Below are 53692 nucleotides of genomic sequence, written 5' to 3'. Positions count from 1 at the left end.
GCCTTCCTCCACTGCTCAACTGCTCACCTGATCCAACTCGTGTGCCACCCAATCAAGACCATTGTCGCATTGGTAGCTCCGAGTCCCTACTCCCCGTCCTTCGCCTCTGGCTTCTTTGCCGCCTCGGCCTTGACCCGCGCCTCGCTCTCGGGCGTGACGCGTTCAAAAATCTCGGTCCGTCCCAAGAACGAAAAACCAATGAAACCGCGCACGTTGAGTTGGTTCAAATCATTGTTCTCGAACCACATCCGGCACTTGTAGGTCTTGCCGCTCTCGCCGTCGTAGATTGTCCCTTCCGACCACTCCTTCTTTTCAGCGTCGTACTTGAAGTCCTTGAGCATCGTGATCCCAATGAAAGGCCGCTCGCGCATCGCCTCGTCGGGGTTGTGCTTGTCCTTGGCGTCGGGATCCTTGTATTCGATCACCGTGCCGACCCAGGTGTCGCCATCGCGCACGATCTCAAGTTGGCCGTCCTTCTTCGGGAAAAACCACTTGCCCAAAATCGCGTCGGCTCCCGCCTTCGGTTCGGCGGCCAGCGACAACGAAGACAACACAAATAAAATCGCCAGGCCGTACAGCGTGGTTGCGCGAATCATCTCGATGCTCTCGTTGAAAAGTTTTGAAAGAGCGCGGCGGGGCGCCGCTGGCGCAGTATCGCAGCCCCCTTTGCCAATTGCCAGCGCGGTTTCTTGCCCGCCGCGGCCACCCTTCCCACGGCTCATTGGGTTCTATTTCGACCCCGCAACCCCTAGACTTGGCGCTGGCAAAAGGTGATCGCAATCAGCCCCGGCGACGCAATCATGAAAACCACTGGCGCAAACGCCCTCTTGCAAATGCTGGCAGACGCCGGCGTTCGTCACCTGTTTGGCAATCCCGGCACCACCGAGTTGCCGTTAATGGATGCCTTGGTCGACTTTACCAAGATCGACTACATCCTCGGGCTTCAGGAAGTCCCCGTCATGGCCATGGCCGATGGTTATGCCATGGCGTCTGGCAAGCTGGGCGTCGTCAATTTGCACATCAGTTGCGGCCTCGGCAACGCGATGGGCATGCTCTACAACGCCTATCGCGAAGGGACGCCACTCTTAATCACCGCCGGCCAATCCGATCGACGCCTGCGACTTGAAGAGCCGATCCTTTGGGGAGACATGGTTTCCGTCGCCCGGCCGTGGACCAAGTGGTCTTACGAGGTTGAGCGCATCGAAGACCTGCCGGTCGCTTTGCGCCGCGCGATGCAAACGGCGCTGGCTCCTCCCACCGGGCCGGTGTTTCTCTCGATACCGATGGACATTCAGTCCGAAATCGCCGAACTGGAGTTGACCCCCGCCGCGCCGCTCGATCGCCGCGTGCGTCCCCCGCACGATGCCATTCGCCGCGCGGCGGAGGTTTTGGCTGCGGCCAACAACCCCGCCATTCTCGTCGGCAGCCGTGTGCAAGAAGCCGACGCCGTCGAAGAATTGGTGCGCGTCGCCGAAGCGCTCGGCGCGCCGGTCATGTCGGAGTCGGGCACCACGCACGGGCGGCTTGGTTTTCCCGCCACGCATCCCCAGTCGACGCTCGGCATGCCGCTCTGGTCGCCCGAAGTGATCGCGCGGCTCCAAGAGTACGACGCGCTGCTGGTCGTCGGCATGGATCTGCTGCGGCAATATGTCTACTTCGAGCCGGCCCGCGCCATTCCGGCGCACGTCAAGCTGGTGCACCTCGACGAGAGCCAATGGCAGATCGGCAAGAACTACCCGGTCGAAGTGGGCGTGCTAGGCGACGTGAAGTGCAGTCTGGCCGAACTCGCCGAGTTGCTGCCGCGGGAGATGACCAGCGCCGCTCACGCCGCTGCCCGCCAGCGCGCCGAAAAACTCGCCGCCGCGCAGCGCGTCGGTCGTGAGGCGCTGCAAAGCGAGATCGAAAAGCAGCGCGGACTCAGGCCCCTGTCGCCCGGCGTCTTGATGGAGTCGGTTGTTCGCGCCATCCCCGACAATGTCGCTGTCGTTGAGGAGGCCGTCACCACTACCAACACAGTGCTGGAGCGATTGGCCGCGCTCAAGAACACTTCCGGCTATTTTGGGCATCGCGGTTGGGCGCTCGGCTGGGGGTTGGGCTGCTCGATCGGCGTGCAATTGGCTTGGCCAGACCGCCCGGTGCTGGCTTTGTTGGGCGAAGGGGCCAGCATGTACGGCATTCAAGGACTCTGGACCGCCGCTCGCTATCGCATTCCCGTCACCTTCGTCATCTGCAACAACGCCCAGTACCAAATCCTGAAAATCGGCGCCGGCCAATTGCAATTGCCGGGCGCCGTGGCAGGCAAGTATGTCGGGCTGGACATCGCCGGGCCAGAGATCGATTTCGTCTCGCTGGCCAAGTCGCTCGGAGTCGAGGCGCAGCGCGTCACCGAGCCCGACGAGTTGACACAGGTGCTGAAAGAGTCGCTCGCGGGCGACCGGCCGCGACTGATCGATGTCCCCATTCAACGAGGCACGCCCAAACGGTTGAACTACGGGTAGATACCAAGCCGCTCCCCAGTCGCTTTGAATTCTGATAACCTGCTCACATTATCTTATTCACACAAATCGGCGAATCACGATGGCTTCGAGTTTCAGCGATATCTTTCGATTGGACGGCAAGGTGGCCATTGTCACCGGCGCAAGCAAAGGCATTGGCGAGTCGATCGCTAAAGCGCTGGCCGCCTTTGGCGCCACGGTCGTGGTTTCCAGTCGCAAGCAGGAGGCGATTGACGGCGTAGCCCAGGCGATTCAAGCCGCCGGCGGCAAGAGCGCGGCCATCGCCGCGCATGCCGGCGATCTGAACCAGTGCCGCGCGCTCGTCGATCAAACCGTGGCGCAGTTCGGTGGGGTCGATATCATCGTCAACAACGCCGCGGCCAACCCCGTGTTCGGCCCGATCATCGACACCGACGACGCCGTGTTCGACAAGATCTTCGCCGTCAACGTCAAGGGTCCGCTGGAATTGGCCAAACGCGCGTTCCCGACCATGCAAAAGCGCGGTGGCGGTTCGGTCATCAACATCTCCAGCATCGGCGGCCTCAGCCCCGAGCCGATGCTTGGCGTCTACAGCGTCAGCAAGGCCGCGCTGATCAGCCTCACCAAGGTGCTGGCCAGCGAATGGGGACCGGCTCGCATTCGCGTCAATGCAGTCTGTCCAGGGCTAGTGCAGACCAAGTTCAGCCAGGCCCTCTGGCAGACAGAAGACATCTTGCGACGCTTCACCGAAGAACTGCCGTTGCGGCGCATCGCCCAGCCCGACGAGATCGCTCCGCTGTGCGTCTTTTTGGCGGGCGAAGGGGCGGGCTACTGCACCGGTTCGGTGTTTACCATCGATGGCGGACACACGATCTAACGATGCTTACCTGGCTCCGCGGCCGACGCCGGCGCAAACTGCTCGCCGATCCTATCTCGCCCATCTGGGTGAAATACGTCGAGTTGCATCTCGACGAGTTCACCCGGCTGCCGATCACCGATCAGCGCAAGCTGCTCGCCGATATGCGCGTGATCGTCGCCGAAAAGAATTGGGAGGGATGTGGCGGGCTCATGGTCAACGACGAAATGAAGGTGGTCGTCGCCGCATGGGCCAGTCTGCTGGTTCTGCATTTGGAGCATGACTATTACAGCCGCGTGCAGTCGATCTTGCTTTACCCTAGCGGCTATCAGGGACCAGAGCGGCAGCAGGGCGCGTTGGTTGGCCCCCCAGACGCGCGACTGGGCGAGGCCTGGTACCGCGGGCCAGTGGTTCTCTCCTGGGAAGACGCCGATCGCGCTGGCCGCGACGACGATGGCGCCAACGTGGTGCTGCACGAGTTCGCCCATCAACTCGACATGCTCGACCGCGTGATCGACGGCACGCCGCCGCTCGAATCGCGACAGGCCTATCAAGCCTGGGCGGCTGTCATGTCCGCCGAATACAAGAAACTGGCTGAGGATTGGCGACAAGGACGTCCCACGGTGCTCGACCCGTACGGCATGAAGGACGAAGCCGAATTCTTCGCCGTCGCGACCGAGGCCTTCTTTGGCCTGCCGATCGAACTGGCCGAGCGCCACCCGCGGCTCTACGAACAATTGAAAAGTTACTATCGGCAAGACCCCGCCCAGCGGCGCATCACGGCTCGCCAAGGGTAGTTGGCCACGAATTAAGACGCTTCCATGCCCACCCAACGGATTGTTATCGCCAAGCTATCCGGGAAAGCGGGCGATGTGGCATTGGAGACATTTCGCCGCTGGAATCGGGCGCGACTTGTTGATTCTCCCAACGAATGGGGATCCGACCATTGGCCGGATGCGCTGTTGCGCGAGGCCGACGCCTGGGCAGACCAGCTACGCCAACACGGACATCTGCCCCCCGTCACGTTCTTCGCCGAATATGTTGATCTCTGGGCCGGCGGCAAACCTTGGGAAAAATTTGGCGACGAGGAATGTGGGTTGCTGCAAATGTACGGCCAGCGCTGGGAACTGTTTTGCATCGCAAGCCCGCTTTGCGCGCCGACGACCAAACGACTTCGCCGCGATGCGCGGCGTGGACAATTCGACGAAGACAAAATCTTCGGCTGGCTGACTTTGGAGGCCGACCGCGCCTGGGCAGCGCTCATCGAGCGCGGCGCGATCGTCTTCTTGCGGCTAGTCTTGGGAGCGATGGTCGAGGATCACGAAATGGCCGCAAGTCAGATGTCGGTTCCAGATTGGATGTCGCAATTCGACCTTCCCTAATATCGAGGCACCGAGGGATCAATCTCTTGCGACCACTGATCGATGCCGCCAGCCATGCTCTGCGCGCCGGCATAGCCCTGCTCGCGCAGCCAGTTCACCACCCGCAAACTCCGTCCGCCGTGATGACAATGCACCACAATCCGCCCATTCTTGTGCGGCTCCAGTTCGCTCAGCCGGTCGCCAAGCTCGCTCATCGGCAACAGCGTCGCCGACGCAATGTGCGCGGTGGCGTGCTCGTCGCTCTCGCGGCAATCGATAAACAAGAGCGAATCGCCCGCGTCGACGGCTGTCTTCACATCGTGGCAAGTAACTTCGATCGGAATTTCGGGCGACATGGTGACTCTGCGATTGGTTAGGAAAAACAAACTAGCGCGACGCTACCCGGCAATGTTCCAGCATCCTGGCCGGCGTCATCACGTAACTGGTGTAGAACGGACCGAACTGGGCATACTTGGCGCTCGCCTCGTCGAACCGCATGCGATACACGATCTCTTTGAGAAACTCGGGATTGCGGGCCCACAGCGTGACCCCCCATTCCCAATCGTCGAGTCCCACCGACACCGTGATCAACTGTGTTACCCGCCCGCCAAATGTCATGCCGGTGCGGCCATGTTCCGCCATCAAGCGATTCCGTTCGGCCACATCCAGCGTGAACCAATTCGCCTGCGGATGGCGAATCTTGTTCATCGGATAAAAGCAGGTGCTTGGCCAAGGCGGAAACTCGGGTTGCAACCGCTGCCGGCGCATCATCACCTCGCGCCCCTCATACGCTTTGAGCTTGGCCTGGTACGCCGGGCTGTCGGCCGACTCTCCTTCCTCAATCAAGCGCTGGCCATATTGCTCGACGGATGGCACATACTCCGAGACCTCGGTCAACGAGACGAACGACCAGACCGGCTCGATCGCCGGTCCCAAATCGCTAGCCAACAACCGCTGATGCACGCCGTCGATTACAAGCGGATCGGGATCGAGGACCATCAAGGCAAAATCGGCCTTGTGCCCCGCCACCACCGAAGTCTGCAGCCGCTCGGGCGCCCCGGCGGCCTGCGGATCCAAGATGCGCGCGACCTCGGCCACGCCGTTGTCACGATCGGCGCTGGACAAATCGCATAATGCCGCGCGATTCCAGCGATAAAACAAATGCGAACAGTGCCAACCCTGATCGGGGCGAAGCGACACTTCTTGTGGCGGGGGGGATGCATGGCTCATGCCACGCATAATAACAGCCACGGCGCAGGCGACAACGCCCCCTGCTTACGGCAAGCTTGCCGCGCACAGATCGTTGGCTAGTCGGCAAAACACCTCGCGCGTGACCAGCGCCGTCGCCACGGCCCGCGGCTCGCCCGGCGCCTTGGTGTACCGCGACAGGGAGATCACGCCCGGCTTTTTCACCACCAGTTCGTAGTAGCTCCTGCGCCCTTCCTCTTGCTGCGGCGGACAAGAGCGCAGTTGCACCACGCAAGCATCAGCGTCAACTTCGATCGGTTGAATCGGCTCCAAGAGATAATTGAGCCGGTTCGCCAGCCCCTGGCTGACCTTTGCTAGTCGATCGATCGAAGCGTCGGCCAGCGCCGGATCATTGACTGCCATGCGCCGAAACGAACATGCCAGCGAATTTAGCTCCGCGAGTTCAGCTTCGACTCTGCGTCCGTCCACGACCAGCGTCAGCGCGCGCTCCTCCGCCGAGAACTCTCCGAACTGCGCCAGTTGCCCCTCAACATAGGCTCTTGTGTTCATGGCTCTCTCTTCTCGTTCGGTTCATACCGCACGAAGCGGCGCCGCCTCATGCGGTCGCCAAATCGGCCGGCGTCTTCGAATGCTCCAAATTGTGTTCCGTTCCGTCGTAACTTAGCACGGCCAGCTTCCCATCAAGCACGCTCTCGATGTGTACTGGCCGCCGCCACAGGCGCTGCAAATTCACCAGCGTGTCGCGCGCGTAATCCATTTGCAGCTCCACTCCGCTGTAGTCGTGTTCCAGGAACAGCTCGCCGCGATTTTTGTAGTTCGCCTCGCGGACCGCGATCAGCGGGCGGCCTCGATTGGTCAGGCTGAACAGTAGCCGCTCCTTAATCGCCGGAAACTCCCGACTCTCGATCTCGTACGCCGTCGAGTCGGGGTTGTAGCCAAATGAAAACAGCTTGTACCGTCGGCAAAAGTCGAGTGTCAAAAACTCGTCAATGAAGGTCAGGTCGTTGTGAATCCGCCGCACCTCGAAGATCTTTTCGCGTCCCAGATTGACGCCGGTGTCCCAACGCCGTTTGGCGGTCAGGTCATCACATTCATCGTAATCGCGGCCGAAACGACCCGTGTTCCATCGCTCCTCGATGTCGCGAAACAGCTCGATTCCCAATTTGTACGGATTCAGTCGACCTGGGCTGGTGGCCATCGTGCCTGAGTGGTGATCGGCGTAGTTCACCACCTCCTGCCCCGTTAGTCCCTGTCGGGTCATGATTGTGGAATGCCAATAACTGGCCCAACCTTCGTTCATGATCTTGGTTTGCGCTTGTGGAGCGAAGTAATACGCCTCGTCGCGCAGCATGGCCAGGATGTCGAGTTGCCACGCCTTGAGCGGCGCATGCTCCAGCAAGAACAACATCACGTCGCGCGTTGGCTTTGACGGAAACCGCGCTTCGTGTCGAGCTTGCTCGCCGCGTAATCGCTCCGCCTCAGCCGCCATCGCCTCGGGCGGATTCACAAAGCGATCTAGGTAGCCCTTGGCCCGAAAACGCCCCGGCTGTCGCGGCGCGTCCTCGTCTGTATCGCCGGCTGGTTTAGGTCGCTCTACAGGGGCGTGGCGCTTGATGAAGGGAGAATGAATGTCGATCAAGTCATCAATCGACAGACAAGCGTCAATAAAATTCTCGACGTCATCCACCCCGTTGCGGTCCATGTGCCAGCGAATCCGTTGGCCGTGGTTGGCCATCTGGTCCATCATCTTGCGGTTGGTCTGGCTGAACCAATAGTTGTTTTTGAAGAAGTCGCAGTGACCGTACACATGCGCCATCACTAGCTTTTGATCCGCCAGCGCGTTCGACTTCATCAGATACGCGTAGCAGGGATCATTGTTGATCACCAGCTCGTAGATTTTTTGCAGCCCGTATGTGTAGCCTTTGGAGAGCTGTTCGTACTCCATCCCAAATCGCCAATGCGGAAACCGCACCGGAAAACCGCCGTACGCCGCCACTTCGTTCAACTGATTCGAGTCGACCACTTCAAAGATCGTTGCAAAGAAGTCCAGTCCATAGCGACGCGCATGCCCTTCAATCTCCACCTGCAAGGCGGCTAAATCGGCGGGTAGCGGTTCAAATCGGTGTAGTCCCATTCCATCCCCCGAAGTTGCGGCGAGTCGCAATCGGAAAACGCAAATCGCGTGCCCCATGAATTGGCGAATTTGATTCTCTCTCTCCGTCGTCGGCCTCGCTGGTCGCCACGCGTCGGGCGCGAGACCCCAGCTATTTCCCTTTGCCCAAGAAAGTCTTGATCGATTCGAAGATCGCCTCCTTGTTGCGGATCTCCGAAAGCACCAGCTTTTCTTCATCTTCCTTGAAGCCGCTCCGTAGCGCTCGGATGAACTCCCCGGATCCGTACGGGCTTTCCACCTGCCCATAGCAAAACAGATTGATTTCCGGCAGCAATTTGCTCCGCAGCAGGTTCAGGCATGTTTCGTTGTCTTCGCCCCAGTTGTCGCCGTCGGAAAAGTGAAAGCAGTACACGTTCCATTCGCTCGCCGGGTAGTCCGCTTCCAGGATTTCGCCACATAGCTTGTAGGCCGAGCTGATTCTTGTGCCTCCGCTCTCGCGTGTGTGATAAAAGGTTTCCTCATCCACTTCTTTGGCCGCCGCGTCGTGAATCACATAGCGTATCTCCACTCCCTGATACTGGCTTCTCAACCACGTGTCGATCCAAAACGCCTCGGTTCGCACAATCTGCTTCTGCTCATCGGTCATTGAGCCCGACACGTCCATCATGTACACGATCGCCGCATTGGCCTGCGGTTGTTCGATTGTCTTCCACGCGCGATAGCGTTTGTCTTCGTTGATCGGCACTACTAACGGGCGTTCACGATTGTAAGACTTCGATGCGATCTGCCGGCGCAACGCCTCTTTGTATGTGCGCTTGAAGTGCCGCAGCGACTCCGGCCCCGCTCGCCGAATGCCCGTGTACTTCGACTTCAGCTCGTTGATGTTCGCCTGCCCCTTCGGCTCGATCCGCGGCAATTCCAATTCGTCCCCCAAAATCGCCGCTAGCTCCTCCAGACTTACCTCCACTTCGACCAAATGCTGTCCGGGCTGGTTGCCCGCGTGTCCCTCGCCTTGGCCGTTGGCGTCGCCCGGCATCACTTGGTCCCCTTCCTCGCCATCTCCCTGACCGACGCCACCCGATCCGTTCTTACCAAAGCGAAAGTGCGGCAGGTCGAGTTGCGGGATCGGAATGCTGACTAATTCACGTCCTTTGCGGCCGATCATCTCGCCGTGTGTGACGTACTGGCGCAGATTCTGGCGAATCCGCCCGCGCACGATCTCGCGAAATCGCGATTGGTCTCGCTCAATGCGTTGCACCATTTCGGCCGCCTCCACGATCACTCTGTGCGACTACTTGCGCCCTGGATTCCATCGGTGTTAGTGCTTTACGTCTCCTCGGGCGAAGATGCTCGCCACGTAGTGCAGCACGTCCGTCGCGCTCTCGTCGTCGTATCCGTAATCGCGAATCAAACGTGACTTCACCACGTCGATCTTCGCCTGCGTTTCGGCGTCGACCACGTTCGACACCAGACTGGTCAACTTGATCGTGTCCTTCTGGTCCTCGAACAACTTTAGCTCCAGCGCTTTATACAGTCGCTCGTTCGTCTTGTAGTCGAACGTCCGACCGTCGATCGACAAAGCGCCGATGTAGTTCATGATCTCCCGGCGGAAGTCGTCCTTCCGCGCCTCCGGAATGTCGATTTTCTCCTCAATCGAGCGCATTAGCCGCTCGTCCGGCTCGTCGTACTGCCCGGTGAACTTGTTCTTCACTTTCTCACGCTGCGTGTACGCCTTGACATTGTCGATGTAGTTGGCGCACAACCGCTTGAGCGCGTCTTCGTCAGCCGCGATAGCGCGTTGCACCTCGTTCTTCACTACGTTCTCATACTCATGCTTGACCACTCCCAGCAATTCGCGATAGCGAGTCTTCGTCTCGTCGCTGGTGATCAGGCTGTGGTGTTTGAGGCCCGACTCTAGCTCGTTAAGCACCATGAAAGGATTGATCGAGCTGGCCTCGGGATGCGCCACCAAAGCGTTCGAGACCTTGTCCTGCACATAGCGCGGCGAAATGCCGTGCATTCCTTCGGTCGTCGCCTCCTCGCGCAACTCCTTGATGTTGTCCTCGGTGAATCCCGGTAGGCTTTTGCCGTTGTACAGCTTTAGCTTTTGCAGCAGAGACAAGCCCGCGTTCTTCGGCTCTTCCAGCCGCGTCAGCACGGCCCACATGGCCGCCATCTCGATCGTGTGCGGTGCGATGTGCTTGCCGTGAACCTTGCGCTGGTTGTAGTCCTTTTCGTAGATCTTGATCTCGTCCGACAGTTTGGTGACGTACGGCACGTCGATCTTCACCGTTCGGTCGCGCAGAGCCTCCATGAACTCGTTGTTCTGCAGACGCCGGTACTCGGGTTCATTGGTATGGCCAATAATCACCTCGTCGATATCGGTCTGTGCGAACTTCTTCGGCTTGACCTTGTGCTCCTGGCTGGCGCCCAAAAGGTCGTACAAAAACGCCACATCCAGCTTGAGCACCTCGACAAACTCGATCACCCCCCGATTGGCCACGTTGAACTCGCCATCGAAATTGAAGGCCCGAGGATCGCTGTCGCTGCCGTACTCGGCGATCTTGCGGTAGTTGATGTCTCCCGTCAGCTCAGTCGAGTCCTGGTTCTTTTCGTCTTTCGGTTGGAAGGTGCCGATGCCAATTCGGTCTTTCTCGCTCAGCAATAGCCGCTTCACTCGCACATCCTGCACAACGCGCGTCCAATCGCCACCGTAGTGCTTCAAACGGTCGCTATAAACGTACCGGCAGAAGGGGCACATTTCTCCGTTGATCCGCACCTGATAGGTCCCCTCCATGCGGTGCTCGTTCACTCTGTCGGCAATCTCCTTGCGGAATCGCTCAGGAATCAAATGCAACGGCTCTTCATGCATTGGGCACTCATGCACGACGGTCGGGTCATTCAAGTCGACCCAGCCCAGCGAATACAACGCCCCGTCGTCGCGCGAAGAATACCGCTCCAGGCCCTTCTTGAGCAGCCGCGCGATGGTGCTCTTGCTGCTCCCTACCGGGCCGTGCAATAGCAGCACGCGGCGCTCAATTCCATACCCCTTGGCTGCGCTCTTGAAGGCGTTGACCAATGCGCAGGTGGCATCGTCCAGGCCAAACACCGCGTCGGCGCCGTCGTCGTCTGGATCGTCGAAAAATCGGTAGTGCAACCGCTTTTCGCGAAACTCTTCGTAGTGATCCACGCCGTACGACAAGATCATGTCGTAAACCCGCTGAAAGGCGTTGCGCGTGATTTCGGGCTGCTGGCGCACCAGATCCAGATATTCTTCAAACGTGCCCGTCCACGTCTTTTTGCGGAATTGATCCAGATCCTGGCGTTCCGAAATGAGCGATATGATAGCGCGTCCGTCGAACATGATGTTCTCCCCGTAAGGGTTTGCCACCTCGGATCGCGGCTAATCGCGGTTGCCGCGAAGATCAAGGCGTCTGGCGAAAGTCTTGAGTTGTTCGCTTTGGTTCTCGTGATTGCCAACAATCCTCCGGCACGCGAGATCTGGCTAATTCCGCTCTTGCCAAGGCGTTCCCGCATGCCGCGCCACGCCGCCCGCGCAGCACACAGCGGCGCGAGCGATGTGCGTCGACAGTCACCCCGCGGTCGGTGTTGCTGGGGTCAAAACCTCAAGAGAACTTCCCGCCGCGCGCTGTCGCGCCTTCGCTCAAGAGAATTGGCAAAGATCAAGCGGAACTGGAGAGGGGAAGTTACTGGCAGGGTGTGAATCCATTCCTGTGCCGAAGCGACCGCTCATTCGCTAGCCGATTCGTGACAGTTCCCTCTGTCTAGATAACAGTATCACTACGCTCCTAATATCGGGCAATATCGAGTTTAGCTCGCTCGATCACAATCATTTGGCATTTAGCGCGCCTAATGGCCGCTAATTGCCCGTCGCACAAAGGCAACATGTCTCGAATCGTCGAGCTGGCAACACATTAGCATGGCTTGTGAAAATTAGAACAAGCCCGCGCGGTGCACAACAATTTGCCATTGCGCTGCGTCCTGGACACTTGGACTGAACCGCTGCCATTCCAAAAATCATCGTTAGGCGGAGGCGTGCTTCGAGACTTCAGCCTCGTCGACCACCGGCCAGTGGCTCTAAAGTCGTAACACGACTTTGTGGAAGCTCAACTTGCTCGGTGGGTCCTGGGCTTGCGCCAACTTTACCCGAGCAGGCGACTCACTGCATCCATCAAGCGATCCATCGCGAACGGCTTGCGGATGTAGTCGTCCACGCCGAGCATCTCGGCGTACGCCTTGTGGCGGCTTCCCTCATTGGCCGTGATCATGATCACCCGCATCGGCACCGCGTGAGTGCGTCGCAGCTTCTCTAACACTAAAAAGCCGCTCCGCTTCGGCATCATCATGTCCAAAATCACGAGGTCTGGATTCTCGCGCTCCGCCATAGCCAATCCCTGGTTGCCGTCGCGCGCCACCAGAATCTTGTACCCCTTGGATTCTAAGGCCAGCCGCATCGACTCAACGATCTCATGATCGTCGTCTACCAATAAAATGCGTTTTTCCGGCTTCGCTGCCGCAGTGTCCGTCATCGGTCAACAATCCCCGCTGTTTGCCAAAAGCAAAAAACGCCACGTTGTACCCCTCTTGGGGCGCTACTCGCCCCCAAGCTCGCCGGCGAGCTTCTTTTCATCCTGTTGTCCGGGATGATAGCTGCGCTTGGCGGCCTTGAGCACGTCGTCCCAGTAGAACGGTTGCGGCTTAAACTGCATTTGCGACATCAGCTTCGCCTGGTCGAAAAAGTGCGGCGAATCGGCGTGCCCGCTCTCTCCATACTGCAGCAGCGAGACCGCCTGAATTCGGTCGGAGAATTCGACCGCCGACACGTAACTGGCGCCCACCACCGCATAACGCTTCTTGATCGTCTTCACCAACGGAATGTCAATTGACGGCGTGAAGTACATGTTGAACACAATGCCGAGCGGACCAAACGAACCAGCGCTCGGCAGACTCGACTCCTTGTCGTTGAACGGAATCTGAAAGAAGTCGGCTACGTTGGCGTGTCGCTGCAGTCGATACACGTCGCCATACGGCACCTTCCAGTCGCCAAACACCTTCGTCAGCCCCTGCGCCGCTGTCAGCAGCGCATGGAACTTCTTGCTCGGATCGTCGATGAACTGACGTTGCAGCGTCTCGCTGCGATACACATCGCCATAAAGCTGTTCGTACCACGCGATGCACAATGTCGCCTGAGTTGAGTCGATATGCACCTTGCGATCCCAATTCATCAAGTGATCGAAATATGGCTTGGACTGCGCCGCCAAGTCGGGGTGGCTGGTTTCCAACTCCTTGTGCAGCCGCGCCAACGCCGGCAGTTCCACCACCGCCCAATACAGCGTGGTGTCGAAGCAGGCCTTTTGCCAACTATCGAACTCCATGTCCTTCATCTCGCGCAGCAGCATGCGCGACACCTTCGCCCGCCGCTTGTCGTCGTGCCGTTCGCGGACCATGTAATCGGGGTAGTCGCCCAGAGAGGGGTTGCCGTCGTCGGTCACGGTGTACGGCGTCTGATTGCAGTTCTGCACAAAGCCCGACGGGGGATTCAACGTCTGCGGCAATTCGTCGATCGTATGAATACCTTTCCATTCCGTGTCCGGGTTGCTGCCATCAACCGGGCTGGACCAGTCGAAGCTCGGATCGCGCCGCGGCACGATGCCGTTGTACAGATAGAAGATGTTGCCTTCTCGATCAGCGTACACCGTATTGAAGATGTGAAACTCCAGCATGCTCATCGCCTCGCGCCATTCCGCGAAGTTCTTCGCCCGCACCATCGCCAGGTTTTGCCGCGATAGGAGCGCGTCATAGAACTTGCCGATGTTGGCGACGATGTAGCTGGTGTCGGACTCCTTGCGGATGATTGGCCCGTGATGCGTCTTGCGAAAAACAAACTCGCGCTCCTCCATCCCTTTCTTCTTCTTGACCCGGATCGTGTCCTTCCATTCAGTCGCCTGCCGATACCCCTTGTCGTAACGGTAATTCAGTGGATTCGCCGGATCGTCGAACGTTTCGCGCCACGCGCTACCGATTCCTGGATTGTTCACCGTGAAGGCCCAACCCAGATGCTCGTTGTGCCCGAGCGTCGGGATCGGGCTGCCAAAGAAAGTGGCGCCGGTGAAGTTCCAACCCTCGCCGCTCTTCATATGGCCTTCGTAGAACTGACCAAATCCGTAGTACGGCTGATGTGGGTTAATGAACAACATTGCCTTGCCGTTTTTGGTGCGGCTCGGCGAAAGCGCCCAGGCGTTCGATCCCTTCCCCGCGTCGGCGACCGCCTTGAAATCGGTCGGCACATGATCCTTGGATTGTCCTGTATTGCCGAAGGTCATCTCCAAAATTACCTGCCGTCCCATGGCGATCATTTGCCATGGTTCAAACCGCTCGATCAAGCGCGGCTTAACCTCAGGGTGTTTCTCCAAATAGTAATTCACACCCTTCACAAAGGCCTCGCACGACTCTTTGATCTTTGGCTCCATCTTTTCGTAATCGGCCTGCGAGCGCTGAGGAATCTCGAACGCCCGGTTGATCATGTCGCTCTTCAGCCCCTTGTCTCCGTACAATTCCGCGTACCGACCCAGCCCCATTACATACGAGTCTTCGAGTTGCCAAAAGTAATCCTCTGCCTGACAGTAGGCGAAGCCGAAGATCACGCTCGCGTCGGTTGGCCCTTCGATGTGTGGAACGCCCCAAGCATCGCGATGAATCAATACGCTCGCGGCCAGTTGGTCTGCGCTCTCGGTCAAAGACTCATTTGCCGCCGCAACGCCGGCGCCAAGCGCCATCACCATGCACGCGACCAGCGATTGCCAAATCCAACCTGCTAACGACAAATTCCGCACGGCGGTCACTCCCAGGTTTGCAATTATTTTGGCCGACTCGCAGCGCACAGGCCGCCGACAGCCCATCCGGGCAAAGCTGAGATTGTAGCCCAGCCGCGTAGTCGATGCGACTGCCACGAAAGCCCAATCAATGCCATCTCCATCCGGTTGCACGGCGCCGCGCGCCTCAAAGGGGCAATTGTGTCGCGTTACATTGCCACGGCCGGCTCTTCGGTCGGTGCGTCGTCCAATCCCACCGTATAGAGGTCCGGCGGGGCATGCTCAATCACACGCATTGACCGCCATTTACCTTGCAAGAAGCGAACCAAATAGATCGTCCCCAGTCCGCAAACCCAGCAAGTAATAGTCACCCACGAGAATAAGAGCCCCTGCCCAAACACGCGTGTCCCTAGCCAGGTGAACAGCACCGGAACCGGGGCCATGAAGAGCGAGGCGAACAAGATGAACCGCGTGTCGCCAGCGCCTTTCAGCGCTCCCACAAACACCAAAATCATCGTATCGAACAAGCAATACGCCGCCACGAAGCGCAGCAGCACCGTCGTTAGGTCTCGCAGCTCCCCAAACTCGCCTGGGTCCATCCCCGCCTGATGCGGCATCAAGAACATGTGCGGCGCCAACAAGTACAACAGCGAGATCGCGCCCATGTAGAGTGTCGCCATCTCGTATGCCGTCCAAGTGCCGCGGGCGGCCAGTTCTGGTTCGTTCTGCCCCAGTCGTTGTCCTACCAGCGTGGTCACCGCCATGCTCATGCCCATCATGGGTATGAACGCCAGACTGTTGATGGTGAATGCCAAATTGGTGGCGATCAGCTCGTGTGGTCCCAGTCCGCCCACTAGCATCAGAAAACTGCTGAAGGTCGCCACTTCAACGAACATCTGCACGCCGGCCGGATAGCCGTAGTACAGCATGCGCCCAAACAGCTCGCGGTCGAACCTGCAACCCGACAGAGTGTGAAATTCGTGGCGGTTCTTCTTCAACAGGATGAGCGTCAAATACATGGCCGACCGCAGCCACAGGCCGATCACAGTCCCCCAAGCTGCCCCTTCGATGCCCATTTCAGGAAAGCCGTAGTACCCAAAGATCAACACGTAGTCGATCATCACATTGACCACTGCCCCAATCGTGTCGACGATAGCTACCACCCGAACCCGACCGCGGCCGGTGAAGAAACTCGACATCGCCGCTGCCATCACCATGCCGGGCGCGCCAACACAATGAATCTGATAGTACGCCACCTCCTGAGCGCGGATCGCTGGCTCATGACCAATGAAATCGAACACGGCCGGCGCCAGCGGAATCGTGGCCAGCATCAGCGGCATTGCCAACAGCGATAGCCAAATGCCCTGCCAGACCGCTAGTCCAATGCGGTGATGCCGTCCGGCGCCGTAGTACTGTGCCACGAACGCGTTGACGTACATCGCCACGCCGAGAAAAAAGCACTCGACCGTGAAACTCAATACAACGGCCGGAAACGCCGCCGCCATCGCAGTTGGCGAGTACCAGATCAAGAAGATCCGATCCAGAAAGTCCATCACCGTCCAGCTCGATGTCGACACCACCAGAGGCCACGCGAGAGTCCACACCTCGCGTCCTCCGCCGGGACGTCCCCACCAGCCAGACCCCAAACTAGTCGCCGCTCCGTTGGTCGACATACCGCCTCAACTCAATTCCATAGCAGCGGCCAATTGTGCCGTCCCAGACAATAGTTCGGCCTGACGCGCTTCCGACTACCGACACGGCTGGCCGATCCTGGGTTCGACAACCGGACCGTCATGTCCGCTTACGCTGCGCGCCACTTCAGGTCATGACGCTGCCCATTTGCCGGATGCGCCTTATCCAGCGCGTGCAGCGTGAAGCTGGCTCCGTCAGGCTCCAGATTCACCTCCACCCAACCACTCGGATCGGTCGAGTTGAATGGATACGCCGTGGGCGGCAGATTGATCAGGTGCAGTCCGTCGCGCTCGCGTGCCTGCCAGTGGTGCGTATGCCCAAAAACATACGCTTTCACCTGCCGCCGCGGCATGATGACCTCAAACAATTGCTCCGTGTCGCTCAAGCCCATACTTACACCGGCGCCAGATACCGGGTTGTGATGCGCCATCACGATTGCCGGGCGATCGCCGTGCGCATCGAGCGACTCGCCCAGCCAGCGCAATTGGTCCGCTCCCAGCGTACCGGGCGTGTAATTCGTTCGCTCCAGTGAATCGAGCACGAACCAATTGGCGCGCTCGGCGACGATGATCGAAACTTGTCGGCTGTCGAGTCCCTTCACCGTCGATCGGAACGGCATCGCCCCTTCCCAGAAACGTTCGCGATTGTCGTGGTTGCCCAGCGCCAGATGCACCGGAAAGCCCGCCTCGGTGTACGGTTTGATCAGGCTCAAAAACTGTTGATAATCTTCCGCGCCCCCTTCTAGAAAGGCGCAGTCGCCATTCACCAGAACATGCGACGGTCGCTTGGCGTGCGACCGCACTTCTTCTCCAACCTGTGCCAGATGGGAGTACATATCCACGCCCCGGTGCTTCACCGCGCGATCGCGAAATATGTGCGTGTCCGACAACAGCGCGATCGTATGCGGGTCGGCGGCGGGTTGCTCCGCGCAGCTTGCCGATTCCAGCGCTAGCCAACCGGCGCTCGCCGCCGCCACGCTGCTACCTATAAACCAACGACGAGAGATAGGCTCTAAATGAATCGGCATGGCGAAGCACCTGACAAAACCAATTGCGGTCGCCAACCGCGCCGCGCGACGCCCTGGCTGGCCGCGTCAGTCTACCACTTCGAGACAATCGCCGCTGCCACTACACTAGCGGTTTCCTTGCTGTCAACCGCACCAGGCCAGACGGATCATTTATGCGCATCGTCCTCTGCTATCCGGTCGAACCCAGGCACGTCGAACAGATCGCCCACATCGCCACTCAGGCCCAGGTGGTCGACGCTGGCCAAGAGCGTATCGGCACGGAGATACTTGACGCCGACATTTTCTGCGGTCATGCCAAGGTGCCGGTCCCCTGGGATGATGTCGTCAGCCGGGGCCGACTCCGCTGGATCCAATCGTCTGCCGCCGGGCTAGATCATTGCCTTGTTCCCTCCGTCGTCGCTTCCAATATCACCGTCACCAGCGCCTCAGGAGTGCTCGCTGATCAGGTGGCCGAACATGCCATCGGCTTGGCTACGGCACTTTCGCGCAGCTTGCCAGTTTTCTTGCGCGCGCAGCAGAAGCGTGAGTTCATTCGTCGTCCCACGAGTGACCTTCACCACAGTACCGTCGGCATCATCGGCTTCGGCGGCGTTGGTCGACGGATTGCCGAACTGTTGGCGCCCTATAGGACGCGCATTGTCGCCACCGACCTGTTTCCCATCGATCGTCCGCCGCACGTCGCGGAGTTATGGCCTGCCGAGCGACTCGACGACGTCCTGGAAATTGCTGACTTTCTGCTGCTGGCCGTACCGTTGACTCCTCTCACCGAGCAGATGATGACCGCCGACCGGTTTGCGCGGATGAAGCCCGGCGCTTACTTTCTGAACCTCGCGCGCGGCAAGCTGATTGAAGAGTCAGCGCTGGTCGCGGCGCTCGATTCAAAACATCTCGCAGGCGCCGCTCTCGATGTCACCCCCACCGAGCCCCTGGCCGCGGACAGCCCACTTTGGTCCGCCCCCAATCTGATCATCACCCCCCACGTCGCGGGGCAGTCGGCGCGGCGCATCGACGACATGACTGATTTCTTCTGCGACAATCTGGGGCGCTATCTGACCGGCGCGCCCCTCAAGAACCTGGTCGACAAGAATCTCGGCTTTCCTCGGCGCCTGCCTGCCTAGCGGCGTGCTGAAGCTATCAACACATTATAGCATTGCTGCGTTCATCTGGACGGCCGCTCTGTCTCGCTTCTAAGATACGCGGCAGCCAGGAAACATCAGGCCCATCCGTGAGTAGGGGAATGACCACCACGATCATCCAAAATGAGACGCCCACAATCGCTCACAACGGCACGGTGGGTGAGCGCCGGGGCCATGAGTTGCTGACCAAGTATCAAGATATTATCGACGATCAGCGCTTCGCTTGGACCGTCCACCACCGTTTGCTCAAGCCGCTCGGCGCTGGCGGCCAAGGTATTGTCTACCTTAGCGAACGCCGCGGCGCCGACAACTTCACCCTCCCCGTCGCACTCAAGGTCTTTTCTCCCGAACGCTACGATGACCTGCACGCTTACGAAGACGCCATGGCCCGCATGGCCCAGGTCGCCGCGCATGTGGCCCAGATTCAACAAGACAATCTGCTCGATGTCCACAACTTTCTCGATCGCAATCGCATCCGCCTCATGGAAATGGAGTGGGTTGATGGCTATGACCTCAGCCGCTTGCTCACGGCCGAAATGCTCGAGCGCGTCCGCGACAAGGTGAGCACGCGCCGCTGGGAGTACCTGAACAACGTCATTGTCACCGCCGGCCCCAGCCAACCTCGGCTCAAGCCGGGCATCGCCATTGCCATCCTCCGCGATTGCTTGGCCGCCGTCGCAGCGCTCCATCGTGAGGGGGTGGTCCACAGCGATCTCAAGCCCGCCAATCTCATGGTCAAGCGCACTGGCAATGCCAAGATCATTGACATCGGCTCCGCCTTCGAACACGAAAATCCGCCGCCGCGCCGCACCTGCACCCCCGCCTATGCCGCGCCGGAGATCTTGGAAGGTGGGGAATGCACCCCTCGCTCCGATCTCTGTAGCCTAGGCTACGTATTGATCGAAATGCTTGGCGGCGCCCCGCCGTTCGCAGGCCTCGTCGAATGGCGCGACCTACTGGAGGCCAAGCGCGCCCTGGCCGCGCGGCTGCCGCAGATCTTGCCCCCCGAAGTCGTTTCCAGCGAACTGCTGATGACCATTTGTCGAGGACTGATCGCCGCCGATCCCAATCGCCGCTTCCCGAGCGCCGAGGCGGCAGAGGTTGCGCAAGAAGGAGCGGCCAGTTTTCAGCGGCAACTCATTCATGGCGATCTCGCCAGTGAGTATGACAACGAAATTCGCCTCTGGCTTGAAGAACTCGACGACTAACGGCGCAGTGAAGTACTCTCCGTGCCGCTTCAGAAAACAGAATGTTCGCTCACTCGATCCGATAAATCTCCATATCGGGAGTTTGCAAGATTGGCGTCAGCCATACCGGCGGCCGGCCATCGGCCAACGCCTGAAAAAACGTCAATCGCGGATCGCCGCGTCCCTTCCAAAGCTGCGGCCAGAACAACACGTGCCCGGCATGATATTGCTGCGCCAACTGGCGCGTTTCGGCCTCGGTCCACTTGGTTGCGGTGTACACCCTCGGCGTGAGTCCCAGCACTGGCGCGCCTAGCAATGCGCCGACGGTTTGCGACTGATAGGCGATCAGTGGCCTCGCCAGCGAGGCGTTGGCTACGAGGTAGCCCCGTGCCGACTGTCCCGCCAGATTGCCGCTTAGTCCACGCTCGATCGCGCGCATCCCTGCCAATGACTTTTCATGGATTGGACGAAATTCCAAATAGGCTTGCCACTGTCCTAGCCCGAACGCGAGCGCTGCCCCCGACGCCAAACCGATGCGCAACGTCCCGGGCAGCGGCGAAACTAACTGCCGCCATGTGCCAGCGGCTAACAAGATGGCAAACGGTGCCAATGGCAACAACATCCGATACGAAAACGTGATTGAGGTGCGACTTTCCAGCAGCGCCAGAGCCGCAATCGTCAACCCCATGTATAGTCCCGAAAACACGATCAATCCCCCTGGGCGACTCGGCGCCCAGATCCGCTCTCGTCCCTGACGAGTGGCGAACAGCCACGCGACGTACGCCACCAGCGCGATCACCATCGCGGCGGCAATCATTTCGCCCAGATGCCCCTGTTTGAGTCCGGCCCAATCGAGCCCCACAATATCCCCCGCCGAGCGCAGCATGCGCGGTGCGACGGTCGACAGCGGTTCCGACTTTCCCAGGTCGTTCCCACCTTTGAAGTCGCCTACTAGCGCATAATTGCGTCCAAACACAGCGCCCAGGGTGATTGCCGGCGCCGCCATTCCTAGCACCAAGTCAAAAACCGATCGTCTGCTGCGCAGTAGCGCGCACCGCAGCGCGAGCCAGAAAAACAACGTTGCCACGCAAAACAAACCCACGTAGCGCACCAAGAACGCGGCCGACGCCGCGAGGCCCGCACCGACGTTCTCCGGCAGTGAGCGCTCAGCGGCTAGATTGGTCGACAGTGCGGCGACGCCGAGCGTGCAGAGGATGAAGCACATTTCGCTCATCCCACTGGCGATGTTGAACCAGTTGCCCGCGATGCCATACCATGCCGCTCCAGCGGACGCCGCCAACCACCAGCTTGTGGTTGATCGCCGCGTCAACAGCACGATCATCGCCGCGCTGGCGTGATAACACAGGAGCGCGATCGCCAGCGCCGACTGGTCTGCCGACAGCCCCAGCGTCATGCCGAGGGCGATCCACAACGAAAAGCCAGGCGGAAAAACGGTCTGCGGCGTCGGCAACACTCCCAGACGATAATGCTCGTCGTAGAAAGGCAGACTGGTGGCATAGCCGTGGCCAGCCAGCAGATTCTCCGCGCCGCTGGCGTACTGCGCGTAGTCGCTGGAAAGAAACTGCCACTCGCGCGCGATTGGCCAAGTGATGGCCGTCGCCGTGATCACCCAACAAAGCGTCGCCGTGCAGGCAACCGACGTTGGCCAGTGGCGCAAAGTGGGGACGGCAGTGGGCGCATTCTCGCGCACCGGACTACATCGCCTCGACGGGCACTATGCGCCGCCGCGGGCGGGCGCGTACCGCCTGTGCATGTTCGCGCATCGGCACGAGCGAAAATGAGCGAGCCAGCAGCGCCAAGGCATCGCTCACCACGCGCATCTTGTCGGTGCTGTGCATCCGCATGGCCGGAAAGAAGTCCAATCGCGTATTGTCGTCGCAGCCCAAAAAATCGAGCGGATGCAACAGGATTGAGGGCTCCACACGGGCCAGGCGGCAGGCGTTCACGGCCGCGCGAAAATACTGCATCGCGGCCAAACGAGAAAACTGCGCCAGATACAAGACATAGCTCAGATGGATCGGCGTCCGCGCGCCAGGCAACGTTGTCACCGGAATCTCGACTAACTGTCGATCTCCCACACGCCAAGCATAGCCCTTCAGCGGCCGTAGACCCTCGCTGAATTTTCCGAATAATTGTTTGCGCTCGCGCCGCTGTTCGACGCTGAGCCGCGTTGTCATGAAGTAATATGTGCGCGCCAAGGGCCCCAGAAACGTGGGGAACGTCGAGCAGTCGTATTCGTAGCCGCGTCGCGCCAGCACGCGAATCACATCGGCCGATACGCTAAATCCGGGGCCGCGAAAGCCTCGCGGCGTTGCTCCCGTCGCCACCTCAATCGTTTCCTCGGCGCGGGCAAGTTCGGTCTCGATGTCATGCTGGCTATAGAGGTGCAGCCACGGCTCGTGCCGGAACGAATGATTGCCAATCTCGTGCCCTGCATCGGCCAGCGCACGCAGCCAGGGCCGGTTCACCTCGAGCGCCGCGTCTTGTCCCACGACGAACATTGTGATGGATAGCTGGCGCTCGGCCAGAAAGTCGAGCACGCGCGGCACGAGCGTCGGCAAGTAGGTTGGAAACGACTCCCAACCCGCATCGCCGTGCGTCTTGAGGTATGACCATTCGTTATCGAGATCCAGCGAGACACTCGCCAGCGGCAGGAGACGCTCCGCGGCCTCCCCGCGCCGCGCGGCGCGTTCCGTGGCGTTGGTCAAGGTCTCGCGCGGCTTGCTCGGCAAGGCCGACAGTTTCATTGACATTCAGAGTTCCGTTCACGATCTGAAACGAACTGGCAATATGCGTCCCCGGCAGCGTTGTGTCGAGCCCCGGCAGGTCGCGAGAATAGTCCAAAGTCGAAAGCGCTACTACACGCCGCACGCGCGATATGCGAAACGCCAATATCTCGTCTTCTGTCAAGTCGGGATACATCCGCTTGAGGCCCGAGACGAACATGCTGCGCAATTGCTCGTCTGACTGTCCAAACGTCGCGTCGTTCTCCGACAGATACTTTGGCAGGTACACCAGCGATCCGCCGCCAAAGTGACGTCGATCGACCAGCGCCCCCATTTCGATCACAGCGGTGAAAGGAATCTCGGAATCGGTGATGTTCGTCACGTAATAGGGCGACAATGGGCGCTTCAACAGCAGCGTGGCGCACAAAATGCCTTGATACTCGATCCGCCGTAATCGTTCCTTTTCCCCATCCGTCAGTTGTGAACACATCCGCGCGACCTGCGGCGCCGGCACGGTCAATACTACGTTGTCGAATTGTTCCGCGCACGGCGTGCCTTGGCGCTCGGAGACTACCACGACCTGCTCTCCAGCCTGCTCCACGCTGCTGACTGTCGTAGTCAGCCGCAAGTCCACTCCGTCGGCGCATAATCGCTCGGCGAACCGCGCCAAGATGCGCGCGTAGCCCCCCGGCACGTAGCCGAACATTTCTTTCTTCAATCCGCTGCGTCGGGCCGCGTACATCCGCGCGATCGTCGCCCAGATGAACGCAGCGCTCGTCCGGCGATAGTTCTCTCCCAACTTGGCACGCAACAGCGGCAGCCAAATCTTCTCGAACGTCCGTCGCCCCGACCAGCGACGCAGCCAATCCGCCACGCCGATCCGCTCTAACCGTCGCCAATCTCGTACGCGCGCCGCGTACATGATTGTCAGCGCTAGTCGTAGTTTGCTGATCAATCCCAGTGGTGGAAAGCGAAGAAACTCCCAGCTATTCGACATCGAGTGCATCTGGCCGTCGACAAAGAACCCGGTCCTCGTCTCCACCCATTCAATTTCGTTGTCGAGTTCCAGTTCGGCCAACAAAGCGCGCGTATGTGCGTCTGACATAAGCGTAACGTGATAATGGCGGTCCCACACCACGTCTCCCAGTTGCCAGGCGCTGGCGAGCCCACCCAAATGGTCCGCTGCCTCGTACAAACAAACCTGGTTTCCGCGCTGCGCCAACCGGTGGGCAAGCGTCATGCCCAGCATGCCGCCCCCAATGATCGCCCAGCGAGGTTGGTTCGCCATCATTCGCATTCTCGCTTAGGCCGCCGGCAGTTCCGTGACCTGCCGATCGCGGATCGAGTATGTGCGCCCACACGCGCGGCACGTTACGCGTTCCATGTCGCCTGCCGCATCTTTGAAATAGACCACAGGCTCGCCGCAACGGCACACGCAGCCCACGCTGACCGCGGGCTGACCTAGCGCCAAATGAAAATCGGGCACACTGCGGGTGACAATGGCCCCCATCCCCACCATCGCGAAGCGGCCGATCTCCAAGTCGCTGCCGATCACCGCGCGCGCCCCGAGTGTGGCCCCCTCCCGCACCCGAGTGGGGCGCGTATGCTCGTCTGGCGCCGAGGTCCGCAGTTCACTCAGGTCGGGCGTGCATGCCCGAGGAAAGCGGTCGTTGGTGAAGCACACACCCGCCGAAATCATCACCCCGGTTTCGATGACTACCGCCGTGCAAATGTACACAAAGGCGTTAATCTTCACTCGATCCGCGATTTCCACACCGTAGGCAATGTAGGTCTTTTCGCCCACGATGCAGTCGCGGCCGATCCTGGCCGGACTGCGAATGTGCACGTTGTCCCAAATGGCCGTGCCTGGTCCCAGTTCCACCCCTGGTTCGACAATTGCCGTTGGGTGCACTCGAACACTCATGCCGGCTCCGCCGCCAAGGTAGCCAGTTCGTCAGCTTCGGTCTGGCCCACGCCATTGAGCACCAATGTCCATTGCGGGCTGTTCAGCGCTTGATACGCCGCGTGAATCACCTCTACCGAGGCCACCGCGTCGTCGGCAGTGATGACTAGCGACTCCTCGCCGCAGATGGCCCGAGCGAAGTTATCGATCTGACTGCGGAACGCCTGCACCTTGTCGTAGCCCTTGCCGAATACTGTCCATTCGGCGTCGTCGAGTCGTCGGCACTTCGACTCCTTCCATCCCACGCAGATCGTTCCTTCCGACCCGTAGATGTTGAGATACGTGGAAAGCTCTTTGTTGATGGTCCAAGACAGGTCGATACTTCCCAGCACACCGCTGTTATTGCGCACGAAAATACGCGCAGTGTCTTCCACCGCCAACCCCTGCACCCGCTTCCCTTCCACCACGGTGATGTCCGTCAACGGACCGAGAAAATAGCGAGTGATGTCGACCGAATGCGTACCGTTGTCGATCAACACGCCGCCGCCGCTCACCTCGGGACGTGAATTCCAGCGCCGCGACATGTCGACGCGCGACGTGAACGCGTTCTCGAACAACACCACCTCGCCGACGTAGCCCGATTCGACCAGCTCCTTGGCACGCACCACGTCTTGCACATAGCGAAATTTTGAAGCCATGGTTAACATGCTGCCTGACTCACGAGCCACGGCTCGCATGCGATGCGCGCTCTTCACATCGATGCTTAGCGGCTTCTCGCACAGCACATGAACCCCGCGCCGCAAAAAATAGCAAGCGATGTCCGGATGCGTGACCGGCGGCGTGCAGATCACCACCGCGTCCAACTCCATCTGCTCCGCCATCGCGCGGTAACAAGAGAATCCTCGTCCGTTCACCTCGGCGGCGGCCGCCTCGGCGAAGTCGAGTTCCACATCGGCCACCGCCATTAGCGTCGCCTCTTCGCTTGCGGCGAACGCCTGCACGTACGTCTTGCCGATCGCGCCCGCGCCAATCAGCCCGAATTGGGGTCGGTAACTCATACTGTGCTCCCTGTCAGCACCGCTCACTGGCCAATAATGGCTTCCACCGCGGAATGAATGGAAGCGGCGATGTATTCGACATGCTCCTCCGTGTAACGCTCGTTCCAGGGCAGCACCAGCACCGAGTCGAGCGCTCGGAATGTGCCGGCGAATCGTTCGGAGCGATAATCGATCGCCTCGTCGCGAGCGATCGAAAACGGATAGCGACTCTCGCCAAAAGTGCGCTGCTCGCTAAAAATTGCGCACTGAAACGCCGGCTTCTGAATGTAGCGCGGCGCGCAGGCGATGCCGCGCTTCTTCAACGCCGCGCCCAGCGCCACGGCGCCCCCTGGCAGCGACGCGCCGTCGACGGTCAGGCAGTATTTCCAATAGGTGTGTGTGGCGCCCGCTGGTGGCTGGGGCGTATCCACACCGGTGAGGCCCACTAGCCGGCTGGTCAAAAGGTCCGCCATCGCCATGCGGTTGGCGACCGCTTCCTCCAACTTGTCGAGTTGCGCCAGCGCCACCGCGCCTTGCAGTTCGCTGATGCGGTAATTGAGCGCCAGAAAGTAGTGGTCGGGCTGCGCGTCGCCATAGCCCCACGCCTTGTTCACGAACAGAAACATCCGCCGCGCCAGTTGCTCGTCGTCGGTCACCACCAGCCCCCCTTCGCCGGTTGTGATGTGCTTGCCTTGCTGCAAGCTAAAACAGCCGATCGATCCCAGGACGCCAACGTAGCGACCATCGCACTGCGACAAAAAGGCCTGCGCGCAATCTTCGATCACGGGTAAACCGCGCTCCTTCGCCAGCGCCATGATGGGCCGCATGTCGCAAGGATTGCCGAAAAGGTGCGTCACCACGATCGCCCGAGTACGGTCGCTCAGCCGCGCTCGAATCGTTTCGGCCGTCACGTTGCAGGAGCGAGGGTCGACGTCGGCAAAGACTGGCACCGCCCCTTGGTACAAGATTGGTGTCAGCGCCCCCATATCGGTGATCGGGGTGGTGATGATTTCGTCGCCGGGATTTGGATCGATCGCCGCCACGGCGGTGTGAATTGCCGCGGTCCCCGAGGCACAGGCCACCGCGTGGCGCGCGCCGACAAGCGCCGCGAAGCGCTCTTCGAACTGCCTCGTGTACGGGCCCTTGGTGCTGGTCAGCGTGCCCGAGGCGATTGCGCGACCGACCAGTTCAATTTCTTCTTCGCCGAGCGTGCGCCCCGTGGCGTCTTGATCCGAGGGAAGGCTGAGGACAACATCGAGTTCGGCGGTCTTTGGATTCATGGATGCAAAGCGGGGGGTGAGGAGGTAGAGGAGGTTTGCGGAGAAGAATTAGTGTACTTGCGAGGTGCGCGACGCGACATGCGCAGCCGCCAGATTCGAGAAAGCAAACGCAGGTGCGCGGTGATGGTTCTAGCGGTTTTCATCTTCGATTGGCCAAATAGCCGACTGTGCAGCACGGCCGGCGCCTCTACGATCCGCGCGTCCCCCAGATCCAGCAGCGCCAGCAACTCTGCCACGCCCAAGAATCCAGGTTCCGTCAACGGTAGGTCCAGCACCGCGCTCCTTCGATATACGCGAAAACAGCTCGTGTAAGTGTGCAGCTTGTTCGTGAGCGCCCGTCGATAAAGCCAAGACGCGCATTTGGACAACCCCAGCCGCCAGCCCGGCACGTTCCGCACACCACCGGCCGGATGATATGGCGAAGCTGTCACCAGCGCCACATCGTCGGTTAAAAGCGGCACAAGTTCACACAGCCCGCGCGGATCGTAGGTGCAGTCGCAATCAAGCGAGCACACTATCTCGGTGTCCGCAGCGCGTATGCCTGTCAATATCGCCGCACTCACCCCTTGGTTTGCGGAATGGCGTAGGCGCCGCGCATTTGGCCAACCGCCAAACAGATCGAGCATCCGCGTCCAGGTGGCGTCGCGGCTGCCGTCGTCGACCAGCACAAACTGAGCTTCGTAGCGCGGCGCAAGATCGGCCTCCAACTCGCTCAGCGCCACGGCTAAGTAACTCAACGAGGCCTCTTCATTGCAGCACGGCACGATGATTGTGATCGGCGTCGGCTCGGCCGCTGCGCCTGCGTTGCGCACGTTGTTGACGGCCAATTCAGCCCGTTGCGGACTCGAATTGCGCCCCTCCTCACTGCTTGGCTCCGCCGGCTCGCGCGTTTCGAGTCTCAGATGTTCCGCGATCGAAATCGTACGGTGCTGGCCCAAGAGTTCGGCCACCAGTTCCGGAGTTCGCTGTAAGTTGCGATAGTGACGCGCTCGCGCCAGATGCGAAGCGGCTTCGATCTGAGGCGGCGCCGCGTCGAATTCCCAGGCGTGAAAATAAGTCACCAAGGGCGCGCCGGTCGTTTGCCGCCACGCCCTGAGCGCGCGCTTCAAATACCGCAGCGGCAACTGTCGCGCATAGCCTCCGCCGCCAATCGGCAAACGTCCACCCAACCATGGCGCTGTGGCCACAGGCACGATCCACAGCGACTTCTCGCCGCTCTGCTTCTTGTGAATGGTCTGCTGAATCGGATCTATTCGCCCGAACAACGGCGGCATCAAGCTGGAATCGTAGGCGAATCCCAGTTCTGCCAAGGAGTCGAGCGCCCAAGCGTCGCGAGGCCGAATCCACTGATCGGCGACTCGAAAGCCGAGCGCGCGACGGCCGCTTGCAGATTCCACCGCGTCGCGCCCACGGGCAGCGTCGTCGACAAACTCGCGACGTGTCAATTGCCGCAAACTGGCATGCTCGTATCCGCTGGCGGCGATCTCATGTCCGCGTCGCGCGATCTCGCGAACCAGATTCGCACGAGTCTCGGCGATCCACCCACTGACAAAAAAGGTCGCGTGCGCCCGATGTTGGTCGAGTAACGCGAGTAGGCGTTCGGTCGCGGCTTCCAGTCGGCTCTCGAAGCGTCGCCAGTGTGCGCGTTCAATGCATTGGCGAAACGCCCCCACCTGAAAATAGTCCTCCAACGCGATGGTCAGCAGGTGCGGTGGAGTTGCGTCGCACGGGGCCGGCATCGACAGTCGCTCGCTGGATAGCGGCGAATGCTCCATTGGGCTCACTTGCGGCAGCGGTGCTGTTGAAATGCTTGGCATTGGATTCGACTAAACGGCGCTCGGTTCGGCGACCGGCAGCTCCGCTTTGGCGTCGTCTGGGCACGGCTCGCTGTGTGGTTGGTTTTGCGATTGATTTCGCAATTGGGTGGCCACCGTCCCGGAGTCGTTCTGCGGTGTGGCGATCGGCCGGAGCCAGCTTCTGATCGTTCGCAAGCAAGCGCGTGGGCCAAACTCCGCCAGCAGCGCCAATGCCGCGTATAGGCCGAGTCCCGAGCCTCCAACCACCAAGAGGGTGGCCCAATCATCAATCGCAAGCCAGCTTGTGGCGGCATTCCAATAAGCTATTGGAACGATTGCCAACAGCAACGGCTTCAAGAACGACTGTCGCAGGTATTGGACCAGAGGCACGCCAAACATGCGGCAGACATAAATCGCCAGCGCGACATTGAAGACGAGGTTTGGAATCGAAGTACCCCACGCCACGCCGATAATCCCAAACCGCTGCACCAGCGCCAGGCTCATGACTAGGTTCAGACCCGCCTCGACCATCGTCATTCGCGCAAACCACGACAGTCGGCCTGTGCCATATAAAATGCGTCCGCTGATCGCCTGCGAAACCGCCAGCGAAAAGGGGATCGACAGAATTACCAGAGAAGGATAGCTGGCGTCGGCGTATACCGCGTCCCCCATCCATAGCGTGATGAACTGGCGCCCCAGCAGCACAAAGCCCACCTGCACAGGAATCATCGCCAGAAGTACATATCGGGTCGCCTGGATCAGTACTCGGCGTATGCCCGCGATATCGCCTCGCGCTTCCAGCGCGCTGATCTCCGGAGTCAGCACGGTGGCCGCCGAATACAGCGACATCTTGGCGTACTCCACCAGCTTCGCCGCGATGCCGAAGAAGGTGATGTACCGCGGATCCAAGAAACTGCCGATCACGATAGCGTCGGTCCGAAACGAAATTTGCCCCGCCAGCAGCGCCACGAACGCCGGCACGCTGTACCCGCGTATCTGTTTTAGCATCGCGCGATCGACATGCCGCGGCGCGAAGCGCAAGCTCGGATGCTGGCGGCGCACCGCCAGCGCCAAGCACACGTGCTCCGCAATGTGCGTGGCCACATTCGAAATTGCCAGATCGCGAATCGAGCCTCCGCTCACCAGTACGATCAAAAACGCGCCGCTTCCGATCAACAAGAACGTGGAGCGGATCGCGCTCTTCGTGGGATAGCGCGCAAAGCCATCCAACATTGCCGGGTACACCGACAACGGTAGCCCGACTGCCAGTCGCACACCGAACAGCGCCAAAAGCCAGCGTGTGTCGCTCGCCAGACTGTCGCTATAGCCAAATGGATGCGCCCACAAGAGCGCCGCAGTCAGCGTGATCGCCAGCACCGACGCGCCCGCCGTGACGAAAATCAACAGGCACGTGCTATAGACTCGCTTCAACCCCTCTTCGTCGCGGACCTCATGAAATCGCGAAATATGTCGTACTACGGAGGCGCCGACGCCAAAATCGAACAGCGCAAGATACGCGATTGTCGATTCGACCAGTGACCAGATGCCGTACCGCTGGTCACCCAGTCCACGCACCATGATCGGCGACATGACGAACGCCACCACAAGCTGGGTGGCGTACATACCCCAACTCGAAGCTGCGTTCGTCAAAATACGTCGCGCGCTCAAGTGCGTGCTCACGATATCAAGCGTCCTTGAAAAACAAATGTCGCGAAGCGTTCATGCGTCGCGAAACAACTGGTTCACCGTCTCGCGCAGTCGCTCGCGCTGCAGGGCCTTGGCCTGCTGCGCGTTGCCAGGCCACAATCTGCGGCGTCGTAGCGCTGCTCGAATCAGTTCACCCCGCGATCGAGGAGTGAAGAAGTCGCCTGGCTCCGCTGAATGGTGTTGCTCCGACTGCCGCCGAGCCAAATCGATCGGCGCCACGCCTTGAGCCAACGACGCCGACAGCAGCCGGTCGATCATCTGTCGAAAATCGGTCATGAAGAACGGATCGTCGAGTTCATGACTTACCATGCCCAACACGCCGCCTCCATTCACCACAAAGTCGGGCAGCAACGGGATCGCGCGCTTGGCCAGCGCCGCCTCACCCGCCGGCGTACATGGCACATTAGCCGCAGGCACTACTGCCTTGGCACTCAGCCTTTCGCACAAATCTTGATCCATGCTGCCGACGCGGGCACACGGCGCCAGAATGTCCACTTTGGCGTCGAACAGCGCAGCACGCGGCGCGTTGGTCCAGTCGCCGCGCTCCCGAATAAAGCCGTCACCCAACCGCTGTCGCATCGCCAGCAATTCGCCGATGGGAAGTCCGCTTGCGTTAAGCGCCGCGCCATGAATGTTTGAGACCGCCACAACGCGTCCGCCCCACTCGGCGATGGCCCGCGCCAGGTAGCCTCCGACGCTACCCAGACCCTCAATGGCAATGCGACACTCCGTGGGGCGCAAACCAAGGTTCGCGGCCGTGGCCACCACTGCGGCGAACGTCGATCGCGCTGTCCGCTGCGAACTGTCGTCATTCAACGCAGGAGCCGGTAGTCGAGCCGCAGCATACAAGGCCGAAACGTCGTCGGAGCTGAAGTTCATGTCCGACCAGGGGTGATATGCGCTGGTGCGCAGCACATGCTCCAGGTGCCTGCCGAGCGCGGTTACAAGTTCACGTCGCCGCTCGGGCGGAGCATCGAGATCCATGACCATGCCTCCCTTGGCGCCCCCCATTGGCTGGCGAAAGAAGGCGTACTTATACGTCATTGCGCGGGCGAGCGACTTGACTTCATCGAGCGTCACGTCGGGAGCGCAGCGCACCCCGCCACAGCCTCCGAGGCTTCCGAGGCTATGCACCACCACCCAGGCGTGCAGGTTGTGGTCGCGATCGTCGATCGTGATTGTCATCAACGGATCAAGCGCGATCCCATGACGCTGTTCGGTTCGGATCTCGACGACTTCACTCACTGGCACAAGATCCTGGTCGCGGGCATCCGCGACCGCCGCACCGCTAGCCGATTCCAACGATGATACAAATCGTGACGACATAAAAAGTTCGCTGTCTGAAACTCGCTGTTGAATAGATCGCTGTTGAATGCACTAAACGCGCGCAAGTTGCGGTTGGCGCCAATCCGCCGGACGGCCTAACAAGCGCCGATACCAGCGGCGTCCCCGCTCGGGCACCAGCAAGGCGGCCAAACCATACCAAGCAGTCGGCGCCCAGGGACGGCACGCAATCGCGCGCAGATAATTGGCCAGCGCAATACGCGGCGCGTGGCCCCGAGCCGCCAGGCCCATTGCGCACCAGCGCGTGTACTTGTGCCGCCGCACAACCGCCGGCGCCACCGCCTCGCTGCCGCCGTACTCGACAAAGAATCGCAGCATCACCCGATCGACCTGCTCGCGCCAACGGTTGTTGGTGCGCGACATGCTGGCATGTCCCACGCGATACAACACAAGCGGTTCTTCGACGTAGTCGAATTGGCAACGCAACGCCAATCGCAACCATAAGTCGTAATCGATCGGATCATTTAGAGTCTCGTCGAAACATCCACCGGCGCCTAATAGCGAACGCCGCGCCATGGCCGACGAAAAGCACACGAAATTGTCGAACACCAGAGGTTCCACCACTCGACCTCGGTAGAGCGGTGTTTCCTCAACCACTAACGCGCGCCCTGCCACATCGATGCAAGCGCGGCGCGTGTACACCACGCCAACTTCCGGCCGTCCGGCGAACAGCTCCAGTTGCCGCGCTAACTTGGTCGGCTGCCAAATGTCATCGGCGTCGAGAAACGCCACATACTCGCCGCGCGCCAAGCGCACGCCGTGATTCTTCGCCTGTGGATGCCCTACGTGCGCAATGTGCTCCAAGCACACTTGCGGATGTGCGGCAAAGTGGGCCACTGCCTCGCGCGTATTGTCGGTCGAACCATCGTCGACCACGATGATCTCCAGATCGGTCATCGTTTGCGCTAGCGCCGACTCGATCGCCAGCGGCACAAAGTGCGCATAGTTGTAGCTCGCGATCACCACACTCACGCGCGGCGCGGGATTCTTGTTATCCTGCGGTTTCATAGAACTCCCACGGTAGTTGACAATTCAGCGGTCGACGCCACGGTGCTTGCGATGTGCGACGCTTTGCCGTCGGCATTGCTCACGACTTCCAGCCGGCTGCGCCGACCTAACAGTTGATTCAATTCCATGAGCAGCGCTGTCGCGCTGCGCTGGTTGCAATAGCGCCGACCGGCCTCGGGGGCGAAGCGTTGAGTCGGCGTCACCAGTTCCCCGGTCATGGCTCGGCGCAGCGCCGCTGCCAACGTTGTCGGGTCTCCTGCCGGGACCATTACCGCCGGAGTATCCGTCAGCACCTCCGACAATCCCGGACAGTCCGAGGCCACCAGTGGCGTCCCCAGACACAACGTCTCCATGGCCAACAGCCCCGCGGCCTCCCACAGCGACGGCATAACGACCAGATCGAGTTGCGGAATCACGCTTTCCGGCACGGTAGCCAGATCGAAAAAGCTGACGCGGTTCGCCAGTCGGCGGCGTCCCGTTTCTGCCTGGTACTCGCGAATCATGTCGCCGGCGCCGAACGCGGCCAATCGCCAACCTTGTGTCGGCATCAGCTCCAGCGCCGAAAGCAGCGGCAAAAAGCCCTTCTGCTCCATGAAGCGGCCAAGAAACCCCATCAGAAAGGTCGATTGATCGATCCGCATCTGCTCGCGCAATGTTTGCGCGAAGCGCCGGGGCGGATAGCAAAATCGATTGGTGTCGATGCCATGGCCGATCGTCGCCATCCGCGCGCGGCCGGTTACAACCCGCGGTAGGTACTCCAAGAGGTTCTCGCGAGCGTCGTTGGTAACGTGAATAATCAGGTCGATGCCGCGAAACAGTTCTCCCATCACGCGCCGCTTCAATCGGCCCAAGCGGCCTGCGAACTGATCGGGTCGAAAGACATCGTGCGAAGTCATGACGTGCGGCACGCGCAAACCCAAGTTTGCAATCGCCGTCTGCACAGCCGAGGTGGCCCCTTGCGAATGCACCAGGTCGAACCGACCGCTGGCCAAGAGCCTGCGCAGCGGCAAGTTCACCGAGTCGCGTGTCCGCTCGCATGGCAATTCCACAAACTCGACATTCGGCCAATTTCGCAGTTCTTCGCGGAATCGTCGGAAACGCTCGTCCGGAGGGCCCGCAAAGGTAAACACGTATCCATCGGCAGCTAGCGCCGGATATACGTAATGCAAATAGGTGCGAATCCCCCCCACGGGCCAACGCGCAACACACAGCAAACGCGGATTTTCCATCGAGCGAGCGCTCACGACGTCACTGGCTGCAACGATTGAGTAAAAGGGTTCTCGACCTTCGAGATGCAAAATCGGTACTTGCCCGACGGCTCTTGCGGAATCCGTTCCACCAACTCAATTTCAAACCGCGCGTCGCCGCCAAACCGTTCGGCGACCAATTGGCGAATTTGCTCCCGGCTCGCCGCGCCGAAGTTTTCGTCTGGCACGATCCGAAAGCAAAATTGGTCCAGGCGCTCCTGCACAATCTGGATTTGGGCCACCCCCGCGATCAGCACGGCAAAGTTCTCGGTTAGTGAGATGCCCGAGATCAGTCGCCCGTCGGCAGTCGTCACGAAGTCGGCCTCGCGTCCCTCGACACGTTCCAAGAGTGGCAATTGGCGGCCGCAGGCGCAAGCCTCGCGCGATAGTGAGGCCATGTCTCCCACCTTATAGCGCAGCAGTGGCATGGCGCGGTTCGTCAGGTCGGTGACCACCACCGCGCCGGCTTCGCCCGGCGTCGCGGGCTCGCCGTCGGCCCCTAGAATCTCCACGTACACGTTGTCGCAATTGATGTGCAGTCCCCCGCGCCGATCGCATTGGCAGGCAATCAGGCTCACCTCCTCGCAGCCATAGCGATTGGTCACGCCCGCGCGAAATACGCGTTCGATCAATTCCCGCTGCCAATCGTGTAGCACCATGGCGGTCGAAATAATGCCACGTGGATAGAACGCCAGCTTCGGGTTCAACTCCACGAACTGCGCAAACAGGTACAACGAGTGCGCGTGCCCCAGCATCATGGTTGGGCGCCTGCGCTGCTGCGTCAGGGCGAAGCGACGCATGGCGTCTTCATTCATGCTTAACGTGTCGAGGTAGGATGCCCGTTCCAATAGCGTGTTGCGAAGTCGACCACGCCAACCGTTGCGCAAGTAGTCGGGGTTACCCCAGACCATGGCCACCCGTTCGCCAAACCGCCAGCCGCTCCACTCGTCGCTGCGGAGGGTGCAGGCGCGGCGCCATTGCTGGGCCTTGTCGTCCACGTACACCGCCACCGACCGGCCGTTGGAACCCGATGTCTTGTGATGATGCAAGTCGGCAATGCGAAAGTCGGTGGTCAGCAGTTCTTGCCCACGATAGCGCAGATGGTCCTTTGTCAAAATCGGAACGTGGCGAAAATCGTCCCATGTGCGCACGTCGTCCGGCTTCAGCCCCGCCTCGCCAAAAAGGGTGCGCCAAAAAGGCGAGCGGCGAAAGGCGTGATCGACTAGCCCCTGGACCGCCTCCCATTGCCGCGCCCGAATCGCCTCGGGCGCGTCGTACTGGGTGGCCAGCAAGCGGCGGTAGTTGCTCAGGTACGCGCTATGCTCCCACCGCGCCCATGCCGGCCCGATCGCGGCGCGCACCCAAGGCGCGTACCAATCGCCGTGAGAATTCGTTGCACCAGTCTGCGAAATCATGCTCCCACCCTAAGCAACAATTGCGTCGAAACTTCAAGGCGCTCCGCTGCCCGCTCTTGCCGCATCATGTCGCGCAATTGCAGCAGCGCCATCAACGCGAATCCGGCCGCCCACAACCAAGTGAAGCGCAGCAAATTGTGCCCAAACAAGCCATCGAAGATCAGCAAGATCAATGTCTCTCGCGCTGCCAGCGCCAAGCGCCACGGCACAACCGCCCGTGGGTCGCGACAGCGCGGCCCCAGTCGAATGGCCCGCTGCGCGTTGCCGAGCGCCACTAGCACCAGTGCGGCGAACGCTAACGTGCCCAGCAAGCCGATCTCGCTGAGCGATTGCCCCAGCAAGTTGTGCGGATCCCAAATCCCGCCGTCCACATGGCGAATGCGGTAAGGGATGAAGTTGCCTGGCCCCACTCCCAACAGCGGAAAACGACGGAAGATCAAGATGCCCAGTTTCAGTCCATTCACCCGACCCATCGCCGATTCATAGGCGTTGGCGGGACCGGCGGAAGGATTCCAGATCGTCTCCAGCCGCTTCTTCGTTTGTGGCGGGGCAACCACCCACAACACGCCAATCAACGCCAATGCCGCCAAGCCATAGCCGACTTTGGTGGCTATGCCACGGCCGCGCATCGCCACCAGTCCTACGAATAGCGCGAAGCTCACCATGCCCGAGCGACTGTTGGTGAGCATCATCGCCCACATCGCCAGGAAGAAGTAGCCAGCTAAACAGCGCGTGAGCCAGCGGCGCCAAAACTTGGGCCAACTGGCTGTGAATTCGCGTCGAATCGAATACACGAACAACAGCATTGGCATGGAGAGCACAATTGAGCCGGCCACTTCGTTTGGCCCGCCAAAGGTATACTCGATGCCAATCAGTCGTCGCACACCCATCGCGAAATAGTGCGCGTCGTTGACGTAGTACTCCCATACAGCCTTACTCAAATACAATCCCATGGCGATCAAATAGCACGTGACCAAGAACGCCAGGGTGTACGGAGTGCGCGCCACCGAGAGCAGCACAAAAAAGAACACCACCAAGGTCAAATAGGTGTAGTACACCGGCAGTGCGGCCGTGAGGCTCCAAGCGTTTGCCGTGCAAATCGACATCATCGCGGTGAACGCCAGCACAGTCACAACCTGCGAACTCAGTCGCAGTCGAAAACCATCCACCAGCACAGCGCAGATCATCGCCACCGCGTAAATGCGCTCGAAGCGAATGGCCCCCAACGCGGGCATCAGCATTTCCCAAGGGCGAATGATGAATAGCGCGATGTATCCGGCCACCATCCACACGGCCAGCGAACGCGGCCAGATTCCTTGAATCAAGCGCTCATCCGGGCCGGCCAAGCTCACCGGCGTCAGCGCTGCGCGCGGATGCTCCGTCGAACTTGCAAATCGACCAATTGCCGCCGTAGTAGCCAAGTCTTACCGTTGAAAAGAAGTTAAACGAGCGTAGGCGCCAGCATGTCGACTGAGGCACGAGTCTCTGGCACATCAACAACCGCAGCTAATTCCGAGAATTGGCGCCCCACCAGCTTGGCGTAGAAGCATTCCGCACGACGTGCGGCTGTCGCCCAAGCAAAGCGCCGATGCGCCGTCTGGCGCGCTCGAGCACCTAGTCGAGCTGCCAAATGTGGATCGAGTAGCAGTCGCTCTAGCGCCTTAGTCAATGCGCCCAAATCGCCTGGCGGGACTAGCAGTCCGGTCGATTCGTGCTCGATCAACTCGGGGTTGCCCCCGACACTAGTCGCCACGATGGCGCGCCCGGCCGCCATGTACTCGACAATGGCGTTTGAGAGCCCTTCCGATTGCGACGTCAGAGCCCCGATGTGCAGTGTCGACAAGAACGCCGGCAAGTCGCTGATTGAGCCATGCAGTAAGATGCGATGCGCGAGCGACCGCTCGCCAATGAGACGCCTCAGCGGCGCTTGAAGTTCGCCCTCGCCGGCCAAATGAAAGGTGACCTGTGGATGCCGGGCACACAATTCGATCGCGGCGCGCACAAACAATTCCGGCGCCTTCACGGGACGCAGGTTCGCGACCAGGCCGATGCGGCGCGGCGCGTTATCGCTCCAGTCGGGCGCCGAAATCTCCTTATACCGGTCGAGTTCGGCGCCGTTCTCCATGACGAACACACTCTGCGGTTCGGCGGCCTCGTCGGCGATGACCGCGCGGCGACACGCCTCACAATTCGCCAGCGTCGCGTCGACTAGCCAGCGATTCAACAGCCGCCCCAGCACGCGGTCGTGCGCCTGCATCCAGTAGCCCAGATCGCGCCGAGTGCGCACCACCCGCGCGCCGGACAGTCGCGCCAGTGGCGCGGCAAAATAGGTACTGTCTGGAAAGTGCGTTTGCACAACTTCGATGCGCTCTTGCCGGAGCAGCCGCACAAACCTCGCTGCCGCGGCCATGGTGTGCGGCTTGTGTAGCGAACGCACGCCAAGCGCGTGGACGGGACAATCGCGCGGCGCGAGCTGCGCAGATAGCGCGTCGCGCCCGTCCAACAGACACAACACCGGCGCCACGCGCCGCCGGTCCAAGTGTTCAATGAGTCCCAACAATTGTCGTTCCGTCCCTGCCGCGCGCAGCCGATCGATCACAAAACACACGCGGACGGGCTGGCCATTGTCGGCCACGAGCTTGTGGCCGGCGCCATGCACTTGCACACGCTCTTTTGTTGCGATGCGCATCAGCCCACAGCCTCCGCCGATGCCGATAGGGCATCGGCAATCGGTGACTCGTCGCGCGACGGACTCATGTCCCGTCCGCACAGCGATTCGTAAAGCTTCAGATAGCGCTCGCTCTGTTCGGCGAATGAGAACTTGTCCCGAACGAACTGTCGACCAAACGTTCCCATCGATCGCCGCTGCTGCTCGTCTTCCAGCACGGCCGCAATGCGGTCGGCAAGCGCCGCCGAGTCGCCCGGTGGCGTGAGGTAGCCCGCTGCACCGTCAATCAGCACTTCAGGAGTTCCTCCCACGGCTGTCGCCACCACCGGCACTCCGGCGGCCAGCGCTTCCAGCACGACGCACGGCAGCCCTTCGGTGTACGAAGGCAGCGTCAGCAGATCGAAGCAGGGGATCAGTTTGTCCAATCGACTGGTGAAGCCCGCGAAGAAGAAGCGGTCCTTCAACCCCTTCTCGACCACGCTCGCTTCCAACTCGTCGCGTAACGGCCCGTCGCCATACACCACAAACGCGATTGACGCGTTATGACGCACCACGATCTCCGCCGCCGCGATCAACACATCGAAGCCCTTTTCCGGACTCAGCCTTCCCGCGGCGCCGACGATGCGATTGGGCCGCCGGGGAAACATCTCCTCAAGTTCCTCACGGAACACCCGCTGCGGTTTGACAAAGCGGCCCACATCGACCGCGTTGTGAATCACGCTCATCCGATCGCGTGGCACGCCCAATTGGTCCACTTTGCGCGATTGGCCTTCTGACACGCAGACCACATGGTCCATGTATCGCAACAGGCGCCGGTCGAGCGCTTCATAGAGGCGAATCCGCCGCGACTCGCCTGTCCAGCCATGCGCGATCGCAATGGCGGGAATCCCCAATCTCCGCGCTGCCAACCGACCCAACAGATTGGCCTTGTAGCCGTGACAGCACACGAGATCGGCCTGCGTCGAACGAAGCACTCCGGTCAATTCGCTGCTTGCCTTGCGTAGGTGCGGCGTATCGTGCCTCAGACCCACTGCGTTCAAACCGAGTCGCCGCGCCTGGTCCAAGAGCGACTTGCACAAGCCATCTTCGTGAAACGATACAATCGTTGAACGTACATGGCCCGGTAAATACCGCGTCAACTCCACGATCTGCCACTCAAGGCTGCCAAAAAATCGGGATGAAGTGAGCTGCACTACCCGCATCGTTATGCCGTTCCGACCAATTGAGCGCTTGCTGCCTCGGCGTATGTCCGCCACACTTCGTCCAGCCGGTCGGCCAGGGCATCCCAGTCATAGCGTCGGAGCACCACCTCGCGGCCGGCGCGGGCTTGTTGCGCCGAACCGCTGCGATCACAAAGCCTCGCCAGCACGCAGGCCGCAAATTCATCCGGAGAGTCGGCCACCGTCAAATGGCGGCCGGCCTCCAGCTCCAGTCCCTCACAGCCAACCGTGGTGCTCACCACTGGCAGTTCGCACGCCAAGGATTCCAAGATTTTCAATCGCGAGCCCCCACCAATGCGCAACGGCGTCACCATCAAAGTGGCGCTTCGCAGCCACGGACGCACGTCGGGAACATTGGCGCACAATCGCGCCCCCGGCGTGGCCGCCACCAACGCGTTCAGCCACGGCGGTGGATTGCGGCCCACAATGTCCAGTTCGCAACGTGGCGCCCCTTGGCGCACCAGGGGGAACACGTGTTCTAAGAAATGCCGCACACCATCCTGATTAGGCCGCCAGTCCAGGCTACCGAGAAACAGCAGTCGCTCCGCTTCGCGCGGTCCATCCCCCGGCGTGAAAAATTGGGTGTCCACTCCGTTGTCGACCACCGCCACCTGTCGCGCGCCAAATTCGCGCTCCGCCAACTCCGCGTCGGCGTCGCTCACTGCGATTGTGCAATTAGCTGCCGCAAAAGCGGCGCGCTCAAACACGGCGAATTTGCGCCATTGCTTCTCGATGTACCAGCGGCGCAGCGACTGCTGCTCCGTCTCAAAATAGCGCTGCCAGATCAGCGACTCCACATTGTGCGCCATGACCACCCAACGGGCGTCCAGCATTCCGCGCATTGCGGCGGCGTACGGCGTCCATTCACATTGCCAAAGGTCGACACGTTCGCGCGCCGCTAAACCGGCCACTGCCTGGTTCAGTTCCCGACTGGTGTGCGATGCCACAGAATACGGTAGCGGCGACAAGAGATTTGCGGCCAATCGGTAATAGAACCCCAGGCCATGCTGCGGCGGCACGCGGCGATCCACTACGATCGTCGCGATTCCGTGGTCCTCAAAATATTCCCGCGCGGCCGCTGCTTCACTGGCGCTGCTATTGCGATGGCACACATAGGTAATGCGATGCCGTCGCGCAAGCCGGGTTATCAGGTTTGCGCTGCGGATGCGCTTACCCGAGGTCAACGGGTAAGGCAGCTCCTCATCGAGTACAACGACGTGCAAGCGGTCCATGTTCGACAGTCTGCCCTCCAAGAAAAGCGACGCCAGATGTGGGGCAATTAGCGCGGTTTCGTGGGCAACGCGGTCGCAGCAGCGGGCTTGCCGCGGCGCAGCCCCACCATCACCAACTCGCGCAGCAGGCCAAACCCGGCGCCAATATGAATCGCTGGAAACACCAGTGGCAGCCAAGCGCCCAGCCGCCACTGGTTCGGTCGGCGCGCCACAATCTGCAAACTCGTGGCCAGCACAATGAAGACATAAAGCGCGCACACCGAAGCGTAGACTAGCGCCAAGTATGGATTGAGCCACGACAGCGGTAAGCCAACGATTAGCCCCAGAACAAACATCGCCGGCAGAAAGCTGCCTAGCGAGATTGTCTCGGGATGCTTGCAAGCGAGCCGGGCCCGCCCCTGGCCATACCGTGTCATCTGCTTGAACAGCGCTCTTAGACTCGGACGCGGATGGTAGCGCACCAGCACCTGCGGTGTGAAAAAGCACGTCAGCTTCGCGTCGTCGAAGCGCTGATTGAACTCTACATCCTCGCAGGCGTCGAACGATTCGTCGAACCAGCCAATCTTGTCAAATACCGCGCGGCGGTAGGCAACCGCCACGCTGTGCGCCGGAACGTAGCTTTCCGCATAGGAATAAATATACGACGATGGGTGATGACCCAGCGGCGACGAGCGCGCCGCCGCAATGGCGCGCTGCCGTGCCGAAGCGCCGGTCACGTCCAGCGGCTGCGGTCGACCGATCGCGTCGGCGCCGCTGCGGGCAAAGGCGTCGCATAAACAGCGAAAATAGTTCGTATCAGGAATCTCGCAGTGCGCGTCGATAATCAACACATAGTCGCCGCGACTGGTGGCCACACCAATATTGCGCGCTGCGCTCGACCAGCACTTGGGGTTGCGCAGTAGCCGCACATGTTGAAAGCGCTCGACGAACCGCATCACCACATCGCGTGTGGCGTCGACCGACTCGCCATCGACGACCAGAATTTCCACGCGCGCGGGATCCCAATCCTGGCTCACCAAGTCGGCCAAGGTTTGTCCGATGAAACGCTCTTCGTTGCGGATCGGCACGACGACCGATAGAAAGGGCTCTGCCGGTGCGGCAACCGGAGTTGGCCGAGCGCGTAGTTTAGCGCGCGAGGTGATGATGCTCATTCAGATTGCCTTGCTTTGTTGCAATTCATGTTGTCGCGTCGAAGCTGTCTGTTGTTCGACCTTGCTCGCGGTCGCGCCCTAGCCCAGAGCAATTCGCGCCTAATGCGAATACACATAGGTGCGCGGCGCCACCCCGCTCAAGACGGCGCCCAGCACCTTGGCGCCCGCGTTGTCGAGGCGCTCAAAGGCCAGCCGAACTTCTGGTCCGCGACTGCGGTTGTGTAGCGTCGCCAATACGGTGCCGTCCGCCAGCTTGCCCAGCACCAACGCATCGCCAACCAGCAGCACGGGCGGGCAATCGATCACGATGTAGCGATAGACGTCGCGCACTTCCGCAAGAAAAGTTTCCAGACGCCCCGTGGTCAGCAGACCGTGCGGGCTGCGCCCCCCGCGGCGTCCGGCTGCCAACATGTCCAAGCCCTCGATCGAGGTTGGCGTCACCGCGTCGCGCCAATCCACGGCGCCGTCCAGCACGTCGACCAAGCCCGGCGAGTTCGACACACGAAACTGTTGATGTAGATCGGGACTGCGAATATCGGCGTCGATCACCAGCGTGCGAGCGTGCTGCGCCCGCGCCAAGCTGGTCGCCAAATGCGAAGCCAATTGCGTCTTGCCTTCGCCGCTCACCGCACTGGCCACAGCCAGCACTTGCACATCTTGCAATTCGTCGCGCGCCAACAGATTGGTGCGCACATACTCCACGCTCTCCTCAAATGCCAGGCAATCGCGGGCAGAGGGTCCCATCAGCCGGCCACGCCGATCCAGCGGACCGAGGCGCAACCGGGTCACCTCGCCCACCACGGGCACATTGGCCTCTTGCACGATGTGCAATGGCTCGGTGATCCGTCGCGCCCTGCGCTCGAACAGCAGCACCGCCAGGAAAGGCATGGCGAACGCGCCTAAACTTGCCGCCGCGACCTTTAGATGCGGGGCGCCGGTTTCCGGCAGACGAGGAACCACTGCGGGCCGTAGCACATGCACCTGCGACGGCGCCTGCACCTCGGTCCGCAGCGCCTCCGCGCGCGTCGAGATCTGTTCCAGCACTTGCTCGGCCAACACCAAGTCGGAACGCGCCGATTGCAGCTTCCAAGAATCTTTGTCGTCCAGCCCTAGCTTCGAGCGCTCGGTCTCAATCCGATTTTTGAGATTCTTCTTGAGCACTGAATACGCTTCGAGTTGCGACTTCATCTGCGACAAATCGTCGCGCCGCTGATCTCGCCACGAACCCGCCACTACTTGTTGGGCATGCGGCCGCATACTACTGCGCAGCTCTTCCAACTGCTTTTCGAATTGCTCGATCTCAAGCTGCAGCTTTTTCAAAACCGGATCGTTCACCTGATCGCGCGACACAATGTGCGCCTGCGACAAACTGGCGCGCTTCATCGCCAACATTTCGTGCAACCGCATCACGTGCGGATTCTGGTCCAGCGTTTGTTCCACCGCGCCAAGGGGCGGTCCGCCATCGCCACGCTTGATATCTTCCTCGAGCGCCGCGACCTTGGCCGCCAGCACTTCGCTCTCCACTTCGGTCGACGCCAACTCTTCTTGCAGGTTGTCCACGCTGTTTTTGGCCAGTCCCAGCTCCTGCTCGTCTGTAGCAATCAGCAGGCTGCGCCCGGCGGCCTTGGCCATGTCGTAGAAGCCCGCTTGCATGTGCTGCAACTCGTCGCGTCGCCGCACCCTCTCGCGTTCCAATAGCTCGATGATGCGCGTGTTCCGCTTGACGTACTGCCCCATTTCGTAGTTCACGTACGCGTCGACGACGGCGTTGACGATCTTGGCCGCGTTTTGTGCCGAGTCGGTCTCGATCGAAATCTGCAATAAGTCCGACATGCCCACCGATTCGACCCCCAGCTTTTTCGACAGCCAGGCAGCGGGCGCGGCGCTTTCGCGGATCAGCGGCAAGTCTTTAATTGCCGCCGATTGCACCGCCTCTTCCAGCACTAGCGGACTGCGAATCAGTTCGATCTGCGTCTGCACGAACGGGTTTGCCTTGTGTTCCGGCGCCTGCGGAAACGCGATGAACGGACTCGATCCATCCACCTGAAGCCACGCCACAGCGCGATAGGTCGGCACCGCGTAGTACCACACCAGCACACCCGCTGCGATCGCCGCCAACAGGCCGATCGGCGCCGCCGCCCAGAACCAGCGGCGAAAGGCTGCCAGCACGCTACCGGCGGTCAGCGACGCATCGCTGTCGAGGTTCGCGCTCGGCTGAAAGTAAGGCGTCAGCGGTCGCGTCACGGCCGGCGCCACGGTAATCGCTCGATCACGCGAAAGTGGTTGGTAGTCGTTCGATTCCATGCGTTACTCGTGTCCCGTTAGCAATGTCGTATAGGCTCAGTCGGCGCACACTCCGTGCCCGTCGGTTGCAGCACCGATTTCAAGACATCCCTGAAAATGACATTCCATAGCTTCCGCGCATCATCCAACTCGACACGCAGGGCTGCCTGCCTAATGTCTTGCGCTCCTGCGCAAGTTCGACGATTTCAGCGACATGCGGCACAGCGCGGGTTGAATCCAAGAGCTAGCGCTCGCTAGCGGCGAGACGCCCCTGACATTGCGCGCCGATCATCGCGTGACCCTTACTTCGTCAGACCTTTGACTTTCTATGACGGCGCGCGCACGACCCTACATCGTGTGTCTCCACATCTTGGGAGGCGCCGACACGCAATCTGACCGGCGACCGTACTAGTCTCCGGCACGGACCAGTGCTGACACTGCGGAACGTCAGTCCTTCTAGAGCGAAAAGCCTCTCAAACCGCTGGCAGACGGCCGCTTTTGCGCTCTGGAGTCCTTCGCGAACTCGGGGGTTACTGTCCGTGGACGAACCTTCGTAGGCGGGTGTGCCGCCATTTTGGTTCGATGGGCGCCAATGTCAAGAATCTGGTCAGGTATTTTCCACCTACCAGGGGGCCGAAGCCGCAAGCGCGCAAATTGTTTACGTCAACAGGAAACAATTATGGCGCTCGGCACACGGAACAATTGCGCCAGTCGGCGCTGGCGGCATCGTCGGGCTTAGCGAAGAGTACGAAGCACGATGACGGGCTCGACTACCGGCTGCGCGGCACGATGCGCCGCCGTCCGCGATGCGGTAAACTCCGGTGAGCGGGCGGCTTGGCGCGTTTCGGGCATCCGATTTGGGATAAGTCGCACCAGTTTTGGCGTCTCCGGCCTCGTAAACGCATCCGGAAGTGGCCACCATTTTTTGCCATTTGTCCCTGTCGAACGCGTGAAGATCACCATTCGTTGTTTGAATGGTTTGGCCCAGTTCGACAGCGTTACCGGCGGCGCCGATTCGACGCCCACGGCTTCCACCACGGGACGTTGCGCCGCCATACGACCGCGTGAATTCGATTTCACCGCCATTGACTGTGGCGTGGTGCGAAGCGTCGGCGGAGTCACCGGACGCGTCGCCTGAGTCTCGCTCGGTACAAAGCGCGGTTCGGCGTACACCTCACGGGCGGCCGCTGGTCGAACTACCGGCTCAGTCAGCCGTGCCGGCCGCGTAGTCCTATACGGTTGCGGTGAAGCATTCACTTGCAGCGCCGCATTTACCTGCGGCGCTGTATAGGCCTGCGGAGTTGTGGCAGCCTGTGGTGGCGCCACTGGAGCGGCTTCTTCGTCTTCCCGCACTCCTGGCTCGGGAACGGTGTCGGTTTCTACCGCTGGCGCTGGCGCATCGGCGGCGGGTTCATCCGCCACTGGGGGCGATAGTTCATCGGAAGGCGACGGAGGCGTGGGCGGGATCTGCATCGGCGCCGGTGCAATTGGCGCGGTAGCTGGCGGCGCGGCCTCTGACGCTGGGGACGCCGGCGTTTGCGGCGGCGCGGCAACCGCCTCTGTCGGTACGGCCGGCCCCACAATGAACTCTTCTTCCGTCACTTGAATGGGCCAGCGGTTCCAGACGGTGCGGTTGTAACCAAACGGCGGACCGTTCGGAATGCAGACCGGAATGTCGCATTTGTGACACAGGTTGCCACGATTGCAATTATCCAATCCGCGCGCCGCTTGAGGCCGGAGCGCGCCCATCGCCAAGGCGATGGCGAGCACCACGCATACTCCGATAGCCGCTGAACGTCGCATAGCCTTCCGTATCTTTCTATTGTCTGCCCGCTGTGGTCTAGCAGTGACTCGTGGACGCATCGCACGCTATGTGATTAAAAGAAGCCAACGCCGTTGTTGTTGCGGAACTTGGCCGCTTGTACCGTAGCGGTGCCAAGCAACGTGAATCCGAGAACCCGCTCGAATGGCGACAGCACCTTGCCCACCCAGGTGTCGAACGAGTACCAGTGATCTTCCTGCACGAAGACGCGGTCTCCCGGCAGAACCTGGTAGTTCGTCGCTGTCGAGCCTCCTTTGGTGATGGCGCACCAATCGACCGGCAGCACCTGGTAGCAACCGGTGCCGTCTGGCGCCGGCCGCGAGACCCAGATTTTCTTCGACGACACCTGCTGCAAGCCGTTCACTTTGGCGATGGAGCTCAGCACGGTTTCGTTCCCCATGTACGGGAATTCGTAAACCATGTCTCCGTAGCCGCCCCCTTCCAGCACGACGAAAAACGTCTTGCTGTTGTAGGCGTACATGTCCACCGCCACTTCTGGCGATTCGAGATATTGCGCCAAATGCGCCTCGATGGTCTTCTTGGCCTGCATCACCGTCAGACCGGCCACGAACACCTGCCCGTAGCTGCCGAGAGTGATGGTGCCGTCTGGGGCCACTAGATGCTCGCCCGAAATTTGTTGCCGCCCGGCGGTTGCCCCCAGACTCACCGACACCGAAGGACTGGTGAGCGAACGTCGCAGATGCGCGTCGATGGCGACCCGCGCCTCGTTCAAGCTCTTGCCAGCAACCTTCACACTGCCGTACACCGGTCCGAGGTTCACCGTGCCATCGCTTTCCACCAAATAGGGGCCCGCGATCGGATACTCGGGGTATGTGCCGGTGGCTTGAATCAACAATTCGTCGGTCGGCGACACCACGTACGTGCCGCGCGGCACCACGCGAATCGCGTCGACCAGCAAGATGTCGGGCGGCGCGATGTCGTAAGGCGGCAGCGTGGTCATCATCAATTCTTTGGGCACGTCCGGCGCAACCGGCGGCAGCGGCACAACGTCTTTGTGCTGACCGCGCAATGTGTGGCAACCGGTCATGCTAACGGCGACGAGCGCGGCGAAGAGTGCCAGGCCGATTCCGTGGCGCTGGTGGCACATATTCCCCATGGTCATTCTCACTTCCGTGCTGGCTGTGCTTCCGTGCTCAGCGGAGCGTGGTCCTACGCTCCTCGTCCACGCGCGGCCGCAGGCGCAAGCGCGGCCGACGAAGACTCCATAACACCACCATTCGGCCCCGTGGGCGTGATAGCTAGAGCGACGGTCCGACCGAATCGGCAAATTCCCCCCCGTGAAAAGTATTTGACGACGCGTTGTGTCAATCCGGCTGACACGTCCGCGCAAGTAAACTCTGCCGCCGCGGCAAGATGTCATGTCGCCCCATCGCAACCCGTGATACGGACCCTGTTAAACCTTGCCGGTTACAGAAACCCGCCAGGCGCAGGGACCTCTCGCTTGCTCCACTTTTCCCCTGGACAATGGCTTTCCAACCTCTTTGTCGCTGGCGCCACATGCACGCGGCGGCGCGACGCTGCCAAGTGGTCTCATCAGTAGTTGATATGCCGTCACTTGCGTATCAGGTCGCGCAGCGTTCGCAAATTGATCACGTCCAATTCTTCGTCGTCGCGTTTTCCTTTCGGTGTTTCCAGGTACATTGGCACTTGGCTGAAGCGCGTGTCGTTCATCAGCAGCCGAAACGGCTCCAAGCCGAGATGCCCTTGGCCGATATGTTCGTGCCGATCGACGCGCGAGCCAAGCTCGCGCTTGCTGTCGTTCAGATGAAACGCCTTGACGAGCGGCGCGCCGATCAAGCGATCGAGCGCGGTCATCGTCGCTTCGTAGTCCTTTTCGGGCGCCAGCGGGTAGCCCGCCGCGAAGACATGGCAGGTGTCGACGCAGATGCCGAGTCGGTCCGGGTCGCTCACATGTTCCAAAATCGCCGCCAACTGCTCGAAGCGGCAGCCCAGACAAGACCCTTGTCCGGCGGTCGTCTCCAGCAAACACTGTGCGCCGATGCCACGGGTCTGCCGATGCACCTCATCTAGCGCCAGCGCGATGCGGGCGATTCCCGCTTCCTCGCTGCTGGTAACAAAGGCCCCAGGATGTGCCACGACGTACGGAATGCCGAGTCGCTCGGCCCGCAGAAGTTCGACCACGAAGGCGTCGATCGACTTCTTCCACAGCGCGTCGTCGGGACTGGCCAGATTGATCAGATACGAGTTGTGCGCGATCGGGTGACTGATTCGCAGTTTGGCCAGCGCCCCCTGAAAGCGGCTCACATCGTCGTCGGTCAACTCCTTGGCCCGCCACTGATTGTTGTTCTTGGTGAACAACTGGACGCAATCGCAGCCGGCAGCCTGGGCAATCTCGACGGCCTTGTAATAGCCGCCGGCAATCGACATGTGCGCTCCCAAGAGTGGCATGGGCCAAAAAGTACCACACTGGCGGCCCCGCGCGCAGGCGCCTGGGCGCAGCGACCGAAATTCATTTGTCCGGAGGCGTGGCTCGGATAAAATCGAAGGCGTGGACGGAGCGTTTGCCTCGGCCTCTCGTGTGCCTTGGCGGGAGTGGATGTTATGGTCGCTTGGATTCTGGTGGCCGGCGCGGTTGTGACCGTAGCGGTGATGACAGCGCTGCTCTATAAGCCGCTTCGCGCCGTCCGCCAAGAATCGGCTCTGGCCCGAGCGAAGCGTGATTTTCATCTCCAGCGTGAACGGCTCGAAGCGCAGTTCTTCAAGCTGGCTTCCACCACCGGCAAACCGCGTGGCCTGCGCTGGACCGATTGCGACTTCGAGAATCCGGTCGCCTATGCCCGCGACCGCAAGACGGGCGAGCTGTCGGCCTTTGTCGCCTGCACGATATCGTTCGAGGCGATCGAGGGGGGCCCGATGGAAGATGTGGAGGCGGTGGGCAATTTGCGCGCGGCGACTTCGGTGTTTAACTTCCGTGCCAAGGTCTGGACCACCCAGGGGCGCGTGATGTTCAATCTCAATCCGGCCGAGGCAATTGCCTTCTATCAGGGGGTGGTCGAATCGGTGGGCGCCGAGAATGGCGGCGCTTAGCCGACCGCTGCTGCGCGGACGATTCATCGCGCTGGCCGCGTTCGTCTCGAAGTAAACGCCGCGCTCGTGGTATAGTGGCCGGTCGTGAGCAAGAAGAAACAGCGTCAAATCCGAACCGACTTTCGCAAGAACCGCGTCGAGCGACAGCGCAAGGTCAATTTCACGCGCGATTTCGCCGCCGGCGAACCGGAGGAAATCGATTCGGTTCGTGAAGAACGGATCAGCGGCAAGGGAGAATTGTCGCGCCGGCGCACCGTGCGCGCGGCGGACGAAACGGCCTGCGCAGACGACAGCAATTCGCAACCCGTGCTCGCGGTCGACGAGGCTGTTTGCCTCGCGGGTCGCGTGCTCAAGGTCAACGGGCTTTTGAGCACGGTCGAGACCGCCGACGGTCGGCGATATCAATGCGCCACGCGACGGCTGCTCAAGACCATCAGCACCGACCTGCGGCACGTCGTCGTCGCCGGCGACCATGTGCTGATCCGGCCCGCCGACGATAAGGAAGGCATCATCGAACGCGTCGAGCGGCGCTATGGCGTGCTCAGTCGCGCTAGCCGCGGCCGTCAGCACACCATCGTCGCCAATGTTGATCAGCTCTTGATCGTCGGCAGCGCCGCCGAGCCGTACCTCAAGCCGAATTTGATCGACCGCTATCTGATGTCGGCCGAGAAGGCCCATATTCGACCGTTGATCGTCATCAACAAGATCGATCTGGTCGAACCGGCCGGGCTGATGCCGCTGGTCGGCGTGTACAGTCAGATGGGCTACCCGGTGATTCTCACCAGCGCCCGCAGCGGAACTGGCGTCGATCGACTGCGGCGCGAGCTTGTCGATCGGCAGACTGCCGTCGTCGGTCAGAGCGGCGTCGGCAAGAGCTCGCTGCTTAACGCCACTGAGCCCGGACTGGCGCTGCGCGTCGCCTCGGTCAGCCAGGAGACTCAAAAGGGACGCCACACGACCACCACCGCCGAACTGCTGCGCACGCAGTCGGGGGGCTATCTCGTCGATACGCCGGGCATCCGCCAGTTTCAACTTTGGGACATCGTGCCCGCCGAGGTGCAGAACTATTTTCGCGATCTGCGTCCGTACGTTGGGCTGTGCAAGTTCCCGGATTGCTCGCACACGCACGAAGAAGAATGCGCGGTCAAAGACGCCGTGGCCGACGACTTGCTGGACGTGCGCCGCTACGAGAGCTACCTGAGCATTCTTGAAGGCTCGTTGGACGACCTTGAAGATTGGTCGTGAACCATTGGCCGCCGTCGCGCGGCGCCTTTCGCGAGTCCCTGCGTGACGACTTCTCTCGAAAAGAGCACTGCCACTTCCGAACCGCGGCTCCAGCCGCGTCGCTGGTTGCTGGCGATCAAACTGGCGGTTGTGCTGCTGGTGCTGTTGGGCGTCCAACATTCGCTGGTCGCGGCTTGGCGCAAGCTCGGGGAGCAAGAACTCCAATTCGATTGGCCTTGGCTGATCGCATCGGGCGTCATTTACCTGGTTGGTCTGCTCCCCGCCGCTTGGTTCTGGTATTGGTTGTTGCGCTGCTTTGATCTGCCGGTGGCGCCGTTTTCGACATTTCGCGCGCATTATATAGGTCACGTCGGCAAGTACGTGCCGGGCAAGGCGATGGTGTTCGTGATCCGCATTGCGTTGTTGCCGCGAGCAGGCCGACTGGTGGGCCCCGCCTCGCTGGCGGTGTTTTACGAAACGATGACCATGATGGGGGTTGGCGCCTGCCTGGCCGCAATCGTGTTGTTGGGATGGCAACGCGCCACGGGGTTGGCCGCCGTGGTCGCCATTTGCTGTGGGGCCGGCGGCGTGCTGGTCACCTTGCCCCCCGTGCTGCGCTTGGCAGGCAGGTTGCTGGAGCGCGTGCGGCCCGGTTTTCGGCTCGCGGCCGAGCTGGTGCGCATCGACATGCGCCACGTGGTGGTTGGCTGGTGCGCCAATTTTGCCTTGTGGCTCATGTTGGCGCTGAGCTTTTGGGCCGCGCTGCGCGGGGTGTTGCCAGCGGCGCAAGTTCCCTTGTCGGAATTTCCGTTCTATCTGGCCTCGGTGGCGTTGGCGATGGTCGCCGGCTTCGCCTCGCTGATTCCGGGCGGGGCCTTCGTGCGCGAAGCCGTTTTGCTCGAACTCCTTGCGCCGCGCTATGGCGCCGCCGTTGCGCTGGTCGCCGCGCTGGTGGTGCGCGTGGTCTGGCTCGTGTCGGAAGTCTTGCTTTCGGCTATTCTGTATGTGGCTGGCCCGCGCGAGTCGGCGAATGCGCACTAGCGCGGTTCCCCCTCGTGCGCCTGCCGCGAGCATGTGCTCGCAACCATCCCGTTTGTCATGGCGCTGGCGCTGGCCAGTGTCGGATTCATGCTGTCGATCGTCATACCGGTGTACAACGAACGCGAAAGCCTCGCGCCGCTCCATGCCGAGTTGGCCGAGGTCGCGCGCGATCGCGGTTACGACCTCGACATCATCTTTGTCGACGATGGCTCGAGCGACGACTCTTGGCGCCAGATCGAGACCCTCGCCGAGCGCGACCCGCGCGTCAGCGGCGTTCGCTTCCGGCGCAACTTTGGCAAGGCGGCCGCCTTGTCCGCCGGCTTCGAGCAGGCGCGCGGCGACCTGGTCATGACGCTCGACGCCGACCTGCAAGACAATCCCGCCGAGATTCCGTTGTTCTTGGACGCCATCGCCGGTGGCCTCGACGTGGTCAGTGGCTGGAAGCAGGTGCGCTACGACCCCTGGCACAAGGTGGGTCCGTCGCGCGTCTTTAACTGGATGGTCAGCAAGCTCACCGGAGTGGCGCTGCACGATCATAACTGCGGCATGAAGTGTTGCCGCCGCGAGGTGCTGAACGAAGTGCGGTTGTACGGCGAGTTGCATCGCTTTGTCCCGGTGCTGGCCGCCGCGCGCGGTTTTCGCGTTGGTGAGGTGGTGGTGCGGCATCGCCCGCGCCGCTACGGCCAGTCGAAGTACGGCGTCAACCGCATTGTCAAAGGCTTTTTGGATCTGCTCACCGTCCGCTTTCTTACCGGGTTCGGCCAGCGGCCGCAGCACCTGCTGGGCGCCGCCGGGCTGGTTTGCTTTGTGGCCGGACTGACCGGCCTGGGCTATCTGGCTCTCGACAATGTGCTGGCCGCGCTGGCTCCTGGCAGCCAACTGGGCTGGCTCGATCCACAGCGCGCGTTTCTCGGCGCGGCGATGTTCATCTTGCTGGGAGTGCAACTCATGTCGTTAGGTCTGGTGGCCGAGCTCATCGTCGATCGCAGCAGCCGCGGCAGCGACCGATACTCGGTCGCGCAGATCGTTTCGCGCGGCGCGGCGCAGCCAGTCCCACCATCGGATTCCGCCAATGGCGCCATCCACGGGGCGAGCCGACCACAAGTCGGTTCTCGCGCGCCATGAGCGCCGCCGACTCCAACAGCGCGCTGCGGCGCGGCGTTTATCTGATCATCGCGTCGATTGCGCTGGGCGGGATGCTCGGCCGCATTCTGGCGGTCAACGCCGTCGACAAAATTGAAATCGACAAGTCGCGGACCAAGAATGGCAAGCCGTTGTTGCAGCGTCCTTTTCTCAGCGCCAACGATCGCAGCCGCTGGTGCACCGTCCGCGCGCTGGTCGAACTCGGCACGTACCAAATTGACGAGATTATCGCCCAGCCCAACTGGGACACGATCGACATGGTCAAGCGGCCCGACGACGGCCATCTCTATTCCAGCAAGCCGCCGCTGTTTCCCACATTGATGGCGGGCGAGTACTGGATCATCCACCGGCTCACCGGCCGCACGCTCGGCACGCATCCCTACGAGATCGGCCGCTTCATGTTGATCACCATCAACGTGTTGCCGCTGTTGCTCTACTTTGCCATTGTCGCGCGCTGGGTCGAACGCTACGGCGCGACCGATTGGGGCCGCGTATTCGCCTTTGCGGCCGCGGCATTGGCCACCTTTCTCACCACGTTTGTCGTCGTCATCAACAATCATCTGCCCGCCGCCGTTTGCGTGGCCATCGCCACCGACGCCGTGCTGCGCATCTGGATCGACGGCGATCAGCGCTGGCGCTGGTTCTTCGTCGCGGGTTTGGCGTCCTCGTTCGCCGCCGCGGTCGAACTGCCCGCGCTGTCGTTCGCGGCGCTGGCGGCGGCCGCGCTGGTGTGGCGATTTCCGCGTCAGACGCTGACCGGCTTTGCGCCGCCGGCGCTGGTGGTGGCCATTGCCGCCTTGGCGACCAATTACGCGGCGTTTGGAACGCTCACTCCCGCTTACAAGCACAAAGATTGGTACGACTACAGCTACATGAAGGATGGCCGCGAGCGCGACAGCTATTGGCGCGACCGGCAAGGCATCGATCGCGGAGAACCGTCGCAGGCCAATTACGCGCTGCACATGCTGGTGGGGCATCATGGCATCTTTTCGCTCACGCCGATCTGGTTGTTGTCGGTCGCCGGCGTCGCCACCGCGCTTGCCACGCACGGCGAACGGCTGCGCGGCATGGCGTTGGCGATCGCGCTGTTGTCGGTTGTGTGCTTTGTCTTTTACCTCCTGCGTCCCTTGGAAGACCGCAACTATGGCGGCATGACCAGTGGCCTGCGCTGGAGCTTTTGGCTGATACCGCTGTGGACTTTGATGTTGCTGCCCGCCCTAGAGTGGGTGGCGCCGCGCGCGTGGCTGCGGTGGCTTGCCTGCGCGCTGTTGGTTTTCTCTACCCTCTCGGTCAGCTACCCCACATGGAACCCGTGGACACATCCGTGGATCGCGAATTTTTTGGTGTATCTCGACTGGATCAAATTCTGAGACCGGCCAGTGAGGAAAAGTGGTTAGTGGCTCAGGAAGAAGAAGGAACCGCCGAGACGGGGAGGCGCAGAGGGGGAAGAGTGGTGGCAAGAGAAAG

General features: G+C 60.9%; 42 protein-coding genes. 11 read left to right on the top strand and 31 right to left on the bottom strand.

The genetic code is table 11. The annotated features are described in order from the left end of the window. Nucleotides 1-86: 86 nt before the first annotated feature. A complete protein-coding gene (locus K1X71_14080; GenBank protein MBX7074270.1) occupies nt 87-596 on the bottom strand; it encodes a DUF2147 domain-containing protein in 510 nt (169 codons plus the stop codon). Between the two features lie 204 nt (nt 597-800). On the opposite strand from K1X71_14080, the gene K1X71_14075 reads away from it, so the two are divergent. From K1X71_14075 to K1X71_14060, 4 genes are all read left to right on the top strand, one after another. Further along, nucleotides 801-2498 carry a thiamine pyrophosphate-binding protein gene (locus K1X71_14075; protein ID MBX7074269.1) on the top strand — a complete coding sequence of 566 codons (1698 nt, stop codon included), beginning with the start codon at nt 801-803 and terminating at the stop codon, nt 2496-2498. 79 nt (nt 2499-2577) lie between these two features. Beyond that, nucleotides 2578-3351: a glucose 1-dehydrogenase gene (locus tag K1X71_14070; protein ID MBX7074268.1), complete on the top strand. Its 774-nt coding sequence runs from the start codon at nt 2578-2580 to the stop codon at nt 3349-3351. Between the two features lie 2 nt (nt 3352-3353). Further along, the gene (locus tag K1X71_14065; GenBank protein ID MBX7074267.1) at nt 3354-4127 is read left to right on the top strand and encodes a zinc-dependent peptidase; all 774 of its coding nucleotides are present in this window, start codon (nt 3354-3356) and stop codon (nt 4125-4127) included. Nucleotides 4128-4151: 24 nt separating this feature from the next. Next, the gene (locus K1X71_14060) at nt 4152-4712 is read left to right on the top strand and encodes a hypothetical protein (protein MBX7074266.1); all 561 of its coding nucleotides are present in this window, start codon (nt 4152-4154) and stop codon (nt 4710-4712) included. Here K1X71_14060 and K1X71_14055 read toward each other — a convergent pair. From K1X71_14055 to K1X71_14010, 10 genes are all read right to left on the bottom strand, one after another. Beyond that, nucleotides 4709-5047, bottom strand: coding sequence for a rhodanese-like domain-containing protein (locus tag K1X71_14055; GenBank protein ID MBX7074265.1), 339 nt, complete (start codon nt 5045-5047; stop codon nt 4709-4711). The two genes, K1X71_14060 and K1X71_14055, sit on opposite strands and share 4 nt — an antisense overlap. Before the next feature lie 31 nt (nt 5048-5078). Beyond that, nucleotides 5079-5921 (bottom strand): heme-dependent peroxidase, encoded by an 843-nt coding sequence (locus tag K1X71_14050; GenBank protein ID MBX7074264.1) that lies wholly within the window; start codon nt 5919-5921, stop codon nt 5079-5081. A gap of 45 nt (nt 5922-5966) precedes the next feature. Beyond that, entirely contained in the window at nt 5967-6449 is a 483-nt protein-coding gene (locus K1X71_14045) for a hypothetical protein (GenBank protein MBX7074263.1), read from the bottom strand. 46 nt (nt 6450-6495) lie between these two features. Then, nucleotides 6496-8034 (bottom strand): SpoVR family protein, encoded by a 1539-nt coding sequence (locus K1X71_14040; GenBank protein MBX7074262.1) that lies wholly within the window; start codon nt 8032-8034, stop codon nt 6496-6498. Between the two features lie 130 nt (nt 8035-8164). Further along, the gene (locus tag K1X71_14035) at nt 8165-9274 is read right to left on the bottom strand and encodes a DUF444 family protein (protein ID MBX7074261.1); all 1110 of its coding nucleotides are present in this window, start codon (nt 9272-9274) and stop codon (nt 8165-8167) included. A gap of 57 nt (nt 9275-9331) precedes the next feature. Beyond that, nucleotides 9332-11377 (bottom strand): serine protein kinase, encoded by a 2046-nt coding sequence (locus tag K1X71_14030; protein MBX7074260.1) that lies wholly within the window; start codon nt 11375-11377, stop codon nt 9332-9334. A gap of 799 nt (nt 11378-12176) precedes the next feature. Next, a complete protein-coding gene (locus K1X71_14025; GenBank protein ID MBX7074259.1) occupies nt 12177-12563 on the bottom strand; it encodes a response regulator in 387 nt (128 codons plus the stop codon). A 63-nt stretch (nt 12564-12626) separates the two neighbouring features. After that, on the bottom strand, nt 12627-14867 hold the full coding sequence (locus tag K1X71_14020; protein ID MBX7074258.1) for a penicillin acylase family protein: 2241 nt from the start codon (nt 14865-14867) through the stop codon (nt 12627-12629). A 188-nt stretch (nt 14868-15055) separates the two neighbouring features. Then, nucleotides 15056-16519 carry an MATE family efflux transporter gene (locus K1X71_14015; GenBank protein MBX7074257.1) on the bottom strand — a complete coding sequence of 488 codons (1464 nt, stop codon included), beginning with the start codon at nt 16517-16519 and terminating at the stop codon, nt 15056-15058. 128 nt (nt 16520-16647) lie between these two features. Next, nucleotides 16648-17565: a metallophosphoesterase gene (locus K1X71_14010; protein MBX7074256.1), complete on the bottom strand. Its 918-nt coding sequence runs from the start codon at nt 17563-17565 to the stop codon at nt 16648-16650. A 152-nt stretch (nt 17566-17717) separates the two neighbouring features. Between K1X71_14010 and K1X71_14005 the strand changes: the two genes are divergently transcribed. Then, a complete protein-coding gene (locus tag K1X71_14005) occupies nt 17718-18683 on the top strand; it encodes a D-2-hydroxyacid dehydrogenase (protein MBX7074255.1) in 966 nt (321 codons plus the stop codon). Between the two features lie 119 nt (nt 18684-18802). After that, entirely contained in the window at nt 18803-19909 is a 1107-nt protein-coding gene (locus K1X71_14000; protein MBX7074254.1) for a serine/threonine protein kinase, read from the top strand. A gap of 49 nt (nt 19910-19958) precedes the next feature. Here the strand turns inward: K1X71_14000 and K1X71_13995 are convergent, their stop codons facing one another. The 20 genes from K1X71_13995 to K1X71_13900 all read right to left on the bottom strand — a co-directional run bounded on the left by K1X71_13995 (nt 19959) and on the right by K1X71_13900 (nt 48157). Further along, nucleotides 19959-21518, bottom strand: coding sequence for a hypothetical protein (locus K1X71_13995; protein ID MBX7074253.1), 1560 nt, complete (start codon nt 21516-21518; stop codon nt 19959-19961). A gap of 1010 nt (nt 21519-22528) precedes the next feature. After that, the gene (locus K1X71_13990; GenBank protein MBX7074252.1) at nt 22529-23884 is read right to left on the bottom strand and encodes an NAD(P)/FAD-dependent oxidoreductase; all 1356 of its coding nucleotides are present in this window, start codon (nt 23882-23884) and stop codon (nt 22529-22531) included. 54 nt (nt 23885-23938) lie between these two features. Further along, entirely contained in the window at nt 23939-24559 is a 621-nt protein-coding gene (locus tag K1X71_13985; GenBank protein MBX7074251.1) for an acetyltransferase, read from the bottom strand. Beyond that, complete coding sequence (locus K1X71_13980; GenBank protein ID MBX7074250.1) at nt 24556-25596, bottom strand: Gfo/Idh/MocA family oxidoreductase; 1041 nt, start codon at nt 25594-25596, stop codon at nt 24556-24558. The genes K1X71_13985 and K1X71_13980 overlap by 4 nt, the downstream gene beginning before the upstream one ends. A 23-nt stretch (nt 25597-25619) precedes the next feature. Then, nucleotides 25620-26855 carry a DegT/DnrJ/EryC1/StrS family aminotransferase gene (locus K1X71_13975; protein ID MBX7074249.1) on the bottom strand — a complete coding sequence of 412 codons (1236 nt, stop codon included), beginning with the start codon at nt 26853-26855 and terminating at the stop codon, nt 25620-25622. Beyond that, nucleotides 26852-28672, bottom strand: coding sequence for a DUF3473 domain-containing protein (locus K1X71_13970; protein ID MBX7074248.1), 1821 nt, complete (start codon nt 28670-28672; stop codon nt 26852-26854). The genes K1X71_13975 and K1X71_13970 overlap by 4 nt, the downstream gene beginning before the upstream one ends. Nucleotides 28673-28681: 9 nt before the next feature. Further along, complete coding sequence (locus tag K1X71_13965; protein MBX7074247.1) at nt 28682-30331, bottom strand: flippase; 1650 nt, start codon at nt 30329-30331, stop codon at nt 28682-28684. 39 nt (nt 30332-30370) lie between these two features. Beyond that, nucleotides 30371-31543, bottom strand: coding sequence for a hypothetical protein (locus tag K1X71_13960; GenBank protein MBX7074246.1), 1173 nt, complete (start codon nt 31541-31543; stop codon nt 30371-30373). A gap of 192 nt (nt 31544-31735) precedes the next feature. Then, nucleotides 31736-32710 carry a glycosyltransferase gene (locus K1X71_13955; GenBank protein ID MBX7074245.1) on the bottom strand — a complete coding sequence of 325 codons (975 nt, stop codon included), beginning with the start codon at nt 32708-32710 and terminating at the stop codon, nt 31736-31738. Continuing rightward, nucleotides 32707-33954, bottom strand: coding sequence for a glycosyltransferase family 4 protein (locus K1X71_13950; protein ID MBX7074244.1), 1248 nt, complete (start codon nt 33952-33954; stop codon nt 32707-32709). Before K1X71_13950 ends, K1X71_13955 begins: the two co-directional genes overlap by 4 nt. After that, nucleotides 33951-35372, bottom strand: a complete 1422-nt coding sequence (locus K1X71_13945) for a hypothetical protein (GenBank protein ID MBX7074243.1) — start codon at nt 35370-35372, stop codon at nt 33951-33953. Before K1X71_13945 ends, K1X71_13950 begins: the two co-directional genes overlap by 4 nt. Then, nucleotides 35369-36793, bottom strand: coding sequence for an O-antigen ligase family protein (locus K1X71_13940; protein MBX7074242.1), 1425 nt, complete (start codon nt 36791-36793; stop codon nt 35369-35371). Before K1X71_13940 ends, K1X71_13945 begins: the two co-directional genes overlap by 4 nt. Before the next feature lie 20 nt (nt 36794-36813). Further along, nucleotides 36814-38061 carry a glycosyltransferase gene (locus K1X71_13935; protein ID MBX7074241.1) on the bottom strand — a complete coding sequence of 416 codons (1248 nt, stop codon included), beginning with the start codon at nt 38059-38061 and terminating at the stop codon, nt 36814-36816. Further along, entirely contained in the window at nt 38061-39233 is a 1173-nt protein-coding gene (locus K1X71_13930; protein ID MBX7074240.1) for a glycosyltransferase, read from the bottom strand. The genes K1X71_13935 and K1X71_13930 overlap by 1 nt, the downstream gene beginning before the upstream one ends. Nucleotides 39234-39244: 11 nt before the next feature. After that, nucleotides 39245-40492, bottom strand: coding sequence for a glycosyltransferase family 4 protein (locus K1X71_13925; protein MBX7074239.1), 1248 nt, complete (start codon nt 40490-40492; stop codon nt 39245-39247). Nucleotides 40493-40539: 47 nt separating this feature from the next. Further along, complete coding sequence (locus tag K1X71_13920) at nt 40540-41643, bottom strand: glycosyltransferase family 2 protein (protein MBX7074238.1); 1104 nt, start codon at nt 41641-41643, stop codon at nt 40540-40542. Nucleotides 41644-41742: 99 nt separating this feature from the next. Beyond that, the gene (locus K1X71_13915) at nt 41743-43947 is read right to left on the bottom strand and encodes a polysaccharide biosynthesis tyrosine autokinase (protein ID MBX7074237.1); all 2205 of its coding nucleotides are present in this window, start codon (nt 43945-43947) and stop codon (nt 41743-41745) included. A 714-nt stretch (nt 43948-44661) separates the two neighbouring features. Next, complete coding sequence (locus K1X71_13910; GenBank protein ID MBX7074236.1) at nt 44662-45729, bottom strand: hypothetical protein; 1068 nt, start codon at nt 45727-45729, stop codon at nt 44662-44664. Between the two features lie 74 nt (nt 45730-45803). Beyond that, on the bottom strand, nt 45804-46871 hold the full coding sequence (locus K1X71_13905) for a polysaccharide biosynthesis/export family protein (protein ID MBX7074235.1): 1068 nt from the start codon (nt 46869-46871) through the stop codon (nt 45804-45806). Nucleotides 46872-47320: 449 nt separating this feature from the next. Next, nucleotides 47321-48157 (bottom strand): deoxyribonuclease IV, encoded by an 837-nt coding sequence (locus K1X71_13900; protein ID MBX7074234.1) that lies wholly within the window; start codon nt 48155-48157, stop codon nt 47321-47323. A gap of 174 nt (nt 48158-48331) precedes the next feature. Between K1X71_13900 and K1X71_13895 the strand changes: the two genes are divergently transcribed. The 5 genes from K1X71_13895 (at nt 48332) to K1X71_13875 (ending at nt 53595) form a co-directional block, all read left to right on the top strand. Further along, nucleotides 48332-48817, top strand: coding sequence for a hypothetical protein (locus K1X71_13895; protein MBX7074233.1), 486 nt, complete (start codon nt 48332-48334; stop codon nt 48815-48817). An 84-nt stretch (nt 48818-48901) separates the two neighbouring features. Continuing rightward, a complete protein-coding gene (rsgA, locus tag K1X71_13890) occupies nt 48902-50062 on the top strand; it encodes a ribosome small subunit-dependent GTPase A (GenBank protein MBX7074232.1) in 1161 nt (386 codons plus the stop codon). A 42-nt stretch (nt 50063-50104) separates the two neighbouring features. Continuing rightward, nucleotides 50105-51082, top strand: a complete 978-nt coding sequence (locus K1X71_13885) for a flippase-like domain-containing protein (protein ID MBX7074231.1) — start codon at nt 50105-50107, stop codon at nt 51080-51082. A 57-nt stretch (nt 51083-51139) separates the two neighbouring features. Continuing rightward, nucleotides 51140-52207, top strand: a complete 1068-nt coding sequence (locus K1X71_13880; protein ID MBX7074230.1) for a glycosyltransferase family 2 protein — start codon at nt 51140-51142, stop codon at nt 52205-52207. Further along, nucleotides 52204-53595 carry a hypothetical protein gene (locus tag K1X71_13875; GenBank protein ID MBX7074229.1) on the top strand — a complete coding sequence of 464 codons (1392 nt, stop codon included), beginning with the start codon at nt 52204-52206 and terminating at the stop codon, nt 53593-53595. The genes K1X71_13880 and K1X71_13875 overlap by 4 nt, the downstream gene beginning before the upstream one ends. Nucleotides 53596-53692 lie beyond the last annotated feature (97 nt).

The organism is Pirellulales bacterium (genome assembly GCA_019694455.1).
In the GTDB taxonomy this organism is placed as follows: domain Bacteria; phylum Planctomycetota; class Planctomycetia; order Pirellulales; family JAEUIK01; genus JAIBBY01.
This window is presented reverse-complemented; position numbering and strand designations above follow the sequence as displayed.

What these genes read in the sequence shown, in the direction of transcription:
- K1X71_13910 (MBX7074236.1), bottom strand. Translation starts at nt 45,729, where the DNA reads ATGCGACGTTCAGCGGCTATCGGAGTATGCGTGGTGCTCGCCATCGCC.
- K1X71_13985 (MBX7074251.1), bottom strand. Translation starts at nt 24,559, where the DNA reads ATGAGTGTTCGAGTGCACCCAACGGCAATTGTCGAACCAGGGGTGGAA.
- K1X71_14080 (MBX7074270.1), bottom strand. Translation starts at nt 596, where the DNA reads ATGATTCGCGCAACCACGCTGTACGGCCTGGCGATTTTATTTGTGTTG.
- K1X71_14060 (MBX7074266.1), top strand. Translation starts at nt 4,152, where the DNA reads ATGCCCACCCAACGGATTGTTATCGCCAAGCTATCCGGGAAAGCGGGC.
- K1X71_14040 (MBX7074262.1), bottom strand. Translation starts at nt 8,034, where the DNA reads ATGGGACTACACCGATTTGAACCGCTACCCGCCGATTTAGCCGCCTTG.
- K1X71_13925 (MBX7074239.1), bottom strand. Translation starts at nt 40,492, where the DNA reads ATGGACCGCTTGCACGTCGTTGTACTCGATGAGGAGCTGCCTTACCCG.
- K1X71_13955 (MBX7074245.1), bottom strand. Translation starts at nt 32,710, where the DNA reads ATGAAACCGCAGGATAACAAGAATCCCGCGCCGCGCGTGAGTGTGGTG.
- K1X71_14025 (MBX7074259.1), bottom strand. Translation starts at nt 12,563, where the DNA reads ATGACGGACACTGCGGCAGCGAAGCCGGAAAAACGCATTTTATTGGTA.
- K1X71_13945 (MBX7074243.1), bottom strand. Translation starts at nt 35,372, where the DNA reads ATGATTTCGCAGACTGGTGCAACGAATTCTCACGGCGATTGGTACGCG.
- K1X71_13880 (MBX7074230.1), top strand. Translation starts at nt 51,140, where the DNA reads ATGGCGCTGGCGCTGGCCAGTGTCGGATTCATGCTGTCGATCGTCATA.
- K1X71_13905 (MBX7074235.1), bottom strand. Translation starts at nt 46,871, where the DNA reads ATGACCATGGGGAATATGTGCCACCAGCGCCACGGAATCGGCCTGGCA.
- K1X71_13895 (MBX7074233.1), top strand. Translation starts at nt 48,332, where the DNA reads ATGGTCGCTTGGATTCTGGTGGCCGGCGCGGTTGTGACCGTAGCGGTG.
- K1X71_14035 (MBX7074261.1), bottom strand. Translation starts at nt 9,274, where the DNA reads ATGGTGCAACGCATTGAGCGAGACCAATCGCGATTTCGCGAGATCGTG.
- K1X71_13900 (MBX7074234.1), bottom strand. Translation starts at nt 48,157, where the DNA reads ATGTCGATTGCCGGCGGCTATTACAAGGCCGTCGAGATTGCCCAGGCT.
- K1X71_14010 (MBX7074256.1), bottom strand. Translation starts at nt 17,565, where the DNA reads ATGCCGATTCATTTAGAGCCTATCTCTCGTCGTTGGTTTATAGGTAGC.
- K1X71_14015 (MBX7074257.1), bottom strand. Translation starts at nt 16,519, where the DNA reads ATGTCGACCAACGGAGCGGCGACTAGTTTGGGGTCTGGCTGGTGGGGA.
- K1X71_14030 (MBX7074260.1), bottom strand. Translation starts at nt 11,377, where the DNA reads ATGTTCGACGGACGCGCTATCATATCGCTCATTTCGGAACGCCAGGAT.
- K1X71_14005 (MBX7074255.1), top strand. Translation starts at nt 17,718, where the DNA reads ATGCGCATCGTCCTCTGCTATCCGGTCGAACCCAGGCACGTCGAACAG.
- K1X71_13980 (MBX7074250.1), bottom strand. Translation starts at nt 25,596, where the DNA reads ATGAGTTACCGACCCCAATTCGGGCTGATTGGCGCGGGCGCGATCGGC.
- K1X71_13990 (MBX7074252.1), bottom strand. Translation starts at nt 23,884, where the DNA reads ATGCTGGGCATGACGCTTGCCCACCGGTTGGCGCAGCGCGGAAACCAG.
- K1X71_13970 (MBX7074248.1), bottom strand. Translation starts at nt 28,672, where the DNA reads ATGCCAAGCATTTCAACAGCACCGCTGCCGCAAGTGAGCCCAATGGAG.
- K1X71_13915 (MBX7074237.1), bottom strand. Translation starts at nt 43,947, where the DNA reads ATGGAATCGAACGACTACCAACCACTTTCGCGTGATCGAGCGATTACC.
- K1X71_13975 (MBX7074249.1), bottom strand. Translation starts at nt 26,855, where the DNA reads ATGAATCCAAAGACCGCCGAACTCGATGTTGTCCTCAGCCTTCCCTCG.
- K1X71_14045 (MBX7074263.1), bottom strand. Translation starts at nt 6,449, where the DNA reads ATGAACACAAGAGCCTATGTTGAGGGGCAACTGGCGCAGTTCGGAGAG.
- K1X71_14075 (MBX7074269.1), top strand. Translation starts at nt 801, where the DNA reads ATGAAAACCACTGGCGCAAACGCCCTCTTGCAAATGCTGGCAGACGCC.
- K1X71_13935 (MBX7074241.1), bottom strand. Translation starts at nt 38,061, where the DNA reads ATGCGCATCGCAACAAAAGAGCGTGTGCAAGTGCATGGCGCCGGCCAC.
- K1X71_13920 (MBX7074238.1), bottom strand. Translation starts at nt 41,643, where the DNA reads ATGAGCATCATCACCTCGCGCGCTAAACTACGCGCTCGGCCAACTCCG.
- K1X71_14050 (MBX7074264.1), bottom strand. Translation starts at nt 5,921, where the DNA reads ATGAGCCATGCATCCCCCCCGCCACAAGAAGTGTCGCTTCGCCCCGAT.
- K1X71_14065 (MBX7074267.1), top strand. Translation starts at nt 3,354, where the DNA reads ATGCTTACCTGGCTCCGCGGCCGACGCCGGCGCAAACTGCTCGCCGAT.
- K1X71_14000 (MBX7074254.1), top strand. Translation starts at nt 18,803, where the DNA reads ATGACCACCACGATCATCCAAAATGAGACGCCCACAATCGCTCACAAC.
- K1X71_13875 (MBX7074229.1), top strand. Translation starts at nt 52,204, where the DNA reads ATGAGCGCCGCCGACTCCAACAGCGCGCTGCGGCGCGGCGTTTATCTG.
- K1X71_14070 (MBX7074268.1), top strand. Translation starts at nt 2,578, where the DNA reads ATGGCTTCGAGTTTCAGCGATATCTTTCGATTGGACGGCAAGGTGGCC.
- K1X71_14055 (MBX7074265.1), bottom strand. Translation starts at nt 5,047, where the DNA reads ATGTCGCCCGAAATTCCGATCGAAGTTACTTGCCACGATGTGAAGACA.
- K1X71_13960 (MBX7074246.1), bottom strand. Translation starts at nt 31,543, where the DNA reads ATGACAATCACGATCGACGATCGCGACCACAACCTGCACGCCTGGGTG.